Origin of the sequence: Neisseria sp. HMSC065C04, assembly GCF_001815375.1 — a bacterium.
GTDB lineage: Bacteria > Pseudomonadota > Gammaproteobacteria > Burkholderiales > Neisseriaceae > Neisseria > Neisseria flavescens_D.
In genome coordinates, this window is sequence record NZ_KV820415.1 from 1 (window position 1) to 42,046 (window position 42,046).

The 42,046-nt window shown below is 42.6% G+C and carries 39 protein-coding genes; 13 read left to right on the forward strand and 26 right to left on the reverse strand.

The window, feature by feature from the left end; genetic code table 11:
- Window positions 1–176: 176 nt before the first annotated feature.
- The 5 genes from HMPREF3022_RS06440 (at window position 177) to HMPREF3022_RS06460 (ending at window position 7,283) form a co-directional block, all read left to right on the forward strand.
- Window positions 177–722: a hypothetical protein gene (locus HMPREF3022_RS06440; protein WP_083315829.1), complete on the forward strand. Its 546-nt coding sequence runs from the start codon at window positions 177–179 to the stop codon at window positions 720–722.
- A 116-nt stretch (window positions 723–838) separates the two neighbouring features.
- Entirely contained in the window at window positions 839–2,578 is a 1,740-nt protein-coding gene (locus HMPREF3022_RS06445) for a site-specific DNA-methyltransferase (RefSeq protein WP_070765306.1), read from the forward strand.
- Window positions 2,579–2,588: 10 nt separating this feature from the next.
- The gene (locus HMPREF3022_RS06450; RefSeq protein WP_210399662.1) at window positions 2,589–5,285 is read left to right on the forward strand and encodes a DEAD/DEAH box helicase; all 2,697 of its coding nucleotides are present in this window, start codon (window positions 2,589–2,591) and stop codon (window positions 5,283–5,285) included.
- A 164-nt stretch (window positions 5,286–5,449) separates the two neighbouring features.
- On the forward strand, window positions 5,450–6,031 hold the full coding sequence (gene umuD / locus HMPREF3022_RS06455) for a LexA family protein (protein ID WP_070765308.1): 582 nt from the start codon (window positions 5,450–5,452) through the stop codon (window positions 6,029–6,031).
- 1 nt (window position 6,032) lies between these two features.
- Window positions 6,033–7,283 (forward strand): Y-family DNA polymerase, encoded by a 1,251-nt coding sequence (locus tag HMPREF3022_RS06460; protein WP_070765309.1) that lies wholly within the window; start codon window positions 6,033–6,035, stop codon window positions 7,281–7,283.
- 556 nt (window positions 7,284–7,839) lie between these two features.
- Here HMPREF3022_RS06460 and HMPREF3022_RS06465 read toward each other — a convergent pair.
- The 3 genes from HMPREF3022_RS06465 to HMPREF3022_RS06475 form a co-directional block, all read right to left on the reverse strand.
- Window positions 7,840–8,073: a hypothetical protein gene (locus HMPREF3022_RS06465; RefSeq protein WP_070765310.1), complete on the reverse strand. Its 234-nt coding sequence runs from the start codon at window positions 8,071–8,073 to the stop codon at window positions 7,840–7,842.
- A gap of 313 nt (window positions 8,074–8,386) precedes the next feature.
- On the reverse strand, window positions 8,387–9,283 hold the full coding sequence (rdgC, locus tag HMPREF3022_RS06470; protein ID WP_070765311.1) for a recombination-associated protein RdgC: 897 nt from the start codon (window positions 9,281–9,283) through the stop codon (window positions 8,387–8,389).
- Window positions 9,284–9,355: 72 nt separating this feature from the next.
- Window positions 9,356–10,054, reverse strand: a complete 699-nt coding sequence (locus HMPREF3022_RS06475) for a recombinase family protein (RefSeq protein WP_070765312.1) — start codon at window positions 10,052–10,054, stop codon at window positions 9,356–9,358.
- A gap of 291 nt (window positions 10,055–10,345) precedes the next feature.
- Between HMPREF3022_RS06475 and HMPREF3022_RS06480 the strand changes: the two genes are divergently transcribed.
- From HMPREF3022_RS06480 to HMPREF3022_RS06495, 4 genes are all read left to right on the forward strand, one after another.
- A complete protein-coding gene (locus HMPREF3022_RS06480; RefSeq protein WP_283119051.1) occupies window positions 10,346–11,302 on the forward strand; it encodes a hypothetical protein in 957 nt (318 codons plus the stop codon).
- Between the two features lie 51 nt (window positions 11,303–11,353).
- Entirely contained in the window at window positions 11,354–12,061 is a 708-nt protein-coding gene (locus HMPREF3022_RS06485) for a TrbC family F-type conjugative pilus assembly protein (RefSeq protein WP_070765314.1), read from the forward strand.
- A gap of 15 nt (window positions 12,062–12,076) precedes the next feature.
- On the forward strand, window positions 12,077–12,691 hold the full coding sequence (locus HMPREF3022_RS06490) for a hypothetical protein (RefSeq protein ID WP_070765315.1): 615 nt from the start codon (window positions 12,077–12,079) through the stop codon (window positions 12,689–12,691).
- Between the two features lie 67 nt (window positions 12,692–12,758).
- The gene (locus HMPREF3022_RS06495; protein WP_070765348.1) at window positions 12,759–13,166 is read left to right on the forward strand and encodes a hypothetical protein; all 408 of its coding nucleotides are present in this window, start codon (window positions 12,759–12,761) and stop codon (window positions 13,164–13,166) included.
- 37 nt (window positions 13,167–13,203) lie between these two features.
- Here HMPREF3022_RS06495 and HMPREF3022_RS11720 read toward each other — a convergent pair whose 3' ends face one another.
- The 23 genes from HMPREF3022_RS11720 to HMPREF3022_RS11340 form a co-directional block, all read right to left on the reverse strand.
- Entirely contained in the window at window positions 13,204–13,362 is a 159-nt protein-coding gene (locus HMPREF3022_RS11720) for a hypothetical protein (protein WP_162837463.1), read from the reverse strand.
- Between the two features lie 2 nt (window positions 13,363–13,364).
- Window positions 13,365–13,946 (reverse strand): glycoside hydrolase family 24 protein, encoded by a 582-nt coding sequence (locus HMPREF3022_RS06500; RefSeq protein WP_239665074.1) that lies wholly within the window; start codon window positions 13,944–13,946, stop codon window positions 13,365–13,367.
- Window positions 13,947–13,951: 5 nt separating this feature from the next.
- The gene (locus HMPREF3022_RS06505; protein ID WP_070765316.1) at window positions 13,952–17,062 is read right to left on the reverse strand and encodes a conjugal transfer protein TraG N-terminal domain-containing protein; all 3,111 of its coding nucleotides are present in this window, start codon (window positions 17,060–17,062) and stop codon (window positions 13,952–13,954) included.
- A gap of 6 nt (window positions 17,063–17,068) precedes the next feature.
- On the reverse strand, window positions 17,069–18,580 hold the full coding sequence (locus tag HMPREF3022_RS06510) for a conjugal transfer protein TraH (RefSeq protein WP_070765317.1): 1,512 nt from the start codon (window positions 18,578–18,580) through the stop codon (window positions 17,069–17,071).
- A gap of 172 nt (window positions 18,581–18,752) precedes the next feature.
- Window positions 18,753–19,541 carry a thioredoxin family protein gene (locus tag HMPREF3022_RS06515; protein WP_070765318.1) on the reverse strand — a complete coding sequence of 263 codons (789 nt, stop codon included), beginning with the start codon at window positions 19,539–19,541 and terminating at the stop codon, window positions 18,753–18,755.
- A gap of 5 nt (window positions 19,542–19,546) precedes the next feature.
- On the reverse strand, window positions 19,547–19,951 hold the full coding sequence (locus tag HMPREF3022_RS06520; RefSeq protein WP_070765319.1) for a hypothetical protein: 405 nt from the start codon (window positions 19,949–19,951) through the stop codon (window positions 19,547–19,549).
- Window positions 19,941–21,554 (reverse strand): conjugal transfer protein TraN, encoded by a 1,614-nt coding sequence (traN, locus tag HMPREF3022_RS06525; RefSeq protein ID WP_283119052.1) that lies wholly within the window; start codon window positions 21,552–21,554, stop codon window positions 19,941–19,943. Before traN ends, HMPREF3022_RS06520 begins: the two co-directional genes overlap by 11 nt.
- Window positions 21,551–22,780, reverse strand: coding sequence for a hypothetical protein (locus tag HMPREF3022_RS06530; RefSeq protein WP_070765321.1), 1,230 nt, complete (start codon window positions 22,778–22,780; stop codon window positions 21,551–21,553). The genes traN and HMPREF3022_RS06530 overlap by 4 nt, the downstream gene beginning before the upstream one ends.
- A complete protein-coding gene (gene trbC, locus HMPREF3022_RS06535; RefSeq protein WP_070765322.1) occupies window positions 22,777–23,529 on the reverse strand; it encodes a type-F conjugative transfer system pilin assembly protein TrbC in 753 nt (250 codons plus the stop codon). Before trbC ends, HMPREF3022_RS06530 begins: the two co-directional genes overlap by 4 nt.
- 14 nt (window positions 23,530–23,543) lie before the next feature.
- Window positions 23,544–24,662 (reverse strand): TraU family protein, encoded by a 1,119-nt coding sequence (locus HMPREF3022_RS06540; protein ID WP_083315830.1) that lies wholly within the window; start codon window positions 24,660–24,662, stop codon window positions 23,544–23,546.
- Window positions 24,659–25,315, reverse strand: a complete 657-nt coding sequence (locus HMPREF3022_RS06545) for a conjugal transfer protein TraW (protein ID WP_070765323.1) — start codon at window positions 25,313–25,315, stop codon at window positions 24,659–24,661. Before HMPREF3022_RS06545 ends, HMPREF3022_RS06540 begins: the two co-directional genes overlap by 4 nt.
- Before the next feature lie 8 nt (window positions 25,316–25,323).
- On the reverse strand, window positions 25,324–25,848 hold the full coding sequence (locus tag HMPREF3022_RS06550) for a S26 family signal peptidase (RefSeq protein WP_283119053.1): 525 nt from the start codon (window positions 25,846–25,848) through the stop codon (window positions 25,324–25,326).
- A gap of 20 nt (window positions 25,849–25,868) precedes the next feature.
- The gene (locus HMPREF3022_RS06555; RefSeq protein ID WP_070765324.1) at window positions 25,869–26,417 is read right to left on the reverse strand and encodes a hypothetical protein; all 549 of its coding nucleotides are present in this window, start codon (window positions 26,415–26,417) and stop codon (window positions 25,869–25,871) included.
- A 24-nt stretch (window positions 26,418–26,441) separates the two neighbouring features.
- Complete coding sequence (gene traC, locus HMPREF3022_RS06560) at window positions 26,442–29,018, reverse strand: type IV secretion system protein TraC (protein ID WP_070765325.1); 2,577 nt, start codon at window positions 29,016–29,018, stop codon at window positions 26,442–26,444.
- Window positions 29,019–29,027: 9 nt separating this feature from the next.
- A complete protein-coding gene (locus tag HMPREF3022_RS06565) occupies window positions 29,028–29,609 on the reverse strand; it encodes a TraV family lipoprotein (RefSeq protein ID WP_141756504.1) in 582 nt (193 codons plus the stop codon).
- On the reverse strand, window positions 29,606–30,319 hold the full coding sequence (locus tag HMPREF3022_RS06570) for a DsbC family protein (RefSeq protein WP_070765327.1): 714 nt from the start codon (window positions 30,317–30,319) through the stop codon (window positions 29,606–29,608). The genes HMPREF3022_RS06565 and HMPREF3022_RS06570 overlap by 4 nt, the downstream gene beginning before the upstream one ends.
- 10 nt (window positions 30,320–30,329) lie before the next feature.
- Window positions 30,330–31,646 carry a TraB/TrbI/VirB10 family type IV secretion system protein gene (locus HMPREF3022_RS06575; RefSeq protein WP_049360013.1) on the reverse strand — a complete coding sequence of 439 codons (1,317 nt, stop codon included), beginning with the start codon at window positions 31,644–31,646 and terminating at the stop codon, window positions 30,330–30,332.
- A 1-nt stretch (window position 31,647) separates the two neighbouring features.
- Entirely contained in the window at window positions 31,648–32,382 is a 735-nt protein-coding gene (locus HMPREF3022_RS06580) for a TraK domain-containing protein (RefSeq protein ID WP_049323363.1), read from the reverse strand.
- A gap of 1 nt (window position 32,383) precedes the next feature.
- The gene (locus HMPREF3022_RS06585; protein WP_049360059.1) at window positions 32,384–33,025 is read right to left on the reverse strand and encodes a TraE/TraK family type IV conjugative transfer system protein; all 642 of its coding nucleotides are present in this window, start codon (window positions 33,023–33,025) and stop codon (window positions 32,384–32,386) included.
- Between the two features lie 11 nt (window positions 33,026–33,036).
- Window positions 33,037–33,318, reverse strand: coding sequence for a type IV conjugative transfer system protein TraL (gene traL, locus HMPREF3022_RS06590; protein ID WP_049323364.1), 282 nt, complete (start codon window positions 33,316–33,318; stop codon window positions 33,037–33,039).
- A gap of 21 nt (window positions 33,319–33,339) precedes the next feature.
- On the reverse strand, window positions 33,340–33,636 hold the full coding sequence (gene traA / locus HMPREF3022_RS06595; protein ID WP_049360016.1) for a TraA family conjugative transfer protein: 297 nt from the start codon (window positions 33,634–33,636) through the stop codon (window positions 33,340–33,342).
- A gap of 54 nt (window positions 33,637–33,690) precedes the next feature.
- Window positions 33,691–34,212: an OmpA family protein gene (locus HMPREF3022_RS06600; RefSeq protein WP_070765328.1), complete on the reverse strand. Its 522-nt coding sequence runs from the start codon at window positions 34,210–34,212 to the stop codon at window positions 33,691–33,693.
- Window positions 34,182–34,670 (reverse strand): lytic transglycosylase domain-containing protein, encoded by a 489-nt coding sequence (locus HMPREF3022_RS11340; RefSeq protein WP_283119054.1) that lies wholly within the window; start codon window positions 34,668–34,670, stop codon window positions 34,182–34,184. The genes HMPREF3022_RS06600 and HMPREF3022_RS11340 overlap by 31 nt, the downstream gene beginning before the upstream one ends.
- A gap of 483 nt (window positions 34,671–35,153) precedes the next feature.
- Here HMPREF3022_RS11340 and HMPREF3022_RS06605 point away from each other — a divergent pair, with 483 nt between their 5' ends.
- From HMPREF3022_RS06605 to HMPREF3022_RS06620, 4 genes are read left to right on the forward strand one after another with little or no spacing between them, the layout of a single operon-like run.
- Window positions 35,154–35,573, forward strand: a complete 420-nt coding sequence (locus HMPREF3022_RS06605) for a hypothetical protein (RefSeq protein ID WP_070765329.1) — start codon at window positions 35,154–35,156, stop codon at window positions 35,571–35,573.
- Window positions 35,570–38,137: a MobH family relaxase gene (gene mobH / locus HMPREF3022_RS06610; protein WP_070765330.1), complete on the forward strand. Its 2,568-nt coding sequence runs from the start codon at window positions 35,570–35,572 to the stop codon at window positions 38,135–38,137. The genes HMPREF3022_RS06605 and mobH overlap by 4 nt, the downstream gene beginning before the upstream one ends.
- The gene (gene traD / locus HMPREF3022_RS06615) at window positions 38,134–40,176 is read left to right on the forward strand and encodes a type IV conjugative transfer system coupling protein TraD (RefSeq protein WP_070765331.1); all 2,043 of its coding nucleotides are present in this window, start codon (window positions 38,134–38,136) and stop codon (window positions 40,174–40,176) included. Before mobH ends, traD begins: the two co-directional genes overlap by 4 nt.
- Before the next feature lie 16 nt (window positions 40,177–40,192).
- Window positions 40,193–40,861, forward strand: coding sequence for an IncC plasmid conjugative DNA transfer DtrJ family protein (locus tag HMPREF3022_RS06620; RefSeq protein WP_283119055.1), 669 nt, complete (start codon window positions 40,193–40,195; stop codon window positions 40,859–40,861).
- The last annotated feature ends 1,185 nt before the right edge of the window (window positions 40,862–42,046 follow it).

The following is a 42,046-nucleotide window of genomic DNA, read 5'->3' on the forward strand; positions in this document are numbered from 1 at the left end:
CTTTTTTTGTTGCACTTGGATTGTAAATTCAGCCTCTTGTATAGTATAAACTATGTCAAACGGAAATTCTTAAGTTTATCTAGGATATAAACTTTTTGAAACACTTACTAATATTGTAGATTTTGAGCGGTGTTTGGCTTGGACGTGGATGGGAAACGACTAAATAAGGAAAAATAATGCTTTTGCTCCGGCGTGAATATATTGATCGGTTGTTTGATATGTTGATAGCAAATCACAGGTTTGAAACCCCATTCCAAATAACAGAATACGATGGTGGGATGAATTTTTTAGGTTTGCTTGGAGAAGTCCCTGTACACGAACTTGAAAACCGATCTGAAACATTATGCTTTGAATGGAGGGGAGAAATTTCTGATCCACGGGATACACACAATATTACCGGTATGCAGCCAAACATTCTTTATGACTTTAATGGTTCAGGACGACACTTTGATAATCCCGATCCGCGCTACCTGCTTCCCGTAGGTTCAAAGGGACTAATTCTGAAGCATATCGTAATTAATGATGAAGACGAACTTTTGAGAATTTGGTGTAGGAGACGAAAAATCTATAACCGACAATATCGGATATTGAATGCAATTCCCATTGTACGGAACATTTTATTGCACAAGGCATGGCAGGAAATTTACCGGATAAATGAAATGTTCCGTAAAACACCATTCGAAATTTCAATATGTTACAGTAGAAAAGAAATGGATTATTAATCTTTTAATTCCTATGTTCATACAAAAGGAATAACTATTTTGGTTTTGTTACAAATTCAAAATATAGCTATAATGCCATAATCAAATTTAGTTCATCAAACTTTCAAGGTAAAACAATGCCCATACTAGATTGGTCTAATAAACAGAAAGCGGTACATATTGCAAAGAAAAGCCCGTACCGCTTATTGGTAGAAAAACCAGAATACTCGTATAGTTCAGATTCTGTCTGTGATAATGAAGGAACCAGCTTCAATCATCAAAATACAGATAATATCATCATTCAGGGTGATAACCTTGATGCCTTAAAGTCCCTGCTACCGTTTTACGCCGGCAGCGTTAAATGTGTCTTCATCGACCCCCCGTACAATACCCAAAAAGCTTTTACCCACTACGACGACGGGCTTGAACACAGCATCTGGCTCAATATGATGTACCCACGCCTCGAGCTATTGTATGAAATGCTGGCGGAAGACGGCAGTATTTGGATTACTATTGACGACCGAGAAGCGCATTATCTGAAAGTAATGTGCGACGAAATTTTCGGGCGGGGAAATTTTGTAGCCAATATAGTGTGGAATCATAGGAAAAGTGTTCAAAGTGATATTGTTATCAGCCTATCCCATAATCATCTTTTAGTTTACGCAAAATCAAAAGACAAAGTTGCACTAAATCGATTGCAGTTAGTCGATGCTGACAAATACAGCAATCCAGATAATGACCCTCGTGGGTTGTGGTATGCAACCCCTTTTGATGCACCTAATATTCGACCAAATCTAACGTATCCAATTACAAACCCAAATACAGGTGAAGAATATTGGCCACCCAAAGGACGATGTTGGCGCACAACACAAGATGAATATTTAAAAGCTCTTGCTGATAATAGAATTGTTTTTGGTAAAACCGGCAAATCAAAGCCACAAATGAAGCGTTTTTTAAGCGAAGCTGAATCTAAAGGTAGTAGCGTAAAAACTTGGTGGGATGATACAGGAACAGCAACTGAAGCAACCCAAGAACTTCAAAAGTTAAATCTAGATTTTGATACTCCTAAACCAGAAAAATTAATTGAAAAAATACTCCTAATAACTACTGAACCAGGGGACCTTGTACTTGACAGCTTCGCGGGTTCTGGGACAACTGCTGCTGTAGCTCATAAAATGAATCGTCGATATATTGGTATTGACATCGGCGAACATGCCAAGACTCTCGTTGTACCTCGCATGAAACAAGTTGTTGATGGTGAACAGGGTGGAATTTCTTTAGGTAAAGAATATTATGAACTTGAAAATGACACGTTAGAATCACTTGGTTTGAAAATTGATGATATTAAAGTTTTTTCAAAAGTATTAAATGTAATTGGTAAAGAAACCAATCTGATTGACAAAGAAACTTTGAAAGCATTAAAAAAGGCAGCTAAAACAAAAAAAATGAAAAGTACAAATATTTGGAATGGTGGAGGTTCGTTTCGTTTTTACGAGTTGGGAGAAAACATCTTCGACTCATACGGTGATATTAACGAACAGGTTAGCTTTAATGGACTAGCTGCCTTTATCTGGTTCCATATTACACATCGTCCATTATCTGATTCTAACAGCCTAAAAGCTGGTACACCATTGATTGGTATACATGAAGATACTGCCTATTACCTGCTATACAACGGCATATTGGGCGACAAACGGCCACAGAGCGGCAATGTACTAACCCGAAAAGTGCTGTCGGAATTACCCGATCTGGATAGATTTGTTTCAGACGGAATCAAAATCGTGGTATACGGCGAAGCCTGTCGCTTGGGTGATTCTACGCTTGAGCAGAAGCTGATCACATTCAAACAGATTCCGTATCACGTTACGGACAAATAAGGGGAAGATAATGGAACTGAAAAAATATCAGAAGGACGCATTGGGCAATGTTTCCGACTTTTTGACTTTGTGTCGCGATATGCCGTTTGAAGAGGCTTTTGCACGATTGCAACCTGATTTAACCTACCGAAAGCCTTGTGAAGAGTTGAATATCCCCTATGTCTGTGTCCGTATTCCCACCGGCGGCGGTAAAACGTTGCTGGCAGCACATTCCGTATCTAGTGCCGCTCAAGATTATCTGGACACCGACTATCCGGTGGTTTTGTGGCTGGTTCCGAGCGATACTGTCAAAACACAAACTGCCTCTGCACTCAACAATCCCCGCCATGCCTACCGGCAGGCACTGGATTCCGCGTTCAAGCGGGAGGTGGTAATCGTGACGGTTGAAAACTTTGCGCAGCTCAAACCGCAAGATTTCGGAGGCAAAACCATCGTCGTGGTTTCCACCATTGCAAATTTCCGCATTGACAGCCAGAAAAAGGAAATGCGCAAAATCTACAAGCACAACGAGCATTTGGAAGCGCATTTTGCACGTTTGCCGGAATCATCACTCTCCATACTTGAACGTATCACAGAAGATGATTTGTCTGAACAAGGACTTCAAAGATCCTCTGTCGGTAGGGTCAAATGTTCGTTTGCTAATCTACTCGCCGCCTATCGACCATTGGTTATTGTCGATGAGGCACACAATGCCCGTACCCAGCTAACTTTTGATACATTAAGCCGTCTGAAACCTTCGGCCATTTTGGAATTTACTGCTACTCCTAATACAGACGCTCATTTTGGTAGCAATATTATCTATCATGTTGGAGCAGCCGCACTCAAAGCGGAAAGCATGATTAAATTGCCGATTTATTTACAAGATCACAGCTCTCACAGCTGGGAAGAAATAGTCGATGCAGCGGTATTACAGCGTTCCGACCTTGCAAGCAAAGCTCAGTTAGAACCTGAATATATACGACCCGTCATACTGTTCCAAGCCGAAAACAAAAATGGAACCGTAACGGTTAATGTTCTTCGTGATTATCTGATCAATAAGCTCAACATAGATGATAGTAAAATCGCGGTAGTAACCGGGACGCAACGAGAACTGGATAATATTGACCTTTTATCGCCTCAATGCCCTATAGAAATCGTTATTACAGTTGAAGCCCTTAAGGAGGGCTGGGACTGCCCGTTTGCCTATGTATTCTGCTCATTACAGAACGTCTCATCAGCCAAAGATGCAGAACAGTTGCTTGGTCGCGTGCTGCGTATGCCTTATGCCAAAAAAAGGATAGTTGAGGATTTAAATTGTGCTTATGCGCACTTACTATCCTATCAATTTGGAATGGCAGCCGCAACTTTGACAGATAAATTGATCGATATGGGATTTAATCACTTGGAAATTGCCAAGATGTTGAAATCAGGTGAAAACATATCGGATAACAGCATCTCGGGCCAAGATGACCTTTTCGGTACCGTAACATCGCAGCCTCATTTTCAGCCTACCTCAACATTTGAGCTAACAAGCTTGCCAGACATGGGTTTACTGGACAAAGAGCAACGCGACAGCATTCGTATGACTATACTGGAAGATGGATCTACCCTTTTACAAGTTAGTGGTCCTATCGATGACAAAACAAGTCAACTGATATTGGAAAATACACCAAACGGTAAAAAACGAAAAGCAGCGGCTGACAGGATTGAAATTCACAACAATAAGATCGAGTTAGCTAAATCTCCTGCAGAAAAAGGTGAGATTTTTCCAGCAATCCCCCAACTATGCCTGAAATATCAAGGTGAATTGGATTTGTTTGAAGCTGATGTACTGACAGAGGTTGCAGGTTGGAACATCAACGACTATCCGGCGGAAGTTCGCTTTCATACGGAAGGTGATCGTTTTTTCCAAATTGACTTGGACGAAAGCTCAAATAAAGAAGTTGTTTATCGCTCCAGTCAGCAGAATTTAGCGTCGGATGATGGATTTTTAGAAGTTGAACCTGATGATTTGGTACGTTGGCTGGCTGATAAAATTGATCACGCACATACTCCGATAAAGCAGATGTTGCCATTCCTGAAACGTGTTGTTGATAATCTTCTCTCTAAACCAGAAAATACACTCGCCGACTTAATACACCACAAATTTGCCCTAAGCCGTGCCATCTCAGGGCTGATTGACAGCTACCGGAGTAAGGCTATCGGTGAGTGTTACCGGCAAACTCTGTTTGATGATAGTTCAGAATGGGAAGCATGTTTAGATGCAGAATTCTGTTACAAGTTTAATCTTGAAAATTACGTTCCCATGCCACCCTTCTATCAGGGGAAGTATCGTTTCCAAAAACATTTCTTTGATGAAATTGAAAACCTAAAACCCACAGGTGAAGAGTTCGAATGTGCCTTCTATTTGGACACCCTCAAAGAAGTTAAATGGTGGATACGCAACCCAGACATCGGGAAACGAGGGTTTTGGCTTCCCCTTTCAGGTAGTTCAGGCAATAAACGCTTTTTCCCCGATTTTATTTGCGAACTGAACGACGGCAGGATATTGGTAGTGGAATATAAAGGCAAAAGCCTAGCCACAAACGATGACAGTAAGGAAAAAGAGGTAATTGGTCGTTATTGGGCGGATAAAAGTGATGGGAAATGCCTGTTCGTCATGGCCGTCAAAGAGGATGGCCAAGGCAGAAGCATGCAACAACAGATCCAGGCTGTATTAAAGAGTTAAAAAAAGGTCGTCTGAAGTTCAGACGACCTTTTTTTAACTCAATGCCTTTATTTTCGCCGGCAAAGGCGGTAATTGATACATTGAACAAAAAAATGCAGACACAAATTTCCGTGTGAGCCTTTTTTTGTTAGAATGATTTTGTTACGAAATCAAAATAGCTCATTATGGAACAAGCTTCAAAAAAACGCGGTGGAAGAAGAGATGGTGCAGGACGCAAAAGCAAGTCCGGTGAAGCTACTGCGGTTAAACGTATCCCGGTGTCACTGATACCAACAGTCGATGCCATGATCGCTTCTACAGCCATGCCTCAAGGTAGCCTTATACCCATTAATCGGACAACACTAAAAGTACCATATGCTCTCGAGAAAATCCCCGCAGGATTCCCATCTCCGGCGGAGCCGTATGTTGCTGACTATCTCGATTTTAACGAATACCTTATCACAAACCCGTCTGCCACCTTCGCCGCACGCTCCGGTGGCTATTCCATGCTCGACGCGGGTATCGGTAAAGACGATATTATGATCATCGACCGATCCAAAACGCCGAAGCACGGCGATATTGTGATGGCCGATGTTGGCAATGAGTTTACGATCAAACGACTGTACAAAGTTCCAGGTCGCAAGCCCGAGCTACACTCTGAAAATGCCTCCGGCGAGTACCCTGACTTTATACCTGATGACAGTGATACCTGGACAGTCGTTGGCGTTGTAACCTTCGTTATCAAAGATGTTCGTCAGGGAAGCTAAGATGTTTGCCCTTATTGATGGGAACAGCTTTTACTGTTCTTGCGAAAGAGTTTTCAGACCGGAATTGAAAAATACCCCAGTCGTTGTCCTGTCAAACAACGACGGCTGTGTGGTTGCACGATCTACCGAAGCAAAGGCTTTAGGCATTAAGATGGGGGAACCCTATTTCCGTGTGAAACACTTAGTTTCTCAAGGCCGTCTGAAAGCTTATTCGAGCAATTACGAACTCTATGCAGACCTGTCCCGGAGGATGATGGAAACTATCGCTGGGTGTGTTCCGGCGGTTGAAGTCTATTCTATTGATGAATGTTTCGCAGATATGTCCGGCATTGAAAATCTTGCTGTACATGGGCATCAAATTCGCTGCCGTGTTTTACAATGGGTTGGCATACCAACTTGCGTTGGCATTGCTCCGACCAAGACGCTGGCCAAGTTTTGCAACCATCTTGCCAAACGTTACCCCGATCACTTTGGAGGAGTGGTGGTTTGGTCAGATTGGAATGAGTCTGTCCGCCTTCGTGCCTTGCGCAGCCAGAGTGTCGATGAGATTTGGGGAATCGGGGGTAGAACAGCGGCCAAACTGGCGGCACAAGGAATTTATACCGCATTGGACTTTGTTCGGGCGGATACCGCTACCCTGCGCCGGCGATACGGCGTGACGGTCGAACGGACGCAGCGCGAAATGCAGGGTATTGCCTGTGATGGTTTGCACCCCGAACCGCAAACAAGGCAGAATCTTGTCCGCAGCCGCAGTTTTGGAATGTGTATCGAAACACCGGAGGCGTTGCAGGCGGCGATTACACATCACATCAGCTCGGGGGCAGAAGCCTTGCGTCGTGACGGACTGGCGGCTTCTGCCGTTACCGTATTCCTACACACGGATTTTTTCCGGGAAAAAGCCCCTCAATACCATAAGAGCCTGAGCCGTAATTTGGCCGTGCCGACAGCAGATACCATCATCCTGAACCGGGAGGCGCAAAATCTGTTGGCGAACGTTTACCGAGGCGGCTACCTCTATAAAAAATGCGGGATAGAATTGCATGGGCTGAAACCAGCCGGACATGTACAAACGGACCTATGGCAGCCGGAAGCCGTCAATCCAGTTATGGAGGCATGGGACAAAATCAATCGCCGGTACGGTAGAGGCCGTCTAAAACTTGCCTCCGAACTGCTTGCGGATGACTGGAAAATGAACAGAGATAGGTTGAGCCTGTGCTATACCACACGGTTTGCGGATTTGCTCGTAGTCTAAGGATATGATTTCCCCAAAACATCCACAAAATCTGTGGATAATATTCCATAGAAAAAAGGTTGTCTGAACTTCAGACGACCTTTTTTTAACTCTTCAAATATTAAACAAAATATGATGTCAAAGTTACAAATAAATGACACAATAATGCAGAAAAGCCCGGCCGCCGCACTTGTTTGGTGCGGCGGCCGGGCTTTTCTATTTTTAGCGGAATACACCCTCTGTATAAGCTGAGGGCGTGGGAGGTTCAGGCTCAACGGTTGCCGGATGACTTGCTTGGTTTTAAAGACGGAGTATTTCCAGGCGTGCTTTTATTATCACGGCGTCGCTGATCGGGTTTGCCTGTTGATTTTGCAATCGGTTTTGGTCCAGGTTTTAACGGCATATTTAGGCTCCTAGAGTGAAGATTATAGATACGGCATGTATATTGGTATGACAGGATTTTTTTCAAGAATCGAGTATTTAAAAATAATAATCAGCCTTAGTATATGTTTAGTTTAGATGCCTTTATGCAACAACATTTAGCAACCTTAAGTGCAAAAGAAAGAAAAACCTTTGGTTAATGTCTATTCTTTCGCGCTCTCATCCACACTTCACCTGCTTCCTTCGCAATTATAGGCGCGTTTTTAATTTGTTCTATCGTGATATTCTTGGGCTGAGAAATCAGACTTCCATCAAATACACCGTCTGAAACTTTTGAAAATTGAAAAACCCAACCATCTTCATGTGTTGCGGTTTGAGTTTCAAAATCAACCGTCCAACGGCGTTGCCAGTTTCTATTTTGGTGTGGCATTTATTTTCCTTTCAAAAAAAGCCGCCATGTTTCAGGCGACATTTGTTCATTTTTGAGTTGAATGGCTGCCAATGGGGAAGCTTTGTAAACGTCCTGTCCTACTAGGGCGTTTATGAATACCCTATTTACTGACATGAGACGAATATACGCTTCAGTAAGGGAGCAGAAAAGGGCGAAGACCTTCCCTGTTCCCGAGCTGTCGGCGGCGAGACTGGGGGTGTGGGGGCAAAGCACCCACTGAAATATAAAATTTCAAAAATTTATATTGATTTTGTTACCAGCTAGTTACTTTAAATCGTAAAAATAGTTGTTCCTACTCAAATCCACCGAGATATGTGACCAACTCCTCCAACATCAAGCTAATGCCTTCTGTCATCAAGATCTGAGAAGCAAACGTCAAGCTGGCGGCATCATCGCCATTGTTTTCAGCTTCTTCTTGCAAAGAGTCCAAATATTGTATGCGTTTGAGTGTAAAGTCTTGGGTGAGGATGAACGCGATTTGTTCGCGCCATACCAAGCCCAGCTGGGTAACTGTTTTGCCGTTTTTGACGTGTTGTACCACTTCGTCGGCGGTCAGGTCTTGTTTGGAAACTTTGACAACCGGAACAACATCGCCGACGCCTTTGAGTTCGCAATCACTGTCCAATTCAAAGCCACCTTCGCAATGGCCTTGCAACAGCCAGCTGGTCATTAGGGAGGACGGCGATTGTTTGGTGTTGGGCATGGCGGCTTCCAAACCACCCAACGCTTCGCGCAGTTTGGTCAGGATATTTTCCGCTTTTGTCGTGGTAGCATTATTAATCAATAAAAAACCACGCCTTGTATCAAATACGGCTTCAGTCCGAGTGCTTTTTGTAAAAGCACGAGGAAGCAAGTCATCAGTAATTTGTTCTTTCAGTTCTTGTTTTTCCTTGCGACCTACATTTCGACCTTCACTATTTTGAATTTCCAAAACCTTGTCGTCCAAAATATCTCGAATCACGCCGGCAGGCAGAACTTTTTCTTCTTTTTTGAGGGCCACTCTCCATGTAAAATCGGCTGGGAAGACTAATTCTGGAGAAAAATGAACAGGAGAGGAAAAACCCTCTGAAAACCAATCCAAGCCTTGGCAAGGAGAAAACTCTGATTGTGCCAGCTTGTTCGAAAGATATTCGAAATCCGGTAACTTCTCTTTGCTAATGGGATAAAAACTTACTTGTTTGAACCACATCTTTATTTCCTTTCTGTCATATTCAAAATTTACCTTTTCTTCCTAGCCGATTCCGCATGTATTTTCCTTTACTTACTTCTTCAAACTCGGTTTAAATATATCGAATTGATCCTTGTCACCTGACTTATGTTTGCGGTTATAAGCTCGTCTAACCTTGCTTACCGTTGATGTACTACATTTAAGTGCGGATGCTATCCCTGTAATACTCACACCGTTTAATGTGAGTTGGATAATACTTTTGTGCAATTCCTCATTTGCAGGTCGGCCTTTCATCCGCCCTTCTTTTTTTGCTCGTGCAATACCTTGGTTTGCACGCTCTCTTCTTGTCTTCCAATCCTCATGGGCAATACTTAAAGCCATACGCAAGAACATTTTTTGCAAGGCTTCCATCAGTGGTTCGGTTAAATATTTTGGAAGAGAATCACCCTCACCCATAAGTTCATCTAAGTTACCGAAAGAAAAAACGTCAGGGACATGCAGCTTGGCTCCTTTTTCGGTGATTCTTTGAATCAGTAATTCTGCCTCACGGGGTGGGAGGCGAGTGATTCGATCAATCCTTTCTGCAATAACCCAATCACCCTCTTGAAGATCATCGATAAGTCGATTCAATTCGGGACGACTTGCATTTACCCCACTCGCCTTTTCCTCATAGATTCCAGCTATGTAAAATCCATTTTCCTTAGTCTCATCGATAATTTTGCGTTGCCGCTCTAAATTTTGTTGTAGTGTGCTTACTCTAAGATAAATCCGTGCGATTTTGAGGTTGCTCATGTATTTTAAATCCTGTAATTAATCCACTGGATTTTAAGTTATTGTATTTATATTTTACAGTAGTATAATGTGTACTGTAAATAACCTATGGTCAAAATACAGTATTCTACCGAATAGTTCAACTTTGTAAAAATAATTACCATTGTCTATAATTTTGGTTATGTCTGTATATAAGCCGGTCGAATCCAAAAGGGAGAAGAAAAAATTGCCCTATAGTGGTAAACAGGTTATACAGAATTTGATTGTTGTCTTATTCCAATGATGCTTTTCTTCCCAAAGGATTTTGATCGTTTGAAAATTATTGCTTATACGAGTCCAGATGGTGATGAATGGTTAACTGCACTTGAAGCAAAGCTAAAACACCGAGAAGGAATGATCTACTACAGCCGTCATCGTCCCGGCACAAGAAAGAAAATGGTTTTGACCAGGAGGAAGGCGACCAATTTTTTTCGCTATTACAGTGAGGCCGACTCCGGTGGTGCTTCTGCTCCTGAATCGCTAACCCACTTGCTTTGCAAACAAGTGCTGAACGAACTATCCAACTTGCCCGGCGGCCTGACGACTGTTCTAAATTACACTGAACACACCGAGCAACATCCGCCTGTTACTATTAGACTGAACCGTGCATTATCCGAATATCGGATAGAGATAGATGGCAAAACATTCTATATTGATGTTTTGCTTGAATTTGATCAACCAGGTAACTCTTCTCTACTCAGGCATGAGATAAGGTGGCGGAGGCAATTGGCGGTTGAGATTTGGCATACATCACGATTGGCTTCTAATGCACCTAAATGTTTAGCCTTATCGAAAATAGGGATACCGGTGGTGCAGATACGGGCAGATAAGGGTTCATTTTTGTATATTGATGAAGACGAGCTACTCAATTACGATAATGAAGAAATCAAAAACCGCATAGATCGCCATGTAGAGAAACTTCGGAACACCTTTCGGAAACAAATTCTCTGCACCCTACTCCGTAATCCTTTGAGTACGGATTTTCAGACGGCCTTGACACTACATAATCAAATAATGGCCGACGAACAACAAGTTGAGCAAATAAAAGAAGAGTTTGAGGTGCTGAAGAATAAACATGTTTTATTGGAAGCTGAATATTCGGCTTTGGCTGCTCAGTACACAGCCTTATTAGAACATCAGAAATCCCAAGGTACTCCCGAGGAAAGGGACATGCTGGAAAAACATGGGATTCTACGACGTATGGCCAGTAAGCTGTTCAAGTTGAAATGAGGTTTTGAGGCTAATACAGGCTGATACAAATTACCTAAAGGAGAACTATATATGAAGAAATTTTTGATACCTACATTGCTGGCTACCGCCTTATTGACACAAGCTGCTTGCGGTAATATGGCTGGCAGCGTGGCTCAGGAATTGGTAAGTTCCTATTTGGTTGATCGTACTATTTATGGCCGGAATGTCGTCATGGGTACATCTTGGCCAAACCATGACAAAGATATTCGTGAAACACAAAGTGCAGAAGTGCCTGGTGATTTGTTGAATTATGTGAAAGACGGAGGGTATCTGCGTGTTGATACTGATACAGGAAGTATTGTTCGGTTCACACCTGAAGAGTTCCAGGCTTTACGGACCAAAAATGGAATTATTGATCCGGCAACCAGTAATTATAAAGACAATCTGATTTTAATGAGTCTAAATCTCAAAAAAGAACATAACTATAAAGAAGTTATCAGGATTGCAAAGCGAGATAAGAGTATTATCGTATTGAAAGGTCTCCTTAATGATTCCATTTCTGAGACAGTGACAGAGGCTAAACGCTTTACCGATGAGGGCATTACCGTATTAATTGCACCGCAGTTGGTTAAACTCTTTAGAGGATATGCCGTGCCGACATTTGTTCAAGCCAATGTTTTGCCAGATGGCAAATATGGCTGCGACAAAAATCCGGAGGTGAAATGTAAAACATATTTTGGGACAGTTGGTTTGAACCATAAGCCGCTGTTTTCATTTGGTGCGAAGCCCCAAGAATAAAAGGAGAATATTAAAATGAAAAAAATTATAATTGGATTATTACCAGTTATCGCCATTTCAAATGCCCTGGCTGAAGGAAATTTCTTAAATCTTGCATCAAAACCGGCCAAAATTGACGGAGCATTAGAAGCTTCTTTGGATAAACCCTATCCCAAATTTGTACAAGATTGGATGAAAGACAGTAAATTGGCGGGGCTTAGTCGGATTGTTCAAGGCAAGATTTTTGAAAGTACGGGAACAATCGAACGAAAATTCTATGCAAGATCCGAATCTGAACATGAAAAAACAGTTGAGGATGCAGTAGGAACTTTTAAAGCATATTGCGAACATCACAAGGGGGCAGTTGAAACACTGACTTCCGATATTTTCTGTATCAACGGCAGACAAGTACAGTGGATGGGTTGGTGGTACAAAGAAAACTATACAAACTTCGCCTTTGCTGAGGGATATACAGGGGAGCAAACCTACCGCAGCAAAGTTACGGATGTACAACCTGGTAAAAAAATCACTACTTCCTATGGGTCTGCTTTGGTCTTAGAAAAAGGTGAGAATGGCTTAATTAAAATTCAGCCAAGCAGAGGCAATGAACGTTGGATTACAAGTGATAGTATTCAAGTAACCTATAAATAATGGGATGTGCATCATATAAGAAAGAGGATTGGTAGCTGAAATGCTACCAATCATTAAGGAGTGCAAATTGAAAACAAAATCTAAAAAACTTTTTAGGCTTGCTACCTTATTTGTAGCGATATTCTCCATCTCCACACCTGCGGTAATGTTTTTTAGTACAGGGGCAGTAACATTAAATCTTTTTGTTGAGGGTTTTTGGATAATTGGATTGCTTCAATCACTCGTGTTTGCCACCATTGTAGACTATTACATTGGTTCTAATGAAGCAGTAACCTCATTTGGCAAATGGCAGTCTTTTGATATGCCTATTGGTGGTTTGAATTCCAAGATTCATGGTGGTGATCCACTTTCGGAATTTCATGACGAATTATTTGAAAAAGAAATGAGGCAAAACGAACCATTTTACGCTCATGAAGTTGATAACATTTGGCATGGAACGGACTTAGATTCGAGTTCTGAGGAGTATTGGAAATAAAAAACAGGAGATTTATAAGCTCCTGTTTTTTATATACCTAGCTATTTAACACTTCTCCTATTGCTGTTACTATTTTCTCAAAGGCTGCTTTTGATTCGATAGTTTCAAGGTCATTACCGCCACTATAACTCATACGCACTTGATAGTCGCCTTCACCCATCTCTTCAATCTGTACAACGATTTGTGCAATACTCATTTTTAAAATCCTCTCTGTCTAAAAAAATTATGAACAAAGCCCCAGCTACGCTTGTGTTGCCGGTATTCATTTGGAGCTGTTGGGAAGCTGGCCCAGATACCACCTAATTTCATGACTGCCTGTTCATAATTGCCATTTAAAATAGCTTCCATTGCACCTTTTTTAGCTAAAATTAAGGCTACAGCAGCTTTGTCTTGTGTGGCAGGACTAAAATCCGTGAAGCCATATTGTTTTGCCAGTCCTTTCCATGTATATCCCATGAATTGATAGCGACCGGAGGCATCAGACGTGCTTCTACTACCATCTGTTCGAGTAAAACTACGTCTAACAGAGTTACCTGGGTGACGGGAGAAGTCCGTAATTCTATAGTTACCAATCGCTGTTTGATAACCATGTTTTACACCTTCTGATGCTGCAATAAAATCAAGAAAGGCACGCACTTTCGGATTATGAACATATCGCTCTAATGCGGCTTGATTATGAGCAGTTGAAGCTTTTAATACATAGTTTCCTCTCACTTGTCTTCCACTTGATATTCCACGCCACATTACCCCGTTGCCTCCATATGAGGTGGCATTACGCAACGGGGTTATTCCTTTGGGCGGAATACAGCGGATCCGCTAGACTTCGTATTCCCTGGACGTTGAGGAATTGGTTGGTCAAATTCGGATGCTAAAGCCGGATTACCCAAATGGGCTGTTGCTTGATCTACCCCGGCACCTATCGGTCCTTTTCCTTTACGAACGTCTTCCATTAGATTATCGTATCTTTCACCGGCGGAGTTCCAGGGTAAAGCGTGAGTATTAATTCTCATGGCTACCCCATTTGTTTCATCTTGAGCTTTTTGAGCATGTGTTGCCAACCTACCAACTTCTTGGCGGTAGCTATTTCTACCTTGATTAATATCGCCTTCAATTTTGCCAGACTTACTTTCATAGTTCTGTTCAAGTTTCTCACCTCTACTACCGATGGCAGCATTAATTCCATCTGGAATCACACCGGCCTGATGAGCTTGGGCTTGAACATTTCCAAATGCCGCCCCAACTCCGGATGAAACTTTATCAGAGTAGTATTTATAAGCGGGTTGTGTATTGTTTTGAGGTCGATCTTCAGGTGAAAGATTATTAGGTTTCCAGCCTGAACTTTCAGCAGCAACTTTTAAACGACCATGACTATTTTCACCTGCACGAATTGCAGCATTGTAGGTTCCTCCCTGCCCTGCATTCAATTCACTCATAGTCAATTCAGGGTTGCCCTGTACCAATGCATTTGTGTTATCTTGGGAAATAGTAATGCCATTACCATATGTACGAGCTGCCATTTCTCGATAAGATTGAGCTTCTTGGAAGCTTTCTGCAGCCATTTGTGAAGCCTCTCTTGCTTTACTAAAGTTAGCTTCGGCTGTTTGTGCCAAACTATTACCAGAATTGAGTGCAACTTTATATGCTTCTGATTGGGAAACTTTGTCAGTAAAATTACTATCGAAGCTAACACCTTGGCGAATACCTGCTTCAATACTTTTACCAATTTCAGCAACCATTTGATCTCTATTAATAGCATCTCCTCTCCAATTTAAATTTCCATTGGCACCAATAGAGCTTTGGATATTTCTAGCCATTTGTCCAACGATTCCAGTGCTTTTAGAAAGACTTTCCAATCCCTGTGCTCCTTTTTGAATCATAGTTTGAGCTAATCTACTAGAAGCAGATTTCTGTTCAGATGCTGTTTCACTTCCACGGGTATTTCCACCTACGCCTAGTCCAATTGCAATGGCAGAGGCAATAGAAGAAGCATTGCTGATACCAAATTGTTGGCCAATCTTCTTACCTCGATCTAAAACGTAGGAAAATTTATTACTTTCTGCTGCATCCAAACCCATTCCGTAACCCTCAGAGGCACTTCTATCCATACCATAATTAGTTGCAAAGGCAAGGCGGTTTGAATTTCCCTGAGATACAGACTCTCGTATAGAAGCCTGCCATTGTTGAGCAGCTGTTTCTGCTCGGTCTGCCGCCTTTGAATATGATTCCGATTGACTAATCTGTGATTGAGAGGAAACGCCAAGGCTACTATTCCTCATCTGTGCTCTACTATCTCCAGTTACCATATTTGTCCATGAGGTACCAGTGGCTGATTGAGCAGTCGTCATTTGAGGATCGGTATATACAGGGTTTAAGCTAAGTTTGTTGGCATTGCTATTGTTGTAGTTCATATTGCCGGCAGAGTAATTCCCAGCCCCTGCTTGAGAACCCGCTGCCTCACCAGTTGTCTTGGCTGATGTTGTCATACCCATCATACCGTTTAATAGACTACGTCCGCCCATAGCAAGAGCACCGGCGATGACTGGGATTAGCCACATTGCAGCCCCAGCAGCTGCTTGTGCATCGGCTGCTGCCATCAATAACGTATCACCTGTTCCCGGTGTAATAACGCCGTTGGCGGCTTCCACGCTAAACAGCCGCTTCGCATTCATAGTCATAATCATATTGATGATACTGGCCACAGGTGCCCAAAGCTGAATCCACAGCATACTCATCATGTAGAAGCTCAATAACCGGAATGCCATGATGCCGCCTAACATGGCGAGAATCATTACAAAGGGGAATAAACCAATCAGAATGGCCTCAGCAGCAGAACGAATCAAGGGAAGATTCCAACTTGCCATTGATGAGCCGGTTTTTTGGGCAGCAATATACTGATTACGAGCTTGAACTTGAGCAAATGCCTGCTGTACAGCAGCCGAATTTCGGTTGCGTTGGCCATTGATAATGCCTGCTTGACGAATAACCTCAACCATCGCCGCCTGTTCGATATTTTTCAGAGTATCGAAGCGGGAATTGTCCAGAAGATACTGGAATGAGCTATTGCCTAACGTGGCCAGGGCATTTACCCGATTTATTCCTGCCGAATTTGTACCCAAACCTGCAAAAACACGATCAGCAATGTAACTAGGCAAGTAATTTTTGCTATAAAACTCCGTGCGTTCTTTCAGTAGTTTTGCTGCTTCATTGCAGGTCATAGTTGTTGATTTGCCGTTGTACTTCAGCCTTCCGTTCTGTTCAGCTGTAGTTTGGGAAACATTAGTAAACAAAGCTTGGTTGGTATTACTTAATGTGGCAAGAATATCTGTACTTTGTGCTAAATCTTGAACTGTGTAGAAGTGATACAGGTTCATATCAAAGAATGAACACTGATTCATAAACAGTGCCCAATCTTGTGTCAACTGTGTATCCGGTATTCGAGCTTCACGAATATTTTCTAATAAGCGTGTTCCGAATAGCATTCCGGTGCGTGAGTAATTGAGGTCGTCCGGCAGGTGGTTAACTTGCTCGGCTTTGCGGGTAATACTTTGGCCAAAAGAACTGACAAAGTAGCCCATATAAGCAAGGCCGACTGGTACATTGCCAACAGTATATTGACGGCCTGTATATCCATACCCACCTGATTCAGTAATGAGTACAGTGGTTTTAGGAACCATCATACCCATCCAACAAAATAACACGACAAACAAATAACTGAAGCTTTCCCTCAAATCCAATTTGAAGACTGCAACAGCAAGAGTGACTAGGAATCCAAATAAGGCAGCAGCCTGCATTGCGCCACCCATCATCGTAGATCCTGATATTGTGGCAACGCCATTGAAAACCGCCCGTACAGCTTCCCCGTTACCAGGGAAAGTAAAGTATTCGACAGCCATCATCTCTCCTTAGAAACGGTTCATCGAATCGAAATTCATGGAGTTGTTGGTATCTACAAAGGCCGAACGCCATTGTGTTTCAAACTGCTCCATAGCCCTCATCATGTTTTCTTCGATCTCGATTTTTTTCATTGAATCAATACGTTCCTGATAAATTCTGCTTCGTAATTCACCAAGGTTGGCAAATAATTTTCGCACCGCGTCTCCACTGGCTTCGTCTGTCTTGTTATACATACCCAAGGTTGAGCGTACCTGGCGTTCCGATTGGTCCAAAATATTGGCTACAATATCTACAGCAATGGCATCTAAAACTGCTGTTTTTTTCAGATAGCCAGTTCCAAGGAAGGCATCGGATACAGCCATTTTTAATATAGGTAACTTACTATTATTGACAATGGCTGCGATCTGCATGCGCGTAGATAAATCCCAACCTTGGTTATTCCTTATTGAAGTCGGAAGTGTTTCAAGGCGTTTATGAATCATGTACCGTAACGAAGGTACTTCAACATTATTCTTCTCAGAACAGTTCTCCATTAATTTCTTTGAACCATTCCTACATGTCCACATGTCCAGTACGATCTTTTCGCGGATTTCGCCGCCTGCATTATTTTTACCGTTCAATAAATCTTGGATACTTAAGATTCGTGGTTCAAAACTTTGAATACCTACCCTGTACTTATCTTTGTCTTCATCCTCTCTCGACAAAGGAGTAAAAACAACCGTGCCCAACATGCTGTAGTAGAAGTCCATGTCAAACCCTAATTTAGTACGCTGACCGGTATAGTTTTTCATGGCTTCATAAGTCAAATTACCACCGGTAAAGCTGATAGTGTCTTGTGGTTTGCCAGTATTTCGAACTTTATTGGCTTCTTTGACTAAATTGTCAGCTGCTTGACAGTACCATGCTGCTTCGCCACCATCGTCTGCCGAACCGGAATCAACAGATGCTGCACGACAGTTTGAGCTGGCCAACGAACCCAATTTCCCCATTACGCCGCCGACAATATCCTGACTCAGTTTGCAACTATTTAAACTGCTTTGATTAACCTGATTGACCAAATCACGAATACCGCCGATTGCGTCTTGAATCATGGGGTCAAGGGCTTTAAGTGCTAAGTCGAATGCAACACCGGCCGCATTGTTGCCAAGATTGCGGGTAAATTGGATAAACTGTTCTTTACTTGCAAAAGAGAATGAGCCGCCAAAAAAATCTATACCGCCACAACCGGCACTTATTGACGGTAGTTGGATATTGCCGAGACTGACATCAGAGACCGGATTACGAACATTAATGCTACCACCGGTATAAAGGCTGCCACTTTGACCATGGAATGCGCCTGCCTCAGAATAATTGGCTTCTGCTCCCATTGAGTTGAACATGTCAGCCATATTCTTCTCAATGCCGGCACTACTATTAATTGGGAGAGATAGTGATGCTGCTAAACATAGATATTTTGTAGAGGAAACACAAACAGCCAGCACTTTGGCCGGCTTTGGTAATTGAAAGATGTGAAATTTCATAACCGCTCCGATGAAGCGGTTATAGTAGGGGAATCCTTACTATAACCGAGATGAGTTACAGTAAAGACTTGAGATTAAGGAAGCTTTATTTTACCTAAAATATCTGTATTGTCAACCAGTTAATACATTGAAATATAAATATTAAAGGCCCTATATAGGGCCTTTAATTTGATTAATATAATGTTCCGACAGGGCGCGAATACGCTAAAAAACGATCCTCAAGCGTGGTTTGTGCCATTACCCCAAATCCAATAGGTGTAAATTGCTTGGTTTTTGTGTCCATGACGTACATGGCGGGTACAGTAGTAACATTCAACCTTTGTGCAATACCATTGTTCGGTAAAGCACGCGGGAAATGATTAAGGCCACCACCATCAAGACTGACCGGCATAACTTTAATTCCGTATTGGTCGGCAAAGTTTTTCAAGATTGGAGCCATGGTATGACAGTAAGGACAATCTGATTTGAAAACAAACAGAATACCGTTCTCTCCTGCAAGTTTTCTAATTGCCTCAGCCTTTTGTTGCTGACGGTTATGATCATATTGTTGCTGGGCCAGTTGATTGTTCGGACGACCACGTTGGCTGTAATCCAAATTTGGGTTCTGCCAAATTACCCTTTGCCATTGGTCAGTAAACGCCGCAGATTTGTTCATAACGACCTCTTGAAGTTCAATATATCGCTTCAAATTTTGAGGTGTGGGATTCATGACGGCAATTTTACGCGACTCATCCAAATTTTTTTGCAGCATTTCAAATTCTGCAAGTTCATTACGAACCGGAGTATTTTGAGTCTGGCTTTGTCTAGGCTGTTTGGGCTTTTTGGCATCCGGATACCATAAGAAAGCACGGTTTTCATTTTTCCAAATATCTTGGTCATACCACCCCATACCCTCGGCTGCAGCCTGTAAAAAAGAGGCAGACATGATGATTGAAAGGATAGTTAGGATTAAATTTTTCATGATTTTTATCGCTTATTAGGACAAACTTCCATATCGACTGATTGTGTTGGTGCAAGGCTTTCATATTGCGGTGTCGTTTTGAAAGTCAGACGTACTTTATTACAGCCCGGCTTGTTTTTTAATGCCTCTTGCCTGACTGCCTCAATGTAGATAGGCACTTCTTTCTTGAACTGTTTGTGCACCGCAGCAGCAGCCTTCCCACTAAAATGCCCTCTAGCTGAACCATGGCGCATAGCCAAAGCTAGAAGCACGTCCGGCTTTCCATCAGGCAGTGGGATAGACGATTTCACCAACTTCTCGGTTTTGTCTAATGAAATACCGCCATTAAATGTTTCTGCAGCATGCAATGGCCCTACTACCATGCTCATGCAGACTGCAATCAACGTAGTGAGTTTTGATTTATTGATCATAGTAGTTTTTTACCTCGTTTGAACCTTTTTTGATATTTTCAACCGCACCTTCGATAGCATGGTTTGATTGCTTGGAAACATTGGCCATATTTGCGTAAACGTCATCATAAAAACCCGCAAGGTCCATTTGGGAAAAATCGATTTTCTCCAAATCTTGAGCGGTGAAACCTTCACAGCTTGGATTTTCTGGAGTACCCCACCCTCTTCCTAATTGGGCTTTACCTTGCACGTTTACGATTTTGGTTAATTTGGAGATGTAACAGCACTGAGTCTCCATTTTAGTCACACATCCGCCCAGGGCTTTGGAACTACAATATGAACCGATGTAGTGGCACAAATCGGCTTTGCGCTTCATTGCGACCAAGATTTCTTTTTGATCGCATTTCAACCATTGCTGTAATGCCATGATTGCAATGGCAATCGCAAAACTCACTGGGTCGAAAGTAACTACCAACTGACCGCCCTGAATACCGGCTGTAAAACCAAAAGCACTCAGCCCGGTTGGTCCGCCTGCCGCCGCCCCACCTGCTGCTGCCGAAGCACCGGAACCACCAAGACCGGCAGCACTCAACGCAGTCGTCAAAAACTGAGGCGCATTGGTTTGCAACAAAGTATAGGTATAGTGGCTGGCTACGCTGGACAACAGCTGTTTCGCAGCATATTCAGTACCTGCTTGAACGACAAAGTCGATCATTTTTGCTGGGTCAGCGTCTGTTTTACAACAATCACCACCGAAAACACCGTCTAAAGCACCGCCTAATTTAATAGAGCATTTATCAGGCTCACCTTTGAAAAACTGCTGTTTCTCTGAATCATAGAACCTTTGGCTTTCCCGAGCCATTTCCATGGCACTTATGGTTCTTGCAAAATCTTGGTCTTTACAGCTTGAGACCTCTCTTGTTGTTTCAGGAGAATCTATACATTCGTACTGTTTATCTCGCGCCTGACATGTACCGTCAGGCAATTTGTGCGTACATTTATCTTCAATTAACTTGCAATTTTTATTACGGTCATAAGCACTGCATTCATCGGCATCATCACCGGTCATACATTGCATAGTGCGCTGTTCTTTCCAACATTCGCGTGTGACAGGAACACCATTAATTATTTTGGTGCTTCCGGGCTCTACGCATTCTTTGGATACAACCTTGCATTTTTTATCCTTGGCGTGACAAGATGATTCATCCCATTCAGTCGTTATTGCATGGGTATGCTCCAACTCTTCCACTTTTTCGGGCAGACGGCCATTGTGAAGTGTCTTCAGATTCACATCACAGGAATATTGGTGCGTATAGCGCAAACATTCGCCGGCTTCAGATTTCTCAAGACAGTTCTGACCCTGAACCTCACATTTTGCTTCTGGTTTTTTCAATGGTGCACAATAATCAGCCGGGTCTTTTTCTAAGCACTGATATTCAGCCTTGTATTCCCAACAGTCTTTTGTAATCTCTACGCCATTGATATTTTTGGTTGATGGACCATCCACGCAAACATAGGATAGCTTGCGACAAACTGCTTCTTCACGAATAGCAGCTGCCGCAGGTGCCGTTACCAACATGAAATGGCTGATAATTACCATAAGAGAAATCAAACGTTTCATCATTTGACCTTCTCCTCATACTCTTTGCAGCCATCCTCCCAAGATTCTGTACAAATCGGATCGCAGTATTGATGTACGCTGAAAATCGATGCACTTTCACCACCGCCACCTGCAATAGTACGCGTCCAAATAATGTTATTACCCTCTCTCAGGTATGGACGGATGTCAATGTTCAAGTCTTTCTTCCATGAAGTTTTTCGTTCAGCGATACCAATTTTATTGCCTTTTTCATCATATACAGGGCTGATTGTCCGCCAAATGCCCTGTTTGAAATCTGCATAAAACATCTGATTGTTGTAACTGCTATAGACGATAGTGTCATTCACTTTCACAATCAGCCAGTCATCGTATTCAACGCGTCTAAGCGTAAATTCAGAAAGTTTCTTCAGATTTTTGATTTTAACGATGAGTTCGCGGTCATATTGGTTATCTCGAAAATAGTCGTCACCAATCGAACCAAAGGTAAGTTTATGCGTATGCTCGCCCGGTGTTTTGATAAAGCTGACTTGCATATCCCCCTGTAACGTACCAGCTTCAACACCCGCTGTTGTACAATCAGGAGCCTGCTCACACACCACTTTCAATTTTTTACTGCATTGATACTGGTTATTTTGATATTTCGTCTCCAAACATGAGTAATTCCAGTTTGGATCTACTTTAACCTTCAAAGCGGCCTCACATAAGAAGAGTTCTGCACCAGTATATTCGCTGCAATGCTTCACGCTTTTAATGGCCGGTACAGTTATTTTCTCTGTCGGACATGCGGTTGATGGAACAGTACCGATACTGCCATCAGCATTGACCGGATATTTCCATTTGTATTTCTCCAGTGTTTCTGCCGGATCGCCGGCGATTTTCTGTGTTCCTGTAACCAGTTTCTCATTTGGAGATACCGTTACATCAGGTCGTTTGGTACGGTTGCCTGCAATCAGGTTTACACCTTCACATTCTTGCCGCAAATACAGATCAGGATTGGCCGGCAGGTTCTTACAGTCATTGAATTTTGCATCGCCGAACTGGGTGGGAAGCGACACCCCCCCGCCATAATATTGCTCGGCCATAGGCACATTGTCCGTATAACGCGGAGTATATTGGGCAGGTTGCATCATATTATTGACCGTGCCCGAACCCAAACTGCCTCCCAACTCACTGGCGTATTGGCCAAAGTCTTCGGCATGGGCCGTTTGATACAAACAGAGCAAGGACAAGATAATTACTGAATACTTCATTTTCTGCCTTCCAGAACGGCTAATTTCGCATTTGCAATATCGGAAAGTTTTTTGTCTTTAGATTCACGGATCAAGTGTTCTAACGCCGCATGTAATGACACATCACCTTTTACGGCAGCATGTTCTGTACACATACCTAATTCTGAATTTACAGCACAACCGTCTAAACCATCTTCGCCATTTCGGGCTATTACCGTGACAGGGACTTCGGTAATACCATAATGGTCGAAGAGTTCAGGATGAATCAGCATATCGCCTTGTAAAGCCGCAAGTTCTTCAGCCGCCTTAACCGTGGCTTTCAGTGAGTCGTCTTTAAAACCACGGATAACCATTACACCCCCCGCCTTTGCTGTTTCATGGGCAATACGTTTCAAGCTGGCTTCAGGCATTGAAAATGATACGAATACCAACAAATCGGCCTTTTCCGCAGCTTGTCGAGCTTCTTGCGAGGCTGGACGGTATTTTTGTGCAATAGACATCGGATCAGCCTTGATTTTTGCATTACCGTAGTCACGAACATCGGGCACACGGTGCTTGATACCTTCCAACTCCGGGACTTCTGGTTGCTGCCGATTGTCACCGACATTCGGGTTTTGGCCTTGGGTAACTTTATCCATGGTTGTACGCAAGCGGTTTCGCGCCGCCTCCACATCAGCATCGGCGTAAGCACTACCCACTCCGGCCAAACCACCTAAAAGACTGAGGACGACACCTCCGGCTACGATTACATTGCGTAAAGACTTGTCCATCACTCCATCTCCTGTCAATCACTCTTAAATTTATATGCACCGCAGCAGTCGCGCTTACGGAAAAGTTGGAAGGCAAATTGATTGCCTTTGTAAGGAAAGGCTTTGCCACTGTCTCTGACTAATGTTGAACGTCCAATAGGGTCGCAACAACGTCCTTTATATTTTCGTGCGGCTACAGGATAGGTCATGGCCATTTTGTAGTTCTGCTTATCCATTACCGGATTGAGTTTGTACCCGCATAAAGCATCCTTGCCTGATGCTCTCCAGGCTACCAAATCCCTGTGCATTTTTGCCTGCATTCTTGCCACCATTAGTTTGGCGGCCTGTACTTCAGAGAAATGGCCGGACATCCATCCTGATAATGGGTAAATCGTTCCGTGGCAACCGGCACACCAATACAATTTACTAAATGGAAAACCCGTTGCAGCTTTTACACAGTCAGCTGCACAGGCTGCTTGTGCAACCACATTGGCAAAGAGCGCGGAATCAGGAGCTTGATAGACGGCCAGTGACGGATATTTCCAAGTTGGATCCAGTTCTGTCATCCAACCAATATCCAAAGTACCCTCTTCTATACAATCGTTATCCAATAAGGCTTCCAACCAAAACACAACCGGATTCTTGTACCAATGAACTTGGTAAAAGGCATTGTGCTGCTCATGTTGCTCATTCCGGCCACGCTTATGCGCGCCGCCAAAAAGTTTTTGAATCTTATTTGATGTATCAGCCTTATCCGCTGTTTCAGACGCATCCACTTTTTGCTTTTTAAGAGAGATACCGCCCAGGCTCACCATACAGAACGGTGTACGCACGACTTCTACCAAGTGTGTCGGCTCCCAAAAGGAAACCGTTACGCCTGCACGGGTAGGCTTACTACACGCACAAAACCAATCATTTGGGGTGGATTTATTGTCTTCCTGATTTGAGTAGTTTAGGTTGATACTTCCGCCAATTTTGATTGGGAACATGCAACTCCAACAAATATCGTTTATCGGGTTTAGCATCTTCCCTTGGCAGGTTAATTTATTTGAATTTGAAGTATTAGATACAGCCTCAGCAGCGTGAGACAAAGAAAATGTGGGAAGTAGCAATAATGGAAGCAGTAATTTCAGTGGGGATAAAAAATTTTTCACGGTTTCATGGCCTCTACGCGGAGCCGGTTTCCTTCTTGGGAAACCAAACTTGGAACTTCAGACAGCTGAAAACTTTTGGACATACGTCCTTGTTGGTCGTAATAAACTGCCTGGTCCATTTCTGCTGATAATTCATACCAATCGCCTGCAGTCAGAATAGGCATAAATGATTCTCCATATTCCGCTGCAAGTTTCTTGGCTAGATCGATTTGATCAGGTTCTCGGCCATCAAAGAAAAACATTTTGAATGGGATCGGGGCTACTTCCAAAGGTTTAACCACGGTACCGGCAGGAGCAATAATTTGGCCGTCTTGGTCATAAATTGTTTCAGTCAGGGTATAACTTGGGTCAAAGTAACGAACAGAGCCTTTGGTTGCCTTCGTTAAACCTTCTACCGGCGGTAAATTTAAGGCAGATCGATTTATTCTTTCTTGAACTTCTTTCTGCATTGCAGCCAATTGGCCACTGTCTTGTTTAGCCTTTAAACGTGCTTCAATTTCGCGAATTGCATGTTTTTCAGCTATTGGGTATGTTGGGCCAATTTTGGCACCGGCTTTTTCACCGGAGTGTGTCGATGCGATTACCCATGATGAAATGCCTGTTGCGAGTATTGCAACCAGTGTTACCGAAGCTATCTTTTTTTTATGGGACATACTCACTCCTAAAAAATCGGGACCGCCTTACCAATAATTTGCCCTGAATGGATTAAACCGGATAACTCGTAGCGACTGTCCAAGCTGTCTTTGTGTCCTGTTTTAACCCACATGTACCGTTGGGGAATTTCCCCTTCAAATGGATTGATTGCCAGCTTCATGCCATCTAGGGAGTATTCTTTTGCAGTACCTACCTCTTTACCATCAATGAAAAAAGTACGATTCGTTTTCGTTACATGATTTCCAGGAAGTCCGGCAACCTCTTTGATGACCTGCGTCCCGATAGGGTAAAAACCGCCTTGCCATGCAAAGGCCACATAATCGCCCTGCTTCAGATCACTTAGCTTGTTCACATCTTTTTTGATGAGGTAAAGATGATGAGGCAATGAATAGGAAAGATTTAAAGCTAAAGCAAAATGTTGATTGAATACCAACAAGCAGACGACAACGGCTAAAAATGGGGTTGCATATTTTTGACAAAATTCCTGATAAAGACGTTTCAGAACTGCTTTGTTGCTTTCTTTTTGTGCCATTTCCATCATAATTCCAAATATCAACGCGCCGCTTCTTCTTCGGTGACTGGCGTACCTTTACCCTCTTCCATCATCGGTGCCGGAGCAGTCTGTTCAACTTGTGGATGTGCCGGTGCCGCAACTACAGCTGTGGCAGGAATACGTTTATCCAACTCTTTCATGATGTCAGCCGTAATATCAACCACCTCTGTGTTCCGTCCGACCAATGCAGATTTGACAAAGATGTTACAGCCGCACTGAGTTACCTTTTCTTCGATAACCTGTTGTAAGGTATTCATTTTTGCTTGATAGTTTTGGAGGATAGCGGCTCGTTGCTGGTCGGAAATTCCATTCTGCAGCCCTTGGTTTTTTGCCTGTTCTTGGTAAGTCATGGAGATACCGGCCAAATCAACAATATGGACAGGTTTCTCATTGGTTTTCATGAAATTCCATACCCCCAAACCCAATGCAGCAATAGAAATTGCGCCGATTACAAGGCTGCCCAATGAAACCTCTACACCGTTATCCTCCGGATTCTTTTCCGGAGCGGTATTTGCTGTGTTTTCTTTCTTTTCTTTTGCTTCAGTCATCTTAAAATCCTATCCTCTGCATAATTAGTGGGTTGCAGCCCGGTCCCTTAAAACTGCTTCAATGGCCTCGGCTGTATTCAATCCCTGATTTCTGTAATGGTTCACGGCTTCAACGTCTTCTGCTTTTGAGCTTGAGGCAAGTACGTTGAATGGATCTGAGTACAACCGTCCTACTCCATAACCTATCGGGGTAGAGACAAATATTTCACTGTAGTAGTCAGTTTTGCTCAAAGTTCGGAGAATCTGCATAATTCCATCATTGACTTCAAAAGGTTCTTTCTCTTGGATGGTTTTGAGCGATTTAGCCCCGGTACGCAATTGGAAAACAAAGTCGGCGTTCTCTAACGCTGCTTCAGCCGCCTTGGTCTTGTAGTAGTCATTTGCACCTTGCGTCAGCGTACCGCATGCGCCTTTGTACTTACGGACTCGGCGGTAGCCTTCCTCAATAAAACGAGCAGCTGTACCTGTATCACCCAACAATGCCCAAGCCTCGTCAATCATCATGATTTTGTACTGACTTCGTGACAGGTACATACCCTGCATAATGCGGTACATAATCAGCTGCATGATGATCTGTTGCAGATCCGGCTTGGTTTTTAACTCTTCGAGTTCCAGTACAACCAAGTCATTTTTAAATTCGACATTCAATTTCCCATTGAAGTAACTGCCATAGATACCTTCTGAACAGTATGTGTACAGTTGGTCGGCAACGGCCACCATAGACAGATCTCGTTCGCCGGGTTCTCCTCCTTCATTGCTGCCGGTAATCAAACACCTGAGACAGCGTTCTCTTACATGATCAACCGTGCCTTCTTGTCCAAATTCGTACCATACTTCTTCGATAATTCGTTGAAGCTTGGCTTCCTGCTGTTCAGTTAGGGAGCCTGACGGAGAGGCCATCAATGAAAAGATCAGTTTCAACATTTCAATATCTTCATTGATGTCTGTTACCATTTGGAATGGTGGGAAACACAGCCCTGCTTCATAGGTAAATTCGATATATTGACCGCCAATCATTTGGCAGAATTTTTCATACGAACGGCCAACGTCGATAATCCATACCTGAGTTCCCAGCCCCATGTAATTGCGCACAATTTCATTGGCAAAAAATGATTTACCGGAACCGGAAGCACCAATAATGGCGAAGTTATAGTTACCGGCGGGGTTGGCAAATAAGTCGATTCCCATGGCCTGGCCACGCTTACCAAACAAACCGATGACAGGTCTTCCTAAACCGTGCCACTCACCGATAATGGGAGACATACAGACAGCATTGGTCATGGTTTTGGTTGACCATCTTTTCTTACTGTCCAAATATTTTTCAACCTCTTTGTCGATAGCCATTGGGAGGGCAGTCAAATATGATCCCAGTTGAAGATATTGGTCGCGATAAAGACCAAACCCTTGAGACTGCCAAATAGATACCGCCTGGCTTTCTGCCAAGTTGATGTTTTCAGGTCTTTCCCAAATAACAACTTGGTGCAACAAACTCACCAGACCACCACCGCCTTTACCGAATGCTTCAAGGCAAATGTCGTAATCACGTTTGATTTTTGCAGCCTCCGGCATGACTGCGGCCATCTTGGATTCCGCTGTTTGTTTGGCACGAGCGGCCTTTAGTTTTACGGTATTGCTGGAAGTATCATAATCACGCTTGAACATCGCCATGGAAATCAGAAATGGTGATGTGTAATTCATGTTTGCTTCAATGGCATCACCGATCAATGCACCCATATTGGACAGATGAAACTCTTCCGGGTAACGATTGGCCGAATAGCATTGAGCGATCACGCAATCCCCCGCAGCACGGTTGCCAAATCTCAGCCCCGAACCACTATCAAGAACCTTGATAGATGTGCGGGTCTCAATCATTTGTTCACTCAAGAATTTAGTTTCGTCCCAAACAGGATCGATTTCATCTTGTTGGCCAGTAAACATCCTATTAGGATTGAGTAGGAGTGTTGTCCAACTCAACAAATCATTTGCATCCCAAGTATGGTGATAAATCTTCATGGAGATGAGTGCATCGCGCATACGGGCAAGGAGAGAAACGGCCTTACTGACTTCAACACCGTTGTCAGGCGAAATATTCAAATTTACACTGAGGATACAGCGCAGATTTCGTAAACGAATGGCCGTATTTTCTACTAAGACCTTCTGTGTACCCTTATTCCAAAATTCAGTACGTTTCTTGGCCAAAGTTTCAAATGTGCTCCGCATCGGGTCGTCGATAGGACGTGATGCTTGGACTTGCTCATATTCATTGAAGTAGTTTCTCAGATCAGGGGAGCCGAAAATCTGAACTTGTATGGGCGTTTTTTCAGGAAGCAGCGCATACAGGTTGCCCCACTTACTGATCAGGTCATCACTGCCACCTAAAAATGGGTTGAGTTCAAAAACAAAGCCCATACCCAACGGTTTGTCGCCTTTAACGGACATCAGAGTAAATAACTCTGTTTTGGTATCGTATGCACCATAATTGAGATAGTCGCTCAAATGGTCAAAATCAGGATCAACAGGGTTGTTGTGTAAGGCTTCCATCGGTTGATCGACATCATCCGAACCAGCTAACCAATTTTTAAATTTTGACAGGACACCCATTACATACCTCTAGCGAGTGGTACCGGGAATACCCGATGTTTCCTGCAGATTAAGATTCACACCAACATCGGGGATACGGTCATTTGTGTTATTTGAATTGGTTGAAGAAGAATCAACCGTACTGTCTGAAGTTTTAGATCCATTCCCCAATAAGCGGATAGGACGGTACTCGTCTATGATCTGTTGCTGATTGTGGGCTATTAACCAATCACCCTGATTCAGAACGACATATGTGAAACTTTGATCATTTAAATCGCCATCAGTATCAAGATATGGAGCAACCCAAATACGAGCAATTTCACTTTGAGAGCGAATGGGCGTACCGGAGGAATAAGCTTGCGTTAACATCAATGTTCGGGCACTTTGATCTGTGTAAGGTTGTCCAACCTGTCTTTTCATGCCGTCTTGTAAAACACCTGCAACAGATGCTTTATAGTTACTGCTTATGGATGCGCAATAAGGGTCATCACTGTTCCAAGCATTTGAGCATCGGAATTTTTCACTACCGCCGATACCGGACATGGTTAAGGTTGAACATCCGCTAAGAATCAAAATTGCCGCAGTAATTGATAAGGCTTTCAAACGCATCATTCCGCTCCATTCAACCATTTTTCCAATTCAGCACGCGGCATAGCACCGGATGTACGCCGACCATCTTTATGAATCATGCTTGGAGTACCGCGAACTTTAAGCTGCTCTGCGAGTGCAATATTTTCTGATACAGGGTTTTTACAGTTACCGGCTGCCGGTTCTTTATCCATCAGCATGTAGTTATTCCATGCTTTTTCACGATCTTTACTGCACCAGATACGTTCTGCTTTTGAAATTGCATCAGGGTGGAGGGATTTAATCGGGAACATGAAAACGTATGCGGTATAGTCTGTCATGCCGGCCAATGTTTCTTCCAAACGACGACAGAACGGGCAATCTGGGTCAGAAAAAAGTGCAAATTCACGTTTGCCTTTACCGCCATTGCCTTTAACGATTTTGATGGCGTTTTTGAAAGGCAGTTGGGAATAACTTTTTTGTGTTACCGCTGAACGAGACATCTCGGTCAAGTCTTTCTGCTCTTGCATATCGTACAACGCGCCAAAAATGAAATAGCGACCGTTTTCTTGTACATAGGCAATGTTGTCACCCATTGTCACTTCATAAATTGAAGCCATGGGGGTGGCCTTTACTGAAGAAAAGGTGGTATTGGGGTACAACTTGTGCAGAGTGCTTTCGACAGTTTTGACATCGGCAAAGGCCGTCTGAAAAGCTGTGATTGCTGCAATAGTGGCCAAGATTTTCTTTTTCATTGAATCCATCCTATTTAGTTTCGCCGGTATCAATTTCGATACCTTGAGTCAGTACGACATCCACTTGACGGCCTGCGTTGACTTCGACCACAGGGAATACCTTGTCGGCAAGTTTGATATAGTAGTCAGCCAGTCTGTCAGCTGCACCACCGATACCGGAAGCAATTCCTGCACGGTATTGATCACTGCCTCGAACGGAGGTCGTGCTTCCAAATGCAGTATCACTTGTCACTTTGAATGCTTCGGATACGCCTTTACCCATACCGCTGATAACGCCCGACATCAGTGCATTCGCCAAGAGTTGGCCTTGTTTCGTTACAAGATTGCCTCTAACACCTGTTTTTCCGTCTTCACCGGCAACGTAACCTTTTACTGGCATATCAATGGCTCGGCCATCGGTACCTACACAGCTGAGATTCTGCAATCTGATATATGCGCGTTCTGAAGATATATCGCCGTAAGCCTGACCGGTAACGAAGCACTCTCTAAAGTTGTATTTAAACCGGTTGGGCAGTTGCGCAAAATCAGTTACGCGCATTAAAACTGGGTGGGGGCTGGCATTTTGTGCTTCACCCCCGGTCGGTGCATCAACCCCACCTAACAGTACAGATCGGAAAAAAGTACCGCTCGGTATATACGAGTCTCGCGCCCGAAACTTGCCTTGAGAGACGGAAACTTTTCCGCCGTCTTCAACTACTTCTATATTCATACGCGGAGTTTTTGTTTTGACCCACTCCGCTTCTTTTAATTGTGGGGAAACCCGTACATTTTCATTCGGATTTCCGGTATTTACTGCTCCAGTCGTTCCAGGTTGCAGCTCTGCTTCATTCATACTTCCTGAAACAATTTTTCGTTCAATGGGTCTGTCTGCTGCAGCAGGTGCCCCATTTGGCAATGTACCTGCCGGAGGTGCTGGGGGGAGTTGGCCGTTATCGCCAATGCCGCTTATTGCCGGCGGCTTGCCTAAACCATCAGGTCCCAGTCCCTTACTTGAGTCAGGATTGCTACCGTTCTCTTTTGCTTGTAACTGCTGAACCATGGTTTCCAATTCGCTGATTTTTCGATTCGCATCTTCAATCTTCGAACTTTCCGTGTTCATCCATAAAGAGTTGTCTGTAATGCCTGCTTGTGGACTTGTAAAATCAGTTTTGAGAATCTGCTGTTTGTTTTGAACCTGTGTAACTTCGGCAGATTTCTTTTTATTGCCTTCAATGACATAAACTGCACTGCCTACAATTGCTGCCATACCGCCTGCAACCATACCAGCAATGGCCAACTGCCGTTTTCGTGCAGCTGAAAGGTTAAATTTGTTTACTTTCACCCTCATCTCAACCTCCCAGACGGCTAATAATAAATACGTCGGTAATTTCTCCGGGTTGTAGAATCTGTTTCCGTACCGCTACCGCCAAAACGCCTTGTCGGTAAAATTCCTGCTCTCTAATTTCAAGTTGTTTGGAACCCAAATTAGTTAATGTGAAAGAAAAACCCTGCATATCGGCAGCGGTGTAACTTCCGGTTTGAACAAACAGCGTGTTTTCCCACAATGGGATGGTTTGGTATTCACGACTGTGATTGATGCCCATATCGCCGCTAGTGCCACTCATCATGGAGGCCATCATTTTTTTGATGGCTCGCACATATTCGGTACTATTCATCGTCACAGGCATAGGACCGCTTTTCGCAGCCAATACTGCTGCTTCATGACGATTAGCACCTGCCACATCGATTACGATGTTGTCACCCTGTTTCGATGTAGGCTTAAGAACCAGCAAGTAGGTCTTACCCTCCTCGCTTACAACAAAAAGATTTGTAGGATTTGAGGTCAAACTGCGAACAAATAGTTGACCTGTTGTCGTATCTTTCTGAAGCTCAAGATCGCCATCCATAAATTTCCATGAGGCAATTCGACCGCCTTCAATAGCGATTCTGCTCAAGTTACGTTTACTTACTGAAACAACGTGAGGTGTATTTTCTGTTGCAGCCACACGTTGCTCGGCAAAACTAGTGATGGGTCCAGCTACCAATAAGGCAGTAAAGACAATTTTTTTTAATGGTGAACACATATCAATTACCGCCTTTAAATTCTGATGCCGTTCTACTGATTTCTACATCCTCGGTTTTTACTTCGGATTCTTCCTGATTTGCGGGTTCTGCTTTAGTTACGCGCTTTTGAACTTCTTTAATCGATAGCAATTGCAGCGTTCCATAATTATTTTTGAAAGAAATGAGTAGCTCGCGGTCTTTTTGCTCCACTACTGTATTGTTGCGTTTAACCTCAAAAACGCCACGAATGGAAACCGTATTGTCTGAAGTGTCTGCCGTTGCTTCTGTCGCACTAAAAGTGGTGCTGACATTATTTTTCTTAACCCATAAGGCATTTAAAGACAGTTCCTTTTCCAAGGCATCTTTATAATCAGGAGCAACGATTTTTAATAATTGGCTGTTTTGATAATCAACTGTTTTAGGAGTCACATTTAAGAGAAGATAGGCTGTATAGGGAGCCATCTCTTCAAGATATTCTTTTGAAAAAGCGATGTTTGATACAGTCATTGAACGCCGGATTTCCGGAGGAGTCAGCGTTGTTTGAACAACAGTACCTTTGAAGAGTACCGTCGCAGACAAAAATAGATTGGCAGTTATAGACATACCCAAAACTACCCAAAAAAAGACCTTGATGCCGGTTCTTACCGCTAATTCACTCAACATATACTCAGTCTTCAATTTAGAAACTCCCGTTTATTTGTTTCAGGTATCCGTTTGTTTTTTTCATTAATGGGTAGGTACCAATAAAGAACATGCAAAAAGAACCATTGATGCTTGCCCGACTTCAACTTTCCCCATCGCCATGCGATAAAAAGGCTAAGCGACATGGAAATGAAAAAGTGACGAGAGACAATACCTATACCGAACCCGGACATAAACAAGATGAATACGTCCAAATCCCAAATAAATGCTTTTTTGGGATCGTCTATCGATACTGGAACTCGAAAATCTCTCATCACTTCCCTTTTTCGGTTTGATTAAACAATCAAGGTGAACATACCTTTAATGATACCCGGGCCCAATGTTGCAGCCAGGCCAACACCCAAGCCGACGATACATGGCATGATGGTTTGTTTCATCAGACCTACGGCCAAACCGATCAAGAATGCAGTCAAGCCCAAAGCCATACCCAGATAGCCTTCAGACCAGCCTGATACCATGTCGGCCAAGCCTTTAAATTCTTGGCCGGTTGTAGCGGCCATCGCCAAGTTAGCGGTCAAAGCCAATGCAATCACGGCTGCGTATTTTGCTACTTTAGTTTGTTTGATATTCATAAAGAACCTCATATATAGAGCTTGTATCGCCAAGCTTTTGCGTCCGATCATTCTTTACCAAGTGATTACAACAGTTCGTGTGTCATCACTATTGCAGCAGGCAGGGGAACTGGCAGTTCGAATTTTTGCGGAGACATTATGTTTCCTTAGCCATTTACCGATCACTGCTGCCCGTTGTTTAGCCAAACGTCTATTAATTGCAGTATTTCGGCCTCCGATACTGTCAGCCCATCCGCGTAAATAAACTGTCTGAGTATTTTTCAATTTAGGCAGAACACGTTTGAGCGTTCTCACGCCCTCCGCACCGAGGTGTGAACTACCTAAATTGAAAAACACCCTGATCTCATCTTGCTGAAAACTGCTTTCTGTATGAGCATAAACCGGCTGTTCCGCCAAAACCTTGCGTTCAAATCCTGAACACTCTTCATTACGGCAAAAGACAAATTCGCCCAGTTGATTTTGTTCCACTGTATAAGTTGCGTCTTGAGGCAGCTCGACCACCTCTTGGTTTGGTGCGGCACAGGCTGTCAGAATCATTGTGGAAGCTACGAAGAGCGTGTTTTTAATCGTTTCCAATTTTGATATACCTTATTTGCGTACGTCATTCTTGCGCGATAGCATGCCCGACCTTTAAGTTTGGTACATGCAGCGTTATAAGCACCAACCGCTTCCCAAGATTTGCCATGTTGACGATAACTATTTGCCAATATCCATGCACCAATGTGTACATTTGTGCATGGATTCCATACATCTGCTTCTGTTAAACCGAATTTTTTTTGAAGTACGGGTAGCCATGAACGGTTAATACCCATCAAGCCAATATCGGCTGTATGACTTTCAATATTCGGTCTGAAAGAGCTTTCTGTTAATGCGATCGATTCCAACATATCGGGATCGATACCATATTTGTTGCCGGCTTCCCGATAACAAAAAGCATCTGCTCTTGTAGATGCGAGTACCAAAACACCTGGTACGACGAACTGTAAAAGTATGGCCCTTAATCTCATGTCTTTACTGTCGTTGTATGTAGGCACTGATTTTTACCTAGAATCGACAAGTTTTGTTAAATCAAAAGAAATTAACTAAATTATTTAGAAATGTTTTTTTATAAAATAATTATGATATAATTAAAAATTACGCTCAAAATAATAGAAACAACCTTACTGCAACCTATTGTTATTAAAAGGAATGCTACAAGGGTAAAGGCTCTTATCCAAAAGCCAAAAGGCCGTCTGCTAAAAAAATCGCAGCCGGCCTTTTTTAAAAGCTGTAACGGTAAAGCAACAGCCTTAATGGTTAAAGGAAAAGGTTTAAGGGAAAAGGATAAAAGTTAAAGGTAAAACAAAGACCTGCATGTCAAAATGCAGGTCTTTGTTTATTAAAAGGGGCGTTATTATACTCTATAAATTATGTTTTGTGACAATTCTAATTAAAATAACCTTTTTTACTTTGATTTTTGACATAGTAACGTTTTTTGATTATATGAATGGTTTAACAACTCTGACTTTTTAATCAAAATGAATGAAACAGATCTTTCCAAGCTTCTTGGTGTCGTAAATCGCTTTACAAATATCGATAAAAACTGGTCTTGCGTATTGTTGTTCTGGATGCAGCGTGCTACCGGTTATCTGGAAATGATGACTCTCGATGACGATGAAAATACGGCAACTTTCCTTATCGAGAAGCTGGAGAAACTTTTAGAGCCATTGCCGGAAGAAATTAATGACACGGTTTTTGCAAACGCATTGGCCGATGACTTTGAAATCTTATTTCTCATGGCTCAATACGGTTCAGAATACTGGAATTCGCTAAAAGAAAGTTTCGGTGAATTTTGTATTAGACATACTACGTTACCCAATCAATTGATTGCTGATATACCACATGCCAAAAAAGAAGAAGTCAGCATGTGGCTAAAATCTTTGCTTAAAGCATCATGAAAACAAGCCTCATCACATTAGCATCCTCACTAATGCTTATCGGTGGCTCAATGCTATACCTGATAAATACGAAAAAAAGTGCTGAACCCACATCACATAATGATGAGGGTTCCCATCGCGATCAGAACATAGTCAATGACCGGTTTCGCATTTTAAAAGCGCATGAACTGATTCAGGTGCTCGACTTAAGCCCTCAAATATCCGGTATTAAGATGAATTTAGGGTTGTCGGATGAAAACTGGAGTAAGGATGCCCTTCCCTTTTTGGAAAAATATATAGCCTTTGTTCAAAGGCTTCCCGCCAGTGAGTCTCATCACCATGCAGGTGATGGTGGTTTAGTCCGCCATACACTCGATGTAGCTGCACTGGCCCTAGTCGCATCGACATCTCAATCATGGCCGCCTAATGCCAAAACAGAGGAAATAGCAAAGAAAACTGCGGCCTGGCGTTATGGCATCATGTGTGCAGCCCTACTCCATGACGTTGGTAAAACTGTGACTGGATTTCAAGTTGAGCTGTTTGATTCGGCTACCAGCCTAGAAAAATTGCTATGGTTGCCTGATGCAGGTTCGATGGCTGAAAGCGGTAAGCTTTATTATCGTGTCGAATTTCCTGATGCAAAGTCTGCTTACAGCACACATGCTGAAATTGCTTGGACATTCTTTCAAGCTTTGGTTCCTTCGCATGTCAGACAATGGCTTGCCACAACAGATCCAAATTTAATGATTACCTTGAGAAATTATCTGAGTGGGAAAAAAGATGGTAGTCCTCTTGAGCAGTTAATAAAAAATGCTGATATGACTTCGGTTTCACGGGATTTGCGAAGTGGTAGCCGTCAACGCTTTTCAACTGCCAAGCGTAAACCATTTATTGAAACAATTATGGAAACATTGAAGGAAATGTTATCCGACAGAGGGGTCCATTTCAGCATCGCAACGACTGCCGGTGGTGACCTGTTCCGCAAGGGTGATCGTATCTATTTGATGTCAAAAAATGTACCTGACTACATCCGGCAGTATTTGAGAAAAAATCAACATCCTGCTGCAGGGTCATTTCCAACTGATAACCAAAGAATATTTGACACATTATTTGAGTACCGTGCCGTCATTCCACCGGAAAACGATCCTCACAGGGCAATTACCCATATAGAGGTTGAGTTTACCCGCATGGACGGTGAAAAGGTTCGCAATGTATTCAGTGTACTTTGTTTCAATGCCAAAACCTTGTATCCGGATGGAGATTATCCGGCAGAGTTCTTAGGTAATCTTTCTGAAGTAGCCGCTAAAAAAGAAATAGCATATGTTGTAGCTTCGGAGGATAAAACATCAATTCAAGCACAAGATATTGAAGTTAAGTCAGCCAACACCAAAGACAAAATGGATTTTCTGTCTATTCAACCGGAAATAACAGAACAGCCTTCCCTACCCGAAAAAAATCAAACTGAGACAGTGAACTCTGCTTTTGACAACAGTAAGAACACACCTGCTCCAGAGAAAAATAGATCCAGTGAAGTAGAAAAAGCAGAAAACCCGAATAAACAGAATTACAGCTCAATAGATAACCTAATCGAAAACTTTAACCTGATAGAACCTGATTCAGAACAAACAGAACCAACCAATTCAGAAGCTGAGACAGCAGTAAATGCCGTTAGCCCGATTCAGGAAAATATAAGCGTGGAAATTGAAACTGAGACAGTAGCCAAACCTCACACTGAGGTTAAAGACACTGAGACAGATAAAACTCCAAAAACAATTAAATCGGGTACCAAAGCAGGTCGTAAAAAACTTGCCGACCTTTTCTCAGACGATCGAAAACCTGTTGAGAAAGCAGCTGATCCTGAATCAGAACATGGACAGATTAAAACAACTGAGACAGTGAACCATCAAATTAATACTGAAGCAGTTTCATTGCCTGAATCTGAATCAGCACAAAATGGTATGCGTGAACTGGAGCAGCTAAGACTAAAAGAACCTACATCTAGTCCACGCCCAGTTCAAGTCATGGATGACTCTCAAGGTTTAGATAGCCTTGCAAGCGGAGCGAAGAATATGGCAGAACTTGAAGCCTTAGTTTCTGAACGTAATTTGAAAAAGCAATCAGAAACAGAGTCAACCGAAATAGTCGAGGATTCAGTCAAAGCCAAACATATGGAAGCCAGAGACCGTGGTATGCAATTTTTACGATGGCTGGCAGATGGATTAGGAGACGGCAGCATAGCTGTCAATAGAAGCGGTGCAACAGTCCACTTTATTGAACAGGGAATGTTGTTGGTTACGCCAGCTGTATTTAGAGATTACGCCGGCGGCGTGTTCAATAAATCTGATACGGAAAGTCTAGGCCCTCTTACACAAAAAGGCTTTGAGGCTTTGAGGTTGCATGCAAGGACGAAAAAAAGCTCATTGCATAGGGTTCTAACGACAAATGGTAGCAATCGCAGACTCTTCTATTGCTACCTTATCCCTGAACATAATATCAAACATATCATACAGCCAGGTTCAAGACCTCAGAATAATACCGATATTAAATTGGACGAATCCGACTTATTAGTAATGGAACAAAAATGAGTGCCCACTTCCCTGAAAATGTTTATCGATCACCCTATGAATGGATCAGTGTAGCCGCATACTCCTCCACAGCGATTTCAGTAGCACATTTGCCTGTACCGGCGGTAATTGCTTATGGCAGTTTAGCCATTTTTTCGGTGGTTTCAGTCAAACGCGCGTTATCAGCATTGCGCATTATGCGTTTCCGTAAAAATATCCGGAAGTTGCCCTATTATGCCCTTACCGCTGATGAAATTCCTTCTTCTGATAAAGCACTTTTTCTAGGAAAAGGGTTTAGATGGACACAGACACATACCCAACGTCTTTTTATGGTTCGCCAGCCTGAGAATGACGGACTTCGTAATCCCTCAAAACTCTATAAGGCAGCAAGAAAACATGAGATTGAGACAATGGGTACAGACTGGATTTCCCGCATAACTCGAAAATCGGCATGGTGGAACCCAGTTGCTCCTTTACCTCCGGTCGGAGGTTCTCCTGAATTACATGGCATTGAAATTGATGAAGATGATATTTGGGAAGATTTAGGGGAGCGCGTTGGCCACAAGGTTGTATTGGGCACAACCCGTGTAGGTAAAACCCGACTATGTGAAACCATGATTGTTCAGGATATTCGGCGGGGTGATGTAACGATCGCATTTGATCCAAAGGGTGATGCAGACCTGATGACTAGAATGTATGTCGAATCGCAAAAATCAAACAGGCCATTTTATATGTTCCATTTGGGTTTCCCCGAGTACAGTTGTCGGTACAACCCTATCGGGGATTATGGTCGTATTACCGAGGTTGCGACAAGGATTGCAAACCAACTGCCCTCTGAAGGTCAGTCTGCTGCCTTCCGAGATTTTGTATGGCGTTTCGTCAACGTTTTAACGAAAACCATGGAAGGTTTATCCATTAAGCCAAGCTATGAAAATATCTATAAGTCTGCTGCAAATGTAGATGAGCTTGCGGGGGATTACTTTAAAAAGATATTGGATAAGCACCACCCTGGTTGGGAGAAAGACTTCAACAATTTTGATATGCCAGAGTCGGAAGCAAAAAGCGCAGTCAAGACAGGGCGTAACTTGGACACAATGAAACTCGGTTCTTTCTTGAAAGCCAAAAAGCACAACGAACCTCTTATTGACGCATTGGGTGGTATTTTGTCCAATGACAGATCCTATTTTGAAAAGCTAGTCAGCTCTCTGTATCCATTGCTGGAAAAACTGACGACTGGCGAAGTTGCCAAGCTTATCAGCCCGGATACAGAGGATTTGTCAGATCCAAGGATCATTATGGACTGGCGCAAAGTCATGGAATCGAATGCTGTTGTCTATATTGGATTGGATTCCCTATCTGATGCCGAAGTAGCAGCAGCTGTAGGTAATGCGATGTTTGCTGACTTAACCTCTCTTGCAGGTCAGATCTATAAATTTGGCCATGGGGTTGGACAGAGTGGAAAAACTCAGAAAAGAAAAGTCTCAATTCATGCAGACGAATTCAATGAATTAATCGGTGACGAATTTATTCCGTTATTGAATAAGGCAGGTGGTGCCGGCTATCAAGTGACGGTTTATACGCAAACATGGAAAGACGTAGAAGCCAAAATTGGTTCCCCGGCCAAAGCAGGTCAAATTGGTGGCAACTTGAATACGATGATTATGCTTAGGGTGAAAACCGTCGAAACAGCAGAGATGCTGACCAATCAGTTACCGGAAGTCAAAATTATGACCAGCACCTTGGTATCAAGGGCTGGAGATGTTGCTTATCCGGATAGTCACGAAGATTTCAGCAGTGGTAACGAAGACAGGATTGGTGCTGAGACAGTTCCTATGTTAACGCCTGCTGATTTAACCCAATTGCCAAAGGGTCAAGCTTTCGCTCTTATTGAAGGTGGCCAGCTATATAAAATACGGCTTCCTTTACCCAAAAAGGACAAGCAGGAGAAAATCCCTGCACATATTGGCAAAATGGCGGCTGAGATGCGCGAAGTTAACAGACTAAGCCAGCCTTCGGCTGAAGAAAACGCATTTACGGAGGGAAGTAGTTATGCCGTCTAATACAAGCGCATGGTACATGAACTCATTGCCTTTAAAGTTCTTATTCCTCCCGTTTAAAGCTGCTTATACCTTATTCTTAATTGTGCTGCTTATCTTTGGTAGTTCAATGTTGACACAAAATTATTTTGGCACCGGTAATCTCTTGGAAGATGAAATCAAATGGTCTGAGGCTGTTGGCCATGATGCGTTCCCAGCTAAAGAGGTTGGCGATACTATTAATCTGAAAATTGCCAGACTAAGTTACAAGGGGCTGAAAACCGTATTTTTTGACCTGACATTAGTCAATGAGTCTCTGAAAGCTAAGTCAGAGGCCGATTTCGGCTATAAATTCAAAAATTACTTAGCTCCTCGTATGAAATACCTACAACAATTTGATGCTACATTGAAGGTTATATCCTTACGTTTGGGAAACTTGGCATTGTTTGTAGGTATTGCGGCAGTCTTTGCAATCCCGGTTTTAATAGATGGATTAGTGATGAGAGCTATCAGACAGGAAAATGCCTCACGGGAGAGTGCCGGAATTTATCACCGGGCAAAATACTGGAGAACAGGAATTATTTGGTTGGGGTGCATGATTTATATGTGTATTCCTATATCAATTTCGCCCTATTTGCTCTCTTTGCCTTTAATAGCGGCAATTTGGATGATTTTCATGCAGGCCAAATATCTTAAAAAGTATCTTTAGGATTCCAGTGGAACCTATGTGGTGCCTTTTTAAGTTCATTGCGAAAAAGATTAATGTCATATAATCTGAATTTAAGAATGGAGGATACATTTTTATACCCCATCAGGATTTGAACGGCTCGAACGTCTCCGGATTCGATCAAATAGTTATACAGACAGGAATTTCTTAAAGTCCTAGGTGTTACAGCGTGACCTGTAAGTTTAGAGGTCAGTCTGGATATAATTTTGGTAATCCCACTTTCTGTAACAGCTGTCCCATTTTTTTTTGTAAATAAAGGGAACTTAGGATTTATTTTCGATTTTAAGTCGAAATTTAAAACCAATAATTCTATATACTTATTAAGGTACATCGTACTTTTTTGGTCTAAGTATATGATTCTTTGTCTTTTAAATCTTTTATCAAGGTATATTGCTTTTTCACTTGGGACAAAATTTCGAATTTGTAACTTTGATAATTCACAGTTCCTTAGACCTGCATGGCATATGAGATCTAAAATGCACCACTTTTTTAAGTGCTCCAAATCTTTATCATCCTCCGGGACATAACTGGAAAAAGGGGTTAATGAGATTAAATTGGGCATGCTATCCGGTCTTTTAAAATACCGGATTCTTTCAGACGGCGCATGTAGATTTCGAGAAAAGCAAAACCACTTTCGAAAACTATGCCAACTTGCTATGAATAGATTTAGAGAAGACACAACTCTCTTCTTTTTATCATTTATACAAAGTAAACGATGATATTGAAGGAGCGTTTTTTTAAAAACTCTTTGGTCATTTAAAACCGATTCACAAGAATTTTCTGTATAGCCATAAGATCTCAATATATGGCCATATATCTTTAATTTATCCAAATAGGAACGAATTGTCGAAAATGGATATTTTTTTGAAGATAAATAGGATATAAATTCCATAAAGACGGAATTTGGCCAATGATTTTGTAATTTGAAAAATTTGAACATCTATCTTTATCCAATTTGATACCAAAAGAGAGATATTCGAACTTAGTGTTATAATCAAAAAATAAGTTGCAAATTTGTCGATAGGAGCTTGATAAATACTTAAATTTTGAGTACACTTAACCTTGATGGTTATCATCAGAATACAATTTATTTTGCATAGGAACAAAACAGCGGAATTTGTAGAAGAATAGGAAAAAGGAAATTAATTTATATTATGTTAAATTCAT

Coding starts and splice junctions, on each gene's coding strand:
- HMPREF3022_RS06440 (WP_083315829.1), top strand. CDS start 177: ATGCTTTTGCTCCGGCGTGAATATATTGATCGGTTGTTTGATATGTTG.
- HMPREF3022_RS06445 (WP_070765306.1), top strand. CDS start 839: ATGCCCATACTAGATTGGTCTAATAAACAGAAAGCGGTACATATTGCA.
- HMPREF3022_RS06450 (WP_210399662.1), top strand. CDS start 2,589: ATGGAACTGAAAAAATATCAGAAGGACGCATTGGGCAATGTTTCCGAC.
- umuD (WP_070765308.1), top strand. CDS start 5,450: ATGGAACAAGCTTCAAAAAAACGCGGTGGAAGAAGAGATGGTGCAGGA.
- HMPREF3022_RS06460 (WP_070765309.1), top strand. CDS start 6,033: ATGTTTGCCCTTATTGATGGGAACAGCTTTTACTGTTCTTGCGAAAGA.
- HMPREF3022_RS06465 (WP_070765310.1), bottom strand. CDS start 8,073: ATGCCACACCAAAATAGAAACTGGCAACGCCGTTGGACGGTTGATTTT.
- rdgC (WP_070765311.1), bottom strand. CDS start 9,283: ATGTGGTTCAAACAAGTAAGTTTTTATCCCATTAGCAAAGAGAAGTTA.
- HMPREF3022_RS06475 (WP_070765312.1), bottom strand. CDS start 10,054: ATGAGCAACCTCAAAATCGCACGGATTTATCTTAGAGTAAGCACACTA.
- HMPREF3022_RS06485 (WP_070765314.1), top strand. CDS start 11,354: ATGAAGAAATTTTTGATACCTACATTGCTGGCTACCGCCTTATTGACA.
- HMPREF3022_RS06490 (WP_070765315.1), top strand. CDS start 12,077: ATGAAAAAAATTATAATTGGATTATTACCAGTTATCGCCATTTCAAAT.
- HMPREF3022_RS11720 (WP_162837463.1), bottom strand. CDS start 13,362: ATGAGTATTGCACAAATCGTTGTACAGATTGAAGAGATGGGTGAAGGC.
- HMPREF3022_RS06505 (WP_070765316.1), bottom strand. CDS start 17,062: ATGATGGCTGTCGAATACTTTACTTTCCCTGGTAACGGGGAAGCTGTA.
- HMPREF3022_RS06510 (WP_070765317.1), bottom strand. CDS start 18,580: ATGAAATTTCACATCTTTCAATTACCAAAGCCGGCCAAAGTGCTGGCT.
- HMPREF3022_RS06515 (WP_070765318.1), bottom strand. CDS start 19,541: ATGAAAAATTTAATCCTAACTATCCTTTCAATCATCATGTCTGCCTCT.
- HMPREF3022_RS06520 (WP_070765319.1), bottom strand. CDS start 19,951: ATGATCAATAAATCAAAACTCACTACGTTGATTGCAGTCTGCATGAGC.
- traN (WP_283119052.1), bottom strand. CDS start 21,554: ATGATGAAACGTTTGATTTCTCTTATGGTAATTATCAGCCATTTCATG.
- HMPREF3022_RS06530 (WP_070765321.1), bottom strand. CDS start 22,780: ATGAAGTATTCAGTAATTATCTTGTCCTTGCTCTGTTTGTATCAAACG.
- trbC (WP_070765322.1), bottom strand. CDS start 23,529: ATGGACAAGTCTTTACGCAATGTAATCGTAGCCGGAGGTGTCGTCCTC.
- HMPREF3022_RS06545 (WP_070765323.1), bottom strand. CDS start 25,315: ATGTCCCATAAAAAAAAGATAGCTTCGGTAACACTGGTTGCAATACTC.
- HMPREF3022_RS06550 (WP_283119053.1), bottom strand. CDS start 25,848: ATGGCACAAAAAGAAAGCAACAAAGCAGTTCTGAAACGTCTTTATCAG.
- HMPREF3022_RS06555 (WP_070765324.1), bottom strand. CDS start 26,417: ATGACTGAAGCAAAAGAAAAGAAAGAAAACACAGCAAATACCGCTCCG.
- traC (WP_070765325.1), bottom strand. CDS start 29,018: ATGGGTGTCCTGTCAAAATTTAAAAATTGGTTAGCTGGTTCGGATGAT.
- HMPREF3022_RS06565 (WP_141756504.1), bottom strand. CDS start 29,609: ATGATGCGTTTGAAAGCCTTATCAATTACTGCGGCAATTTTGATTCTT.
- HMPREF3022_RS06570 (WP_070765327.1), bottom strand. CDS start 30,319: ATGAAAAAGAAAATCTTGGCCACTATTGCAGCAATCACAGCTTTTCAG.
- HMPREF3022_RS06575 (WP_049360013.1), bottom strand. CDS start 31,646: ATGAGGGTGAAAGTAAACAAATTTAACCTTTCAGCTGCACGAAAACGG.
- HMPREF3022_RS06580 (WP_049323363.1), bottom strand. CDS start 32,382: ATGTGTTCACCATTAAAAAAAATTGTCTTTACTGCCTTATTGGTAGCT.
- HMPREF3022_RS06585 (WP_049360059.1), bottom strand. CDS start 33,025: ATGTTGAGTGAATTAGCGGTAAGAACCGGCATCAAGGTCTTTTTTTGG.
- traL (WP_049323364.1), bottom strand. CDS start 33,318: ATGAGAGATTTTCGAGTTCCAGTATCGATAGACGATCCCAAAAAAGCA.
- traA (WP_049360016.1), bottom strand. CDS start 33,636: ATGAATATCAAACAAACTAAAGTAGCAAAATACGCAGCCGTGATTGCA.
- HMPREF3022_RS06605 (WP_070765329.1), top strand. CDS start 35,154: ATGAATGAAACAGATCTTTCCAAGCTTCTTGGTGTCGTAAATCGCTTT.
- mobH (WP_070765330.1), top strand. CDS start 35,570: ATGAAAACAAGCCTCATCACATTAGCATCCTCACTAATGCTTATCGGT.
- traD (WP_070765331.1), top strand. CDS start 38,134: ATGAGTGCCCACTTCCCTGAAAATGTTTATCGATCACCCTATGAATGG.
- HMPREF3022_RS06620 (WP_283119055.1), top strand. CDS start 40,193: ATGAACTCATTGCCTTTAAAGTTCTTATTCCTCCCGTTTAAAGCTGCT.